Genomic DNA, 55,521 nt, shown 5'->3' with positions numbered 1-55,521 from the left:
GTCAGGCGGGCAGATCGATCAGCGGCGCGAGGGCGGCGCGATGCCGCCCAGGAGTGCCGAACGCGATCTCGTCGCTCTTCGCGCGCTTCAGGTACAAGTGCGCGGGGTGCTCCCAGGTCATGCCGATCCCGCCGTGCAACTGGATCGCCTCTTCGGCGGCGTGGACGGCGATGGGGGAGTTACGGGCCTGTGCGACCGCGACGGCGATCGCGATGTCGTCGCCGGAAGCCAGGCAGTCGGCGGCGTAGCGCGCGGTCGCCCTGGCGTTGACCAGATCCGTGTACAGGTTCGCCAGCCGGTGCTTCAGCGACTGGAACGAACCGACCTGACGGCCGAACTGGTAGCGCTCCTTGAGATAGCGCACCGTTTCGGTCAGCGCCCATTCGGCGATCCCGAGCTGTTCCGAGGCGAGCAGCCCCGCCGCGGTCACGAGTGCCGTGTCGAGCGCGGACGCCGCCTCCGAGCCGCCGGCGACGCGTTTCGCGGCCACGTTCTCCAAGGTGACGTCGGCGATGCGCCGGGTGAGGTCGAGGGAAATCGCCTCGGCGACCGTCACCCCCGACGCCGATGCGTCGATCGTGTACAGGCCGGGGCCGTCGGGCCCCACCGCCGGGACGACGATCAGTTCGGCCACCGAAGCATCGACGACGCTGCGGACCTGGCCGCTGAGCGTGCCGTCGGCGGCCGCCGTGACCGTCGAGGGGAACCCGGCGCCGGGCGCTGTCGACAGCGGGATCGCCAGCGCGCCGATGAGCGTGCCCGCGGCCAGTTTCCCGAGTGGCTCGGCCACTTCCGCCTGCGACGTGTCGGCCACCAGCAGGGCCGACGTCGCCAGGACGGCGCTGCCGAGATAGGGGACAGGGGCGACGCTGCGCCCGAGTTCCTCCATCACGACGGCGACTTCCCGTGCCGAAGCGCCGTGCCCGCCCAGCGCCTCCGGGACGGCGAGGCCCGCCGTGCCGAGGTCGGCGGCGAGCGTGCGCCACAGCTTCAGGTCGTACGGTTCCGCCGTCTCGGTCCTGGCGATCAGGGCCGCCGGTTCGGCCCGATCGGAGAACAGATCGCGGACGCTGGCGCGAAGGTCCTCTTCGACCTCGGAATACAGCAGGTCGGTCATCGGGGCAGGTCCTTCCAGGCGACGTCCTTGTCGATCCGCGGCTCGGACGGCAGCCCCAGCACGCGCTCGGCGATGATGTTGCGCAGGACCTCCGAGGTGCCGCCCTCGATGGAGTTGCCCTTCGCGCGCAGGTAGCGGTAACCGGCCTCGCGGCCGAGGAAGTTCACGCCGTCGGGACGCCGCATCGTCCAGTCGTCGTACCGCAGGCCCTCGTCGCCGAGCAGCTCGATCTCCAGCCCGGAAGCGGCCTGGTTCAGCTCGGAGAACGCGACCTTGACCGCGGACCCCTCCGGTCCCGGCGCGCCCGCGGCGAGCTGCTGGCGCAGCCGCGAACTCACCAGCCGCAGGCTTTCGCCCTCCACCCACAGCTTCAGCAGCCTGTCGTGCAGTTCGGACGTGCGCAGTTCAGGGCGCTCCCGCCAGGTTTTCGCGACGACGCCGACCATGCCGCCGTCGCGCGGGAACTCGGTGCCGCCGATCGCGACGCGTTCGTTCATCAGCGTGGTCTGCGCGACCTTCCAGCCCTCGCCGACCGCGCCGAGGCGGTGCGCGTCGGGGATGCGGACCTCGCTGAGGAAGACCTCGTTGAACTCGGCCTCGCCGGTGATCTGGCGCAGCGGCCGGACGTCGACGCCGGGGGCGGTCATGTCGCACAGGAAGTACGTCATGCCACGGTGTTTCGGCACGTCGGGGTCGGTGCGGGTGACCAGGATCGCCCACTGCGACTTGTGCGCGCCCGACGTCCAGACCTTCTGGCCGGTGACCACCCAGTCGTCGCCGTCGCGGACCGCCCGGGTGCCCAGCGCGGCCAGGTCGGATCCGGCGCCCGGCTCACTGAACAGCTGGCACCACACCTCGCGCTCGGTCCACAGTGGACGAAGGAAGCGCCGGTGCTGTTCCGGGGTGCCGAAGGCGAGGATGGTCGGCGCGGCCATGCCGAGGCCGATCCCGATCCGCCGTTTGTCGTTGTCCGGCGCGCCCGCCGCGGCGAGCTCCTTGTCCACAACGGACTGAAGGGACCGCGGCGCGTTCAGGCCGCCGAGGCCTTCGGGGAAGTGGATCCAGGCCAGCCCGGCGTCGAAGCGGGCGTCGAGGAAGTCCTGACGCGGCGTGCTTTCCGGCGGATACGCGGCCAGCAGCTCGGCCACGCGCCGCTTGAGATCGTCCACAGTGGTCATGTTTTCGAATGTCACCGTGTCACCTCTCCGCGGTACTTCTTCAGCTCGCGGTGCGCCAGCGAGCGCTTGTGCACCTCGTCCGGCCCGTCGGCGAGCCGCAGCGTCCGCACCTGCGCCCACATCTCGGCCACCGGGAAGTCCTGGCTGACGCCACCGGCGCCGAACAGCTGCACGGCCTTGTCGAGGATCCACTCGACGGTGATCGGCGTGGAGATCTTGATCGCCTGGATCTCGGTGTGCGCGCCCTGGTTGCCGACCGTGTCCATCAGCCACGCGGTCTTGAGCACCAGCAGGCGCTGCTGCTCGATCTTGACCCGCGCCTCGGCGATCCAGTCCTGCACCACACCCTGTTCGGCGATCGGCTTGCCGAAGGTCTCGCGCGAAAGCGCCCGGCGGCACATCAGTTCCAGCGCGCGCTCGGCCATGCCGATGGCGCGCATGCAGTGATGGATCCGCCCCGGTCCCAGGCGGGCCTGCGCGATGGCGAACCCGTCACCCTCGCCGGCGATGAGGTTCTCCGCGGGCACGCGGACGTCCTCGAAGACCACTTCGGCGTGGCCGCCGTGATCGCCGTCGGTGTAGCCGAACACGTGCATACCGCGTTTCACGGTCATACCCGGGGTGTCGCGGGGGACCAGGATCATGCTCTGCTGCTTGTGCGGCGGGCCGTCCGGATCGGTCTTGCCCATCACGATGAAGATCTTGCAGTTCGGGTTCATCGCGCCGGAGATGTACCACTTCCGGCCGTTGACGACGTACTCGTCGCCGTCGCGGCGGATGCTGGTGGCGATGTTGCGCGCGTCGGAGGAGGCGACGTCGGGTTCGGTCATCGCGAAGGCGGACCGGATCTCGCCGTCCAGCAACGGCTGGAGCCACTGCTTCTTCTGCTGCTCGGTGCCGAACATGGTGAGGACTTCCATGTTCCCGGTGTCCGGCGCCGCGCAGTTCAGCGCGGTCGGCGCGAGCCGGAGGCTGCGGCCGGTGATCTCGGCGAGCGGCGCGTACTGCAGGTTCGTCAGCCCCGCGCCGTGGTCACCGGGGAGGAAGAAGTTCCACAACCCGCGTTTACGGGCCTCGGCCTTGAGTTCTTCGACGATCGGCGGCTGCGACCATTCGCTGTCGCGCTCGGCCAGCTGAGCCTCGAAGACCGCCTCGGCCGGGTAGATGTGCGAATCCATGAACTCGAGGAGTTTTCCCCGCAGTTCCTCGGTTTTCGCGTCGAAGGCGAAGTCCATCGCTATCCCTCTTCCTTGAGAGTCTCATTGCCGTGCGCGATCAACGGGACGACGCCGGAGCCGATGCCGTCGAATCCGGCGCCGACGGTCTGTCCCTTGCTGTAGCGGAGGTGGATGCCTTCCAGGATCACCGCGAGTTTGAAGAACGCGAAGCTCACGTACCAGTTGAGCCGGGAGACGTCGCGCCCGGAACGCTCGGCGTACCGCGCGATGACCTCGTCGTTGCGCGGATAGCCCGGCGCCGAGCTGGCGTTGGACACGAACTGCAGCGAGACCTTGTCGCGTTCGGCGTAGGCCACCAGCAGCGCGAGGTCGGTCAGCGGGTCGCCGAGGGTGGACATCTCCCAGTCCAGCACCGCGGTGATCCGGTCGTCCGCGTTCACCAGCACGTTGTCCAGGCGGTAATCGCCGTGGACGATCGACGGCTTGCCCGATTCGGGGACCGACGAGGCGAGCCGGTCGTGGAGCTCGTCGACGCCGGGGAGGTCGCGGCTGCGGTTGCCGTCGAGCTGCTTCTTCCAGCGTCGCAACTGGCGTTCGAGGAAACCCTCCGGGCGGCCGAAATCACGAAGCCCCACCGATTCCGGATCGACGGCGTGCAGGGCGACCAGGGTGTCGACCAGTTCCTCCGCGATCGCCTTTGTCCGGGCGGGGCCGAGCGCGGCGAGTTCGGTGTCGGAGCGGAAAGGCGTGCCCTCCACGAACTCCATCACGTAGAACCGCGAGCCGATGACGTCGGTGTCCTCGCACAGCAGCACGGTTTCCGGCACCGGGACCGCGGTGCCGTGCAGCCCGGTGATCACCCGGTACTCGCGGCCCATGTCGTGCGCGGTCGGCAGGACGTGGCCCAGCGGCGGGCGGCGGACCACCCAGCGGGACCGGCCGTCGCCCACGATGTAGGTGAGGTTGGACCGGCCCCCCTCCACGACCTGGCCGCTCAGTTCGCCCTGGACGAGACCGGGCCGGTGCTCGTCCAGATGGGCCTTGAGCCTGGCCAGGTCGAGGCCCGGCAGGTCGGACTGGTTCATGGTGCCTCCAGCGCTCGCTTTCCGGTTACAGTACCGACCAGTCGGTATGTCGGGTAGTGGTGGTCCGGCGAGGTGCCGGACGTCACCTTGTCAGGCGATCAGCCGGACGACCATCTCCGCGACGCACGCCGGTTTGGGTTCGCCGTCGATCTCGATCGTCCATTTGACGACGGCCTGCTTGCCACCGGCGACGTCGGTGACCTCGACCAGCTCGGCACCCGCCCGGATCTTCGCGCCGACCTTGACCGGCTGGGGGAACCGGACCTTGTTCAGCCCGTAGTTGATGCCCATCGTGAGCCCGTTGACCCGGTAGAGCTTCCCGACGAAGCCCGAAATGAGCGACAGCGTCAGGAAACCGTGGGCGATCGGGCCACCGAACGGGCCCTCGGCGGCCTTCTCGACGTCGACGTGGATCCACTGGTGGTCGTCGGTGGCGTCGGCGAACAGGTTCACCCGGTCCTGGGTGAGCGTCAGCCAGTCGCTGTAGCCGAAGTGCTCGCCGACGGCGTTCTCGAACTCCTGCAGGGAGGCGAATTCGCGCATGGCTCAGTCCTTCGGTCCGCCGGCGACGTAGATGACCTGGCCGGAGATGAATCCGGCGCCGTCGCTCACCAGGAACGACGCGAGGTTGGCGATGTCCTCGGGAGTGCCGACGCGCTGTACCGGGATCTGCGACGCGGCCGCGGCCTTGAAGTCCTCGAACGACATGCCGATCCGCTCGGCGGTCGCCGCGGTCATGTCGGTGGCGATGAACCCGGGGGCGATGGCGTTCGCGGTGACGTTGAACTTGCCCAGCTCGATCGCGAGGGTCTTGGTGAAGCCCTGCATGCCCGCCTTCGCGGCCGAGTAGTTGGCCTGGCCGCGGTTGCCCAGCGCCGAGGTGCTGGACAGGTTGACGATGCGTCCCCACTTCTCCTGCGTCTGGTACTTCTGCACCTCGCGGGTCATCAGGAACGAGCCCTTCAGGTGCACGCCCAGCACCGAGTCCCAGTCCTGTTCGGTCATCTTGAACAGCAGGTTGTCGCGGGTGATACCGGCGTTGTTGATCAGCACGGTCGGCGCGCCGAGCTCCTCGGCCACCCGGGTCACCGCGGCTTCGACCTGTGCGGCGTCGTTGACGTCCAGCGCGACACCGACGGCCTTGCCGCCCTCGGCGACGATCGCTTCGGCCCCCTGCTTGACGCCCGCCTCGTCGAGGTCCAGCAGGCCGACGGCGAACCCGTCGGAAGCGAGGCGCTTGGCCACGGCCGCCCCGATGCCGCGGCCGGCGCCGGTGACGATCGCTACACGGGAGGGGTGTTCGGTCACGGGTGTTCTCCTCGTCGTCGAGTGGAAGTGAGCCCGAGTCTGCCGTACTAAGCGGTTGCTTTGTAGGGGCAATGCCGCTTTCGGGGAGCGCACCCGCGCGAAAGCGGGCGAATGTGACCGCAATCACCCTGATGTCGAGGCCTGTGCTCGCCTGCAGACACCAGTTGCGCGTGAAGGCCCTCTTCCAGGACGCGGTTCCGAGCCGGCCGGGCGTCGCTCCTCGGCGTTGCGAAAGCCACTTTCGCAACGTTGAAAGTTGTGAAAGTGGCTTTCGCAACGCCCGGCCAAGCCCAGCATCCAGCTGCCGTCAGAACGGCACTCACCACTCACGACCGGCCGCAGGTCAGCCCGCTCGCCTGCCGAGGACCTCGGTGATCAGCTTCGGCACCTCGCCGCCGTGCCAGGAACTGGGCGAGAAGCGCTCCTGCGCGATCCCTTCCCAGAGCTCGCCGTCGTCCAGCGAAATACCTTCCTCGCGGGCCACGAGGGAGCCGATTTCCTGGGCCACGACACCTTCGCCGGCGAGGGTCTTCTTGGCGAGTTCGACGTCCTGCGGCCGCACGGCGACCACGAGTGTCCAGTCGCCCCAGGCCTGCGCGAGCTCGAACGGGCCGAGCCCCGACTGCGCGCAGACGTCGGCGGGCGCGTCGTCCAGCCGGATGTCCGTGGTGATCCGCGCGCCGAGACCGTTGGCACCGCACAGGGTCCGCACGGTCGGGAAGAGACCGTCGGAGACGTCCATCGCCGCGCGCGCCAGCCCGGCCGTGGCGAGCATCCGGCCCGCCGCCACCTGGGCCATCGGACGGCAGGCGCGCTCGCGGATATCCGCGACGACAGATCCGGGAAGCCGTGCCTGCTTTTCGACGAGCAACGCGTACGCCCAGAGATAGCCGGGCGAACCGACCAGCAGCAGCCGATCGCCGGCTTCGGCACCCGCGCGACCGAGCCGCCCGCCGGGGACGCACCGGCCGATCGCGGTCGCGGTGAGCTGCCGGACCGGGCCGTCCCGGAGATCGCCGCCGACGACCTTGGTGCCGTGCACCTTCGTGCAGTCGTCCACGCCGTCGAGAAGCCGCCGGAACTCGCCCGCCGTGGTCGTCTTCGGCAGGGTGTAGTTGACGACCAGGCCGAGCGGGGTGGCGCCGGCCGCGGCGAGATCGGACAGGTTGATCGTCGCCAGCAGCCACCCGGCGTGATAGGGATCCGTTTCACCCAGGATGGTGACCAGCGGCGTGGGGCAGCTGTCGGTGGTGGCGACCAGTTCGCCACGAAGCCCTTCCGTGGCGTCGAGGACCGCGCAGTCGTCCCCGAACCCGCGGACACCGCCGTAACGCGGCCGCAGGATGTGTTCCAGGATCGCGTGCTCGCCCAGTTCGCCGAGCCGGATGTCGTCGCCCACCGGCGAAAGTTCAGTTACGCCCGACATGATCCGCCAATCGGGACGGGGCGACGTTGTGGTCGCTGGAGTAGTTGTTCGGCATCGTGCCGTAGGGCTGGTCGCTGCCCGTGGAGGCGAACAGCATGAGATTGCAGATCCGCGTCCCGGGATGCAGGAGCACGGGATGCCGCAGGTGGTTCACGATCTCCAGGGTCAGCACGGCGCCGGTCTCACTGCCGAAGCCGGGGCTGACCTGACCGCACAGGACGACGCTGATGCCGAGCCGCGCGTAGTCGCTCGTGCCGTCGACGAGCCCGGCGAGTTTCTCCGAGAGCCCGATCTTCTCCAGCGTCGGCGCGAGAACGACTTCGCCGGGTTCGACGCGCAGCCTGCCTTCGGCGTCGAGTTCCTTCGGCCGGAGTTCCGGATACGTGCTCCGGTCGGCGATGTCGACGGTCCCGGTCGATTCGAGCGCGAACGCCTCGTGACCGAGCCGCAGGCTGATCGCGGCCGGGCGGACGAGACCGGGCTCGAACGGGGTGATCGTGAGTTCTCCGGCGCGGTGCGCGCGTTTGATGGCCCGGTCGGTCAGGATCCCGCGGCGCAGGGCGGGCCAGGTCAGCGGCATGACGCCACCGCTTTCGCGACGGCGCCGACCAGCGCGCGGAAATCGGTCTCGGTCAGTTCGCCGTTGGGCTGGTCGTCGGACTCGCCGGGCTCGCAGTACACGACCGTCGTGCCGGTGCGGTGCGGTCCCTGGACCACCACCGTCGCGGTCAAACCCGCGGCGATGGGCCGGACGGTGTGCACGACGGCGGTGTCGCACGAATAGACGTCGCCGAGCCGGACGTGCGGGGTCTTCTCCACCGCGAGCCGGGCGGCGCCGTCCGCGAGCAACGCGGCCGGGTTCGCCGGATCGGCGCCGTAGCGGTACCGGTCGTAGGGCTTCCCGCCTTCGGTCGTTTCGCGGAACTCGACCATGTGCAGGCCTTCGCCGGCGACGATGGCCGAGGCGAATTCCCAGCGATGGCTGTGCGGATTGGACTCGCCGCGCGACGGCTCCGCCGAGTCCGGCCAGACATGGAGCCGGATGCGGAAATCGGCGGAGGCGTGGAGCACCATTTTGGCGAAACCGTTGGGATGCCAGTAGGAACGCTTCGCCGCGGCGTGGACGGCTTCGTCGTCGCCGAGGGTTTCTTCGAGCCACGAAAGGAAAGCGCCGGGGGAGTCCTGTACCCGGTGCGCCACCGTGCGCAGCCAGGGAAGGTCCGCGTCACCGTGGCGGGGGCGGCTCCCGGTGAGGTCACGGAGAAACGCGTGCGCGCCCGCGGGAGCGGCCGTGAGGGTCGGGGGCGGGGTGTCGATCATGCAGTCGTACCTGGAGTTCCTGGAGGGCTGAGCGGGGGCCCGGCGGCGGCGAATGCGGCCGCGCGGAGCGCGGTGACTGCGTCCAAGGTCTGCCAGATGGGTAGGTCGCCGCTTCCCCAGGCCCACAATCCCTGATCGGCGTCGTAGCGCTCCCAAAGGGTTCCGAGCGCCCGGTTGAGCCGGGGGAGTGGCAGGAAGGGGGCGGTGGCGAGCGCTTGGACGACCCAGGCTGCGGTGAAGTGCCGGATGATGATCCGGGTCGTTCCTTCCCCGTCGGGACGAGGCCTTTCGAGATCCTCGGCCACGCCATCGTCCGAATGCGACCGGTCGATGAGCCATTGTGTGGCTTCGTCGGCCGCCTCTCGGACGTCGTTGCGATCTTCACGGCTGCGCAGGACTTCCCGCAGGGCGACGACCGAACGCGCGGTGTGCACCACCGATGCCTCCGGGGCGACGAGCCCGGCCTCGTTCTTCTCCGGCCACAGCTGTGAGCCGTCGAAGTCGAGCCGGGCCGCCAGGAGGGCGTCGATCAGCCGGTCGGTCAGCGGGGCGTCCGGCCGGAGCCGGACCGCCGTGTGCAGCACGGCGGACAACAGGTAGGGGCGGGTCCTGCTGTACGGGTCGAGCGACCCTTCGAGCTGGTCCAGCCCTTCGTCGGCGGACATGGTGCTGGTGCGGAAGAGCGCGTCCACGACGGAGGCTGTCGTCTCCGGCCGTTTGCCGCCCGCGCGGCCACGCCAGCCCTGTGCCGACTGCAGCCGGTACAGATCTTCGGCGAGCGTATGTAGGTCGATGTAGGGATCGCCTACCACGAGCATGGTGTTGATCCCGTACGCGGTGCTGAGCGCCTTCGGGCCGGTGCTCTTCTGCAGGTTGTGCCGCCAGCCCAGCGGTTTCCCGTGCTCGTCCCGGATCAGGCGCTCGGCGAGTTTGGCGCCGACGGTGTGGAAGACCTGCAGGAGCGACCGCGAGGTGTCGACGATGGCAGCGTCGCCGATGGCGGGCGGCGTGTGCTCGTGGGGGGAACGGGCGGTCTCCACCAGCGTGAACAGTGTGTTCGCGGCGCGGAAGTGATCGTCGAGCTGACGCGCGTTGTGCGCCGACGGCAGGTATTTCCCGGTCTCCCACTGGGTCAGGTTCGCCCTGGTCACGCCGATGATCCGGGCGGTCTCCGCCTGCGTTTCGCCCGCGGCCTTGCGCAGCCGCCGCAGCTCACGTCCGACACCCGACGCGGTAACGGTTTCCGCATCGGGGCTTACCGGCCGCTGCCCGGCCGATGTAGGCTTCATGTAGGCACTAGACACGGGCTTACCTACCTTTGGTAGGCAATGTAGGGCGGTGACTGAACGTGCACACAACGGCGAGAGTACAGCAAGCGAATCGGACCGTGCTGGCGCGTGGGTCAACGTCGTGTCACAACGTGTCGAGAGCCGCGATGGACCCTGTTCTACCTGGTCCTGGTGTGCGTGACCCACCCGGTCACGAGGACTGGTCCGACCTGGGCACGACCGGAGAGTGGATGCTGTCAGCCATCTGAATGTGACGCTGCGCATCTGACCCCGTTCGCGTCGCCTGTGGGCCACACGAATGCCGGAGTAGGCGCCGTGTGGGCCGACCCGAGTTCGCGCTTGGCTGCATCGGGGGTGAACCTCATGTCCCACCACGAGAACCACACGGCAGCGCCCCGGTCCTGGTTCGATCGGCTTCTCGAACGCTTCCACGAATGGCTCTTCGCGACCGGCGAGGACACACGCGCGGCCGCTCGCGGCTGGCAGGTGTCGCGGGTGCCGGACAGCAGGCGCCGCGTCTATCGCGACCCCCGCTGGGACACCGTCCACGCGTGCGCGCCCTGCGGGGGCACGGGGTGGTGGCCCTACGAGGACGCCGTTTGCCCGGACTGCGCCGGTGCCGGTGTCGTCCGCTCCATTCCCGCGGCGGCCGTGGCCGCCGAGCAAACCGCCGGACGGACAGGAGGAAGGTCATGAGCCGTTGGCAGGAACCCCAGGCGATCGCCGAGCTGGCCAGGGAGATCACGGTGGTCAGGAGGCCCAACCCGATCACCGCCCTGTATCACTGGCGGTACGAGATCGGTGCGCTGATCGTGCTCCCGTACGCGTTGTACTCCCTTTTCCAGGCGGTCGGCCCGATCTGGGGCGCGGTCGTGCTGTTCGGTGTCGCGAACTGGCTGTTCTACTGGCGCTCGGCGCGGCGATTCCTCCGCGACCGGCTCCGCTCGATCGTCGTGCAGCACCGGCTGCGGACCGGGTTCGCCCGGGCCAGGGTGTGCACGCTCGACGGCAAGCTGCCGGTGATCCTGTGGACCAAACCGCGCGGTGACGAGGTCGAGGTCACCCTGTTCTGTCCCGCCGGAGTCGGCTACGAGCGCATCGAGCAGCGACGGGCCCTGCTCGCGGCGGCGTGCTTCGCCTCCGACGTCCACGTGTACCGCCACCACAAACGCGCCAACGTGGTGCACCTTTCGGTCTGCACCGCACGCCTGCGCAAGGACGTTGAAGACTCTGCCGAGGACGACGTCAAACCCGGTCTGCCGCCCGCGCGACGATATGCCGGGCAGCCGGACGGTGCCGCCATTCCCCTTCCGGGGACCTTCGCAGGAATTCCGCGCGCAGCACGGCGATGAACTCTTCACCGCGCGCGTCCGCCAGCGGCCGCATCGGTCCTGACCGGGTGTGCGCGGTGAAGAACGTGTCGGCGTCGGGGTGGACCATCGGGAACGACAACGGTTCGTCGCGTTCGAGTACGACGTCTTCCAACGCGGGCACGAGCCGTTCTTCCCAGGAGCGATCGCCCGCGGGGACGCGTTCCCGCAGCACGTCGGACAGCACCGTGAACGGCCCGCCCGGTTCGGTGCTGTGCGGCCAGTAGACGACCGAAAGCACGCCGCCCGGGCGAAGCGCGTCCGCCCACGACCGGAGCGCGGCGTCGGGTTCGGGGAGTTGCTGGAGGCCGAAGACCGAGACGACCGCGGCGGCCGAGGCCGGTTGGAGTTGCGAGGCGTCACCCTCGACGACGCGTACGAGGGGATTGCCCGCGGCCCGTCGCCTCGCCCTCTCGACCATGCCGGCGGACAGATCGATGCCGACAATCTCGCGGCCGGGCAGATGCCCGCCGAGTTCGTCGAGTTCCGGGAAGGTCCCGCAGCAGGGGACGAGAACGGGGCCCTCGGGCAGAACCGAGGGGAGAGCCCGTACCGCGGCGGAGACCCACGGCGCGAACCGGGGAACGTAGTAGGCGTCGTAGCCGGCGGCGGCTTCGTCCCAGGCGCGGGCGAGCTGTTCGGCGGTCATCGTGTCTCCGCGAGGGATTCGAGCGCGGCGAGCCTTCGCCGCAGGTGTGCGCGTTCGGGTTCGGTCGGGGCGAGCGCGATCGCTTCACGGTAGGCCGTGGCCGCCGCGTCGTCGTGGCCCAGCCGTTGCAGCAGATCGGCCCGGGCGATCGCGAAGGGAGGATAGCCGCGGAGCATCGGTTCGCCGGTCAGTTGGTCGAGCAGCGCGAGCCCCGCGGCCGGGCCGTCGCGCAGGGCGACGGCCACGGCGCGGTTGAGCGCGACGACGGGGGAGGGCGCCAAGGTCATCAGGACGTCGTAGAGCGCCACGATCTGCGGCCAGTCGGTGGTTTCGACATCGGCCGCTTCGTCGTGCAGGGCCGCGATCGCGGCCTGCACCCCGTACGGGCCTGGCGGGCCGCCGGTCAGCGAGGCGACCACCAGGGCACCGCCCTCTTCGATCAGTTCCCGGTCCCACCGGCTCCGGTCCTGGTCCGCCAGGAGGACCGGTTCGCCGTCCGGCCCGGTCCGGGCGTCCCGCCGCGCGTGGACGAGCAGCATCAGCGCGAGCAGCCCCGCCACCTCCTGATCGGCGGGCATCAGCCCGCGCAGGACGCGGCCGAGCCGGATGGCCTCCTCGGCGAGGCCGGCCCGCTGCAGGCTCGCTCCCGAACTGGCCGTGTACCCCTCGGTGAAGATCGAGTACACCGCCTGCAGCACACCCGGCAGCCGCTCCGGTAGTTCGTCCGGGCCGGGAACGCGGAACGGGATCCGGGCCTCGCTGATCTTCTTCTTCGCCCGCACGATCCGTTTCGCCATCGTCGGCACCGGGACGAGATAGGCCCGTGCCACCTCCGGCGTGGTGAGCCCGGCGAGAAACCGCAGCGTCAGCGCACCCCGGTCCTCGACGGGCAGGGCGGGATGGGCGCAGGTGAAGAACAGCCGCAGCCGTTCGTCCGGCAGGCCGTCCCCGGCGTCCGCCGCGGGAGCGGGATCGGCTCGATCCAGTTCCACCTGCAGGACCGCGAGTTTGGCGGCGTAGGCCTGGTCGCGGCGCAACCGGTCGACGGCCTTGCGCCGCGCGGTGGTCATCAGCCACGCACCCGGCCTCGGCGGGACACCGTCCACCGGCCAGCGCTCCAGCGCCGCTTCGACCGCCTCGGACGTGACCTCTTCGGCCAGGTCCAAGTCGCCGAAGCGGCGCACGAGCGCGGCGAGGAGCCTGCCCCGTTCCTCGCGGAACACCGCCTCGACCGACGCCACGCCGGCGCTCCGCTCGTCCACGATCAGGCGGTGAAGTCGGCGACCGGGCGGACCACCACCGAGCCGTCCAAGGCGCCGGGGCAGCGGGCCGCCCAGTCGAGCGCGGCGTCGAGGTCCGGCACGTCGATGACGTAGAAACCGCCCAGCACCTCACGCGCCTCGGCGTAGGGCCCGTCGGTCACCGTCCGCTTCCCGTCGCGATCGACCGTCACCGTCGTCGCGGTGACGAGGTCGGCCAGCGACTCCCCGGCGGACCAGATCCCGGCGTCCTTGACCTGCTTGTCGTAGGCCATCCAGTCCTCGAAGGTGCACTGGGGCTCGACGTCGCCGGTCGCGGCCTGGATCAGCAGCATGTACTTCACGGTGGTACTCCCGTTCTGGTTTCCGCGCGGCCTGCTCGCCGCACGACACCACTACGAGCGGGAGACCGTCGAATGGACAGGGCGCCCGAAGGAACTTTCAGGACGCGGTCTCCAGCGCTTCGGCCTGCTCGGTCACCGGAGCGGTGACCACGCGCGCGGGGATGAGCAGCGACGCGAGCGCGAGCAGCCCGGTCAGCGCCATCGCGCGTTCGACCAGCCCGAGCGGGATCGCCCGCCACCAGGGCTCGCCGCCGTTCATCGAGATCACGATCGCCCCGAGGATCACGCCGAACCACGCCAAAGCCGCCACCGCGAGCACCCGCGTCACCGCGCGCCGCGCGCGGGAGGAGGGGAAGACGGCCTTCGCCGCGAACCACACGGCCAGCGGCAGGCAGACGAACGCCACGACGCTCGCGATCCGGTGCACCGTCCCGCCGACGCTCGGCCCGATCGCCCAGTTGTTCTTGGGGAACGCCACGATCACCACCAGGCTCACCGTCCAGAGCGCGCAGAAGACCGAGGCCGCGGACAGGACGGGAAGGTGCTTGCGGCGGATCAGCGCGCCGAAGCCGATCGCCGAGCCCAGCGCGACCAGCAGGACCGCGACGTCGAAGATCCACTTGTGCTCGCTGAGCGCGTATTCGCTGATGGTGCGGCGGACCGGGCTGATGTCGCTGGTGGCGGGGAGGACCTGCAGGAGCAGGATCAGCAGCGCTCCGCCGGCGACCGAGGCCACGGCGGCCAGCAGGGCCAGCGGTGACCGGGCGGTGACCTGGGGCGTCGTCATGGTTGAACGGTAACCACCCAACCTGAAGGTTTTCTTAGGCTTTCCTGTCGGAATCGACAGGAATCCCGGTGATCGTTCCGCCACGGTCGGTGAGAACGTTGGGCCGAAAGGGGTGTAGCCGACTTGTGGCGGGTCCCTCCGGTGGTGTCCCGGGTCTAGGGTCTCGCTACCGGTGACCTCACCCGGTCACCGGACTGTCCAAGGAGGTCAGTCTGTGGGGTATTCACCAAACCGGCGAAGAGCGGGATGGACGGCGGCGACCCTGGTGCTCGCCGGCACCTTCGTGGCACTTCCGTCGGCCACGACGGCGGTGGCCGCGGACAACGTGGTCCGGGCCGATCGGGCCGTGCCTCGTTCCTGTTTCGCCGCGCTCCAGAAGCCGGGCACGGCAGGAACCGACCGGCGTGAGTTCACGTCCACAGTGGACGGTCTGCTGCAGGCGCGGATCGCGCCTCGCGGCGGCGGTGAGGGCGACTGGGACCTCGCGGTCTTCGACAAGGCCACCGGCGCCGTGGTCGCCGCGTCCGCCGCGTTGCGCAGCCACGAACTCGCCGAAGGCTTCGTGAAGAAGGACCAGCAGCTGGTCGTGCAGACCTGCCGGTACGACGGGAAGACGCGGGACGCGCTGCTGGGGGTCGACTTCCTCGCCCTCACGCCGCAGGGGACGCCGACCAGTGCCGCGCACGCGCCGCAGCGCGCCGAACTGGTCCGCGTCGAGACCCCGGGCAAGCAGGACAAGGACAAGCTGCTCCGGCTCGGCCTCGACGTCACCGAGAAGGCCGACGCCACCGGTGTCGAGGTCGTCCTCGCCAACGACGCCGACCGCAAGACTCTGGCGGACAACGGCTTCAAGTCGAAGGTGGTCGAGGCCGACCTTTCGGCGAAGTCGATCCAGAACGCCAAGACCGACCGTGAGTACGCCGCGAAGACGCCGGGCTCCACGCTGCCGTCCGGGCGGACGAGCTACCGGCACCTCTACGACTACCAGTTCGAGGTCAAGGAACTGGCCCGCAAGAACCCCAAGCTCGTCACGGCGTTCACGCTGCCGCAGCCGACCTGGGAAGGCCGTGACGTCATCGGCCTGGAGGTCGCGAGCGACGTCAAGAACATCGCGGACGGCAAACCCGTCAACTTCACCATGGGTGTGCACCACGCCCGGGAGTGGCCGGCGGGCGAGCACGCCATGGAGTGGGCCCACGAGCTGGTCAAGGGCTACACCGGCGGCAACGCCGAGATCCGTGGCCTGGTCGGCCGGACGCGCAACATCATCGTGCCGATCGTCAACCCCGACGGCTTCGAAATCTCCCGTGAGGCCGAGCCCAAGGGCGACTTCTCGCGGTTCGACTATGAGATGAAGCGCAAGAACTGCAACGTCAACGACTCGCCCAAGGAGTTCGCGACCGGCGTCTGCAAGGCCAACCCCGCCGGCCGTGAACGCGGAACCGACCCGAACCGCAACTACGCTGGTTTCTGGGGCGGCGCCGGCGCGTCGACCCTGTGGCGCAGTGACACGTTCCGTGGTTCCGGCCCGTTCTCCGAGCCCGAGACGCAGAACATCCGCTCGATCGTGTCCAACCGTCAGGTGACCAACCTGATCACGCTGCACACCTACTCCAACCTGGTGCTGCGTGTCCCGGGTGTCGCCGCCGTCCGCCCGCCGCTCGACGAGCCCGCGTACAAGGCGCTCGGCGACAAGATGGCCTCGCGCAACGGATACACCAGCCAGCCGTCGTGGGCGCTGTACGACACGACCGGCTCGACCGAGGACTGGTCGTACTGGGCCACCGGTGGCTGGGGCTTCACGTTCGAGGTCGGCCCGAACGAGTTCCACCCGCCGTTCGCCGAAGGTGTCGTCGCCGAATACACCGGTGTCGCCCCCGCGGCCGGCGCGGGCAAGGGTGGAAACCGTGCCGCGTTCATCGACATGCTGGCCAACACCGCCGACCCGGCGGCGCATTCGACGCTGATCGGTACGGCGCCGAAGGGCTACCAGCTGAAGCTGCACAAGACCTTCCAGACGCCGACGTCGCCGGTGGTGCAGCCGGACGGCTCGACGAAGCCGCCGATCTACGTCACCGACGACCTGAACTCGTCGCTGTCCTCCACCGGCGGCCGGTTCGCGTGGTCGATCAACCCGTCGACGCGGCCCTACGTCGCGGGCCGCTACGGCCGCGAGCCGCAGGGTCCGGCGCAGCCCGCGATCCAGGCCGTCAACCCGCCCGGGGTCCCGGCGATCAACCAGAACTACCCGACGGACCCGGCCTCGGAGAGCTTCACGTTCCACGTCGACGGGCTCCCCAAGGTCGACAACGGGAAGTTCAGCGTCGACGTCAAGTGGGCCAGCCAGGACACGGACTGGGACCTGTACGTCTTCGACTCCGCGGGCAACATGGTGTCGTCGTCGGCGAACGGTTCGACCACGGAAGAGCACGCGATCCTGTACGACCCGCCCGCCGGGGACTACACGGCCGTGCTGGTCAACTACTCGCAGGCGAATCCGTCCACTGTGGACGACTGGACCGGCGGCGTGTCGTTCCAGTCGCCGATCCCGCCGACCTACGGCCCCAAGGAGGCGTACCAGCTGACCTGTACGTCGCCGAAGGGCAAGCTCGTCGGGTTGGCGGACGTCTACATCGACCGCGGCCAGACGGTCGACGTCGGTGAGGTCTGCACCCGTTCCGCGCGGGCCAAGAAGGAGCGTTCGGTCCGGTAGTTCTTTGCGCGTGAAGGCCCCCTTCCCTCGGCTCAGCCGAGGGAAGGGGGCCTTCACGCGCTTCGCCCTGAAACGCGGGCCGGTCCCGCAGCACGCGCAGCGTCTACAGTGGACGGCCCCAAGGTGTCGCGAAAGCCACTTTCGGGACGCCAGATGTCTCGAAAGTGGCTTTCGCGACGCGGGGAGTGGGGCCCTGCGCAGGTCGGCACAAGGTTGCGAAAGCCACTTTCGCAACCTTCAACGTTGCGAAAGTGGCTTTCGCGACACCCGCAGGCCAGAGTCTCCGCCGCTTCCCTAAACGGTGCCGACGACCCGGTCCCGCACCACCCGCATCGTCGCCGAGTCCACAGTGGACGGCTCCGCCGCCAGCCACCCGCCGATCTCGTGCAGGAACTGTTCCGGCGTCATCGGCGGCGCGGGGGAGGGATCCTCGAGATCCGTGGTGATCTCCCCGGTCCGGCTCGGGTACACGATCATCGCCCCGCGCAACGCGACCCCCGGCAGGATCCGCCGGTACTCGGCGAGGCTTTCGGCCAGCCTGCTCCCACCGCCGCGGAAGGCGCGGCCGTTGCGCAGCAGCCGGTCGTCGTCATCGGTCTCGTAGTGCCCCGGCAGCCACAGCTTCGATTCGATGAGCACGAGCCGCTTTCCGCACAGCACCGCGTGGTCGACGTCGGCGAACACCGAGTCCGGCCAGGAGAGGCCATGGAAGATCCGGGCGCCGGGCAGCCGGGTCAGGTAGCGCTCGAGCAGGTCGGCGGTGAGCCGTTCGGCGAGTTCGTCGGTCTCGACGCCGGGGGTGCCGAACACGCGTTTCCCGCCGAACTCGGCGGCGAACCGGTTCTTGGCGCGGGACGCCGCCAGATAACCGCGCGCGAGCCGTTGCACGAGCAGGGCCGTCCCGGCGGTCAGGATCAGCCAGACGATCAGCGTTGGGGCCGAGAATCCGACGCCGGTCAGCACCGGCAGCAGCACCAGCACCATCCCGCCGACCGCGGCCACCACCGGGGTGTGCCCGGGGCCGCGCCGCCGCCCGTGCCGCACGCGCTCGTCCTGTGCGGCGAACTCCCACCATTCGAGGTCGTCCGGATCGATCACGACCGGTTCGGGCTCGTAGCCCGGTTCTTCGCCGAAGCGACGCCGCGGCCGCGGCCGGATCGGGGCGCGCACCGAACGGCCGCCCGCGTCGTAGCCGGCGCGCCGCATCGGGTCGCTGAGCGTGTCGTAGGCCTCGCGGACCAGTTGGAAGGTGAGCGCGGATCCGCCGGCGTCGGGGTGATGCGACTTCGCCAGCCGCCGGTACGCGGTCTTGATCTCGTTGACCGAGGCGGCCTTGCCCACGCCGAGCACCTCGTAGTAGTCGACATCGGGCACGGGCGGTTCACCTCCAAAGGGCCGGGCCGCAACACTATTCGGCCGCAGCCGGTCGTCCGCAACCACCTCCGCGGCGCGTCGGGGTGACGCCGCGGGCCATACTGTTTCGCTTGTGGCGGAACGAGGTCCGCCTCCGCCGCGTCCTGGATATCGTGGAGATCGACAGCACGCTAGGGGGAACAGTGGTGGGAGAACCGGTCACGGGTACGGCGGCGGGGGTGCCGTTCACCGTTTTGCCGCCATCGGCCGAGGTCAGCGGCCCCGCGCCGGTGGTCGTCGCCTGGCATATGATCGACGCGCCCCGCACCGACGCGGCGTTCGCGGCCGCGCTGCCGCTGGCCGGGGTGCCCGCGTGGCGGGTCTACCTCGGAATGCCGTTGTGCGGCGCGAGAATGGTCGACGGCAGCATGGACGCGGTGGTCGAGCGGGCCGTCCGGGACGCGGTGCTCGCCTACGCCGACCCGTTCGTCCGGCAGGCGGCGCTGGAATTCCCCGCCGCGCTGGCCGAGCTGCGGGAACGCTTCGGTTTCGACACCGCACGAATGGCCGTCGTCGGCGGTTCCCTCGGTGGTGCCGTGGCGCTCACGATCCTGGCCACCAGGGAGATCCCGGTGCGGGCCGCGGCGCTGGTGAACCCCGCCGTCCGGGCGCGGTCGCTGGTCGGTGTGGTGGAAACCATGCTGGAACAGCCCTATTCGTGGACCGACGAAGCGAATCAAGCGGCGGATCAGCTCGACTTCGTCGCACGATCGGGTGAAATCGCGGCCAGGGACACCCAGGTTCCGCTGCTGGTCGTCAGCGGCGAAGAGGATTTCCCCACCTTCCGCGCGGACGCCGACGAACTCGTCGACGCGGTGCGTGCCCGGTATTCCGTGGCCGAGGACGTCCGGTTGCGCAGGCTCCCCGGTCTCGCCCACCCGCTCGCCGAAGACCCGGGTATCGATCCCGCGCCGCAGCTGCCGATCGCGAAGCTGGCCGACGAAGCGGTCACCGAGTGGCTGGAGCGCCACCTGCGCTGACGTGCGTCAGCAGGCCGGTGGCGGCACCGACCGGGACGGCCCGAACTCCAGGCGCAGCTTGTCGGTCTTGGGGATCACGAACGCGACACCGGTCGACGCCCGCCAGTTCGAGGGCAGGAAGACGTACTGGCCACTGGACTGGAGCAGCAGTTTCAGCCCGGTGTACCGGTACTTGTACGCCGATCCCGGGTCGGCGCATTTCACCTGCGTGACACCGTGCGCGGTGAGGTTGAGGCTTTCCGCGCTGTACACCGTCGCGGCAGGCCTGGCCGGGATCAACCCGGACGCCTCGAAGGCGCGGCTCGTGCCGACAGCTCCCGAGTAGTCCCCGACCGCCCAGAAGAGGCCGATGCTCACCAGGGCGTACCCGGTCACCAGTTCGGCGACGTTCGACCGGGTGCTCCCGGTGCGGCGCGAGGTCCAGTGACGCCAGGAGAAGAGCGCCATCAGGACCCCGAGCGCGAAGCCGACCCCCGGAAGGCCGGGACGGTCGCGAAGGGGTTCCGGGTCGAGCGCGATCACGGTCGTCAAGGCCAGCAGCGCGAGGCCGAGGACGCCGGCGACGGGGGCGCAGATCCGCAGCAGTCGTGACCAGGAAGCCTCGCCGAGGCGGATCTTCAGGAACCTGGTCAGGACGAGGAAGAGCAGCGCGGCGCCCGCGACGCCGGTCAGGGGCAGGAGCACCCCGTCGACGCCGCGCCCGAAGATCTCGTCCGGCGTCTGGCCGAGCAGGGTGTAGTGCACGCGGAAGTAGGCGAAATACGTCTGCGTGTAGACGAGCCCGAAGTAGTAGAGCAGCGCGGTGAGCAGGGTCGTGTTGGCCAGGACCGCGCCGACCAGCTTGAGCGCGTGCGCCGGGCCCGCCGCGGGTTCGGGCTCCGGAGGCGCGGGGGCGCGGAGCCCCCGCCGTAGTGGCCGCCGGACGGTCATCCGCCGGTGGTTTCGCTCGGCTGCGCGCTTTCCGACTTCGACGGAGCCGAGCTTTCGGTCTCGCACGTCCTTGCCTGGATCGTGATCTTCTTGCCGGGACGGACCGGGTTCGGGCCGATGCTGCGGATACAGTTCCCCGCCTTCTCGTCCGCGATCACGACCGTGACCCCGCACCGCCGGGAACTCTCGCAGAGGCGTTCGAGGTTCTGCTCGATCGCGCGTTTGGCGGTCTCGGGGTCGGTGCCGAGCAGGTCGCTGTTGTACTTGATCGGGCTCCCGGGGACGACGCCGGGCGGACGAGAATCCTCCGTGCGGCCTGGTGCCGTCGGAGTCACCTCGGAAGACGCCGTCGGGGCTATCTCCGTCGTCAAATCGCCCGGCGCCGTGTCGCGGGGTGTGGACGTTCCTTCGCAGGCCGCCGCGAACCCGAGTGCGGCGATCGCCAGTGCCGTGCCGAACAGCCGTTTCATGGACCTCACCGTCCCTGGGGAAGACGTCCTTCTCGATAAGGACGCGGAACGAGGGCTCCCTGATACGTCCCGGCTTGGTCCGTTCGGGCGTATTCCCGGGGAATCCGCCCTTTCGGGCAATTCCGGGTGGACCGGAGCACGACAACTTCGCGGACCGGCCTTCCGGCACGCCCGAAATTATGTTAAGAAACTTTACTAACTAACAGGAGGCGCGTTTTGAGTTCATCCCCGCGGCCGGGGCTCGAGCGGAAGATTGGGCCGCTCCAGGCGACCGCCATCAACATGACCCAGATGTGCGGGATCGGCCCGTTCGTCACCATCCCCGCGATGGTGGTGACCCTCGGCGGCCCGCAGGCCATGTTCGGCTGGCTCATCGGCGCGGTGATCGCGCTGGCCGACGGCCTGATCTGGGCCGAACTCGGCGCCGCCCTCCCCGGCGCCGGCGGCACCTACGTCTATCTGCGCGAGGCGTTCGGCGCGCGTACCGGCAGGCTCATGCCGTTCCTGTTCGCCTGGAGCGCGGTGCTGTTCATCCCGCTGATCATGTCCACCGGCATCATCGGGCTCGTCCAGTACCTCGGATACCTGGTCCCCGGGGTCGCCGACGACGGCGGGACGACGGCGCTCGGCAAGGTCATCGGCCTCGGGGTCATCGCCCTGATCGTGCTGGCGTTGTTCCGCAAGATCGGCGAGATCGGGAAGCTGACCACCGTCCTGTTCGGGATCATGCTGTTCGCCGCCCTCTCGGTGATCGTCGCGGCCTTCACCCATTTCGACGGCGCGCAAGCGTTCGCCTTCACGCCCGGCGCGTTCTCGTTCGACGGCGGCGCGTTCTGGGCGGGGCTCGGCGCCGGGCTGATCATCGCCATCTACGACTACCTCGGCTACAACACCAGCGCCTACCTCGGCGGCGAGGTGCGCGACCCGGGCCGGACGCTGCCGCGGTCGATCATCCTCTCGATCCTCGGCATCATGAGCCTGTACTTCCTGCTGCAGCTCGGGGTGCTCGGCTCGATCCCGCTGGAGGAACTGAAGAACGCCACTTCGGTCGCCTCCACCGTGCTGGAACAGGCGTGGGGCACCGGCGCGGCCAAGGCCATCACCGTGTTCATCGTGATCGCCGCGATCGGTTCGGTGTTCGCCGGTCTGCTCGGCGGTTCGCGGGTCCCGTTCGAAGCGGCGCGGGACAAGGTGTTCCTGCCGGTGTTCGCCAAGCTGCACCCGAAGCTGAACCTGCCGACCGCGGGGGTGCTGACGATGGGCGTCATCGCCGCGATCGGCTCCCTGTTCACGCTGACCGCGGTGATCAACGCGGCGGTGACGGTGCTGGTGATCGTCCAGTCGCTCGCGCAGGTCGCGGCGATCGTGGTGCTGCGGCGGCGACGTCCGGACCTGCACCGGCCGTACCGCCAATGGCTCTATCCGATCCCGACGGTCATCGCGCTGCTCGGGTGGGTCTACATCTACTTTTCCGCCACCTGGCTCTCGATCGGGCTTTCGGTGGGCTGGATCGCGCTCGGCGTGGCGGCGTTCTTCGCCTACGCCAAGGCGGAGCGCGTGTGGCCGTTCGGGCCAAAGGGGATTCAGGAAGCGTTCGCGGGGGCGGCAGAGGGGAACGGGAAGTGACGGGGGAAGAACTGATCCTGGGGATCGACTTCGGCGGGACGAAGGTCGCGATCGGGCTTGCCGACCGGGCCGGGAGCCTGCTGGTGACCCGGCGGCTGGACACCGACGCCCAAGCGGGCGCCGGGCAGGTGGTGAGCCGCGCGCTCGCCGCGGCGCGGAAACTGCTCGCCGACGAAGGCGCCGCGGACCGGCTCGTCGCGATCGGCGTGGTCAGCCCGGGCATCGTGCTGGAGGACCGCATCCTGCTCGCGCCCAACGTGCCGGGCTGGGAGGAACTGCGGCTGCGTGACCTCGTCGCCGCCGAGTTCGAGGGGCTGCCGATCGCGGTGGGCACCGACGCCAAGGCGGCGGCGCTCGCGGAATGGCGGTGGGGGGCGCTGGCGGACACGGATCCGGCCGTGTTCCTCTCGCTGGGGACCGGGATCGCCGCGGCGGTCCTGGTCGGTGGCCGGCTGCTGGCCGGCGCCAACGGCGCTGCGGGAGAGATCGGGTACAACCTCCTCTCGCCGCAGGACACCGACGGATTCGCCGGCGGAGCGGCGCCGCTGGAGGAAGCCGTCGGTGGGCGTGGGCTGGGCGGCCGGGCGAGTGCGCTGCTCGGCCGCCCGGTGACCGCGGGCGAGCTGTTCGGCCTCGCCAGGGAGAACGCGCAGGCCAAGGAGCTGGTCGGCGCGGCGCTCGACGAACTGTCGATGCACGTCGCGAACCTCGCCATCGCGCTCGACCCGCAGCGCATCGCCGTCGGCGGGGGACTGGTGCGCTCGGCCGACATCCTGCTGCCCGCGCTGCGCGAGCGGCTCGCCCAGGCCGTCCCGTTCCCGCCGGAACTGGTGTCGGCGAAATTCGACCAGGACGCGTCGCTGCTGGGCGCGATCGCGATCGCGCTGGACGCCTAGCGAGATCACCGACCGAAGCCGCCGGGCGCCCGCTAGATCCGATCTAGCGAATGTCCGGCGGCTTTCTCGCGCCCAAGGGGTGAAGCGAGAGGAGGTCGGTCATGGACGCCAGTCCGCTGCGGGTCGCGGTGATCATCGGGAGCACCCGCGAGGGGCGGGTGGGGGAGGCCGTCGGCAAGTGGTTCACCGGCCGGGCGGAGCATCGGGACGATCTCGTCACCGAAGTGCTCGACCTGGTCGACTTCGACCTGCCCGCGGGACTGCCGGAGCATCCGACGTCCGACATGAAACGGTTCGCGGGGCTGGTCGACGAGGCCGAGGCGTTCATCGTCGTCACGCCCGAGTACAACCGCAGTTTCCCGGCGTCGCTCAAGCAGGCGATCGACTGCGCCTACGACGAGTGGCGCGCGAAGCCGGTCGGTTTCGTCTCCTACGGCTACCGCTCGCAGGGGCTCTACGCCGTGGAGCAGCTGCGCACGATCTTCACCGAATTGCACACGGTGACCATGCGCGACACCGTGGCCTTCAACCTCCTCGACGGCACCTTCGCCCGCGACGGCACCCCGTTCGACAGCGACGGGCAGGGACAGGCCGTGACCACCCTGCTCGACGAGCTCGCCTGGTGGGGCCTCGCCCTGCGCGAAGCGCGCGCCGCTCGCCCCTACGTCTGCTGAATACTTCTGAAAGGAAACGGAAAATGAGTGAACTGGCCATCGAAGCCACGGGGCTGGTCAAGGTGTTCGGGGACAACCGCGCGGTCGACGGGATCGACCTGCAGGTCCCCGCCGGCACCGTGTACGGCGTCCTGGGGCCGAACGGCGCCGGCAAGACCACCGCGGTGAAGATGCTCGCGACCCTGCTCCGCCCCAACGGCGGGGAAGCACGGATCTTCGGCAAGGACGTCGTCCGCGACGCCGACGCGGTCCGGTCCATGGTGAGCCTGACCGGGCAGTACGCCTCGGTCGACGAAGACCTGACCGGCACCGAGAACCTGGTGCTGATCGGCAGGCTGACCGGGCACCGCAAACCGGCCGCCCGCGCCCGGGCGGAGGAACTGCTCGCGGCGTTCGGCCTGACCGAAGCCGCGGGCAGGCAGGTGAAGAACTACTCCGGCGGGATGCGGCGGCGGATCGACATCGCCGCGAGCATCCTCAACACCCCGGACGTGCTCTTCCTCGACGAGCCGACGACCGGGCTCGATCCCCGCAGCCGCAACCAGGTCTGGGACATCGTGCGCGCCATCGTCAAGCACGGCACCACGGTCCTGCTGACCACGCAGTACCTCGACGAGGCCGACCAGCTGGCGTCCCGGATCGCGGTCATCGACCACGGCAAGGTGATCGCCGAAGGCACCAAGGGGCAGCTGAAGGCGTCGGTCGGGGCAGGCGCGGTCCACGTCCGGCTGCGCGAGGCCGACCAGCGTGCCGAGGCCGAAGCGCTGCTCGTCCGCAGCCTGGACGCCCAGGTGCTGCTGGAGCCGGACCCCGTCGCGCTCACCGCGCGGCTCACGGGCGAAAGCACCGAACAGGGTGCCGCCGAGCACGCCGCGCGCGCACTGTCCGAACTCGCGCGCGCCGGCATCGTCGTCGACACCTTCTCCCTCGGCCAGCCGAGCCTCGACGAGGTCTTCCTGGCCCTGACCGACCGCACCGCCACGCCTGAGGAGAGTGCGGCTTGACCGCGGAATCAAGTCCGCCACCGGTATTTCCGGCGGCCGAAAGGCGCACCAACCCAACTCGCTCGCGCGGTACTGAGGAGAGTGCGGCTTGACCGCGGAATCAAGTCCGCCACCGGTATTTCCGGCGGCCGAAAGGCGCACCAACCCAACTCGCTCGCGCGGTACTGAGGAGAGATCAGCTTGAGCACCACGGCAGTCAAAGACAACGAACCCGTTCTCGCGGCACCGAAGGCGGAGGATCTCGCCGCCGTCCTGATCGCGAAGAACCGCCCTCAGCGCCCCAGCGCGCTGTCGACTTCGGTCACCTTCGGGTGGCGCGCGATGCTGAAGATCAAGCACGTGCCCGAGCAGCTGTTCGACGTCACGGCGTTCCCGATCATGATGACGCTGATGTTCACCTACCTGTTCGGCGGCGCGCTGTCCGGTTCGCCGACGCAGTACCTGCAGTTCCTGCTGCCGGGCATCATGGCGAGCAGCATCCTGATGATCACCATGTACACCGGGATCTCGGTGAACACCGATATCGAGAAGGGGGTGTTCGACCGGTTCCGCACGCTGCCGATCTGGCGGCCGTCGGCGATGGTCGGCTACCTGCTCGGCGACATGCTGCGGTACCTCATCGCGTCGCTGGTGATCCTCGGCGTCGGGCTGATCATGGGCTTCCGCCCCGCCGGCGGATTCGGTGGCGTGGCCGCCGCGATCCTCCTGCTGCTGGCGTTCTCGTTCGCGTTCTCGTGGATCTGGACGATGTTCGGCCTGCTGCTGCGCAGCGAGAAGTCGGTGATGGGGGTCAGCATGATGGTGCTGTTCCCGCTGACCTTCCTCAGCAACATCTACGTCAATCCGGAGACGATGCCGGGCTGGCTGCAGGCCTTCGTCGACGTGAACCCGGTGACCCACGTGGTCGCGGCGGTCCGCTCGATGATGGACGGCAACTGGGACGGCGGCGAGATCAGCTGGGTGCTGATCGCCGGCGCGGTCATCCTCGCGATCTTCGGCACCTTGACGATGCGCCTCTACAACCGCAAGTGACCTGGGGTCGTGAGTGTTCCGGCGATCCGGAACACTCACGCCCCGCTTGCGGCTTCGCGTGATCAGGCGGACGACACGCGTGTTTGGACGGACGCCTCACGGCGGAACCGGGCCACGCGCGTGTCGTCCATCCAGTCACGAGTGTCGTCCGTTCAGTCACGCGCGCCGTCCCTCTGATCACGCGTGCCGGCCGGTTCGTACCGGAGATCTCGCGGCTCACAGCCGCCAGGGGACCTTGTCTTCGGGCGCGTACCGGCACGAGGAACCGGTGTTGACCGCCGCGCGCAGGTGCGCGGCCAGCGCCGGATGCTGCTCGTCCAGTTTGCGCAGGGTGTCCCGGATCCGGGCGGTCACCGTCTTGCGGGCGCGTTCCGCCTCGTCACCGAGCCGCCGGGTCCGGCCCCCGAGCCCGGCCGCGGACCGCAGCTCGGCGAGCAGCGCGTCCCGTTCACGGTCCAGCGTGGCGGCGCGCGCGTCCTGGCCCATCCCGGTCGCGGTGTCGATCAGTTCGTCCAGTTCGTCGAGCCGCGCGCGGTACCGGGCCTTCGCCTCGTCGTCGAGGACGGCGTCTCCGCCGAGGCTCTTCGCGGCGACGACCACCTCGCCACCTTCGGGATCGAGCAGCCGCACGGCCGGCACTTCCGAACCCGGCCTGCCGAGCAGGAAGTGCAGGTCCCGCAAGCCTTTCGAGTCCGGAAGGTGGGCGGTGACACCGTCGAAGTGCAAGGTCCACACGGCATCGTCGCGACGGAACTCCGCCCTCGGCGCCGCCTGGGCCCGCGTCTCCTCCCGCGCCTTCGTCATCCTGGCCACGACCGGCCGCATGCCCAGCGCGGTGGCTTCTTCGGTCACTTCGGCCAGGAGGGCCGCCGCGGCCGCCGCGTCGCCTTCGAGATTCCGGCCGAGCAGCGCCTTCACCAGCCAGGACTTGGCTTCGGTCGCCCAGACCGTCGCCCGGAGGCGATCCGCGGAGAGCGCGGCGCCGCGCAGCCGGTCCACCGCGTCGTTCCAGCGTTCCTGCGCCAGGTCGAGCCTGCCGAGCCAAAGGTCGACCGGGCCGGAGATCTCGCAGCCGTACAGGGAGACCAGCCACTCCCCGCTGTAGGGCGCGAGCGGCGCGCGGGCCGCTTCGCAGCGCTCGGGATCGCGGGAGACCGCCGCCGTCTGCGCCTGACAGCGCAACCACAACGCTTCCAGATCGCGAGGGTACGGCTTCACGTCGGCCGCGAGCTCGGTGAGCCGGACGGCTTCCCCGACGTCCTCACGCTGGGCCGCGGTGATCGCCTCCAGCATCCGGCCGTAGACGTATCCGCTGCGCGAGATCTCGCGGTGCAGCCCGGCGAGATCGTCGAACCGCCCCTCCAGGCACCACCGGATCCACCGCTGCAGCTGGTGCAGGTCGGCGAAGTGGGGATGCTCGTCGCCGGCGTGACACGAGACCACCTGATGGATATACGCCTCGGCTTCGGCGAACCGGCCCTGGAGGGTGGCGATGATGCTCTGATCGATCCGGGACGCCAGTTGCGAACTCGGCGCCCTGCCGGTGGCCGCCAGCGCGAGAAACTCTTGGTACTGCTCGAAATACCGGGGCTCGCCCTGTTCGAGCTGCGCTACCCACTTGAAGGACGCCGCGTAGTGCTCCAATTCCGGATTCGCCGTGCGACGGCCGACGGCGACCAGCTCGTCGGTGAGCCGTTCCCGCTCCGCGGCGCTGCCCGGCCCCCAGATCGCGTCGTGCCGTGCCCACAAACCGAACAACAGCGCGGAATCGTCCTGGTCGGCGCGGGCGGTCATCATGACGCGGGCGGAGAGCTCCTGCGTCATCTCCTCGACGGTGAGCTCCTGCCCGGGCTCGCGGCCGCAAAGCCGCGCGTGCGCTTCGGTGAGCACCTTGACCGTCTCGTCGACCCGGACGCTCTTGTGATCGGCGCGGACGAGGGTCAGCGCCAGGCGGGCGAGGAGATCGTCGTCGTCGAGATCATGGATGAGCGCGGAAACCTCGTCGAGGACCTGTCTGCCCTCGTCCGATTCGTGATGGCGGGTCAGATGCGCGCCCAGTTCGAGGGCGATGACCGCCTGTCGCCGCCGGTCCTCGGCGATCTCCAGCGCCCGCCGGTAGTGCGTGGTCGTCTCCTCGATCGCCATCCGGCCGGTGGCGTCGATCGCGGCGGCCAGCAACAGGTCGATGGCCTCGTCCGGATCGAGTTCCCGTCCGGCGAGCAGCGCGTGACGGGCCAGGTCCGCGGGGAAGAGGCTGTCCCGTGACGCCGGCGTCTCGCGGACGGCCGCGACGACGGCGGCGTGCTGCTTCCGGCGGTCCGACTCGGAGAGACTCGCGTACAGCGTTTCGCGGACGAGGTCGTGGGCGAAGGCGAAGCGTCCTTGTCCTTGCACCACCACGAGTCGTGCCGCGACGGCCTGGTCGAGCAGCCGGTCGACCTGGGGAACGGGTGCCGACGCCACGCCCGCGAGCAGCCGGCGGTGGAACTCCCTGCCGAGTACCGACGCGGTGGTCAGCAGATCGAGGACCGGCTGGGGCAGCAGGGAAAGCCGTCGCTGCAGAGCGTCGGCCACGCCGGGGGCGATGGTCTCGGCGGAACCCCCGCTGTGCCAGAGCCGCGCCGTCTGCTCGACGAAGAACGGGTTGCCGCCGGTGCGGCGGTGGACCTCGGCGACCAGCGCGTCGTCGGGTGCCGCGCCCGCCGTCCTGGTCATGAGCGCGCCGACCTCGTCCGGTTCGAGGCCGGTGAGAGTGACCGAAGTGGCCTTCGTGAGCAGCGGCATCATGAGCGAGCGAAGCGGGTGATCGGTCGCCTCGACCTCGACATCCCGGTAGGTGCCGATCAGCAGCAGCCGCTCGAACCAGGTGTGCTGCGCGGCGAATTCGAGCAACCGCAGCGACGCGGCGTCGGCCCAGTGCAGATCGTCGAGCACCACCACGATCGGCCGGTCCTGGGAGGCGGCGACCAGCACGCTCGTCACCGCGTCGTACAGCCGGAACCCGTCGGCCGCGCCGTCGCCGCGCGCCTCACCGAGCAGGACGTCCAGTTCGCTGTCGGCCATCGCGGCCCAGCGGCCCTGCCCGACCGCGCGCCGCAACCCGCGGACCACCTGTGTCCACGGCCAATAGCCCGGTGCGCTCGCCGAGTCCCAGCAGGACCCGTTGAGCACCAGGGCGCCAAGGCGTTTCGCCTCGTCGGCGGCGCCGGTGACGAGCGTGGTCTTGCCGATCCCGGCCTCGCCGGTGACCAGCACCAGCCCGCCGTGGCTTTCGGCGGCACGGGCGATCTCCGCGCGGAGAACCCCCGCGGGATGGTCACGTCCGATGAGCGCGGCTGACATGTCCGAATCCTCCCAGTAAGGTCCGACAATCTCACGACGCGCGCCCGATGTCAGGCGTTACCCCCGGTCCGTCGTGACCGACGGTGACCGACGTCTCCCGGTCGCCGGGAACCCCCGGCGTGCGAAAACCGACTTTCTGGACGTGACTAATCGAGTGGGACGGCGGGTGAACAGCCGTCGAAATTCCTGCCCCGCGGGGCGAAGGCGGCCTGTTGTGCCAGGTCAGGTGATCGGCGGCTGGAGTAGGGTGCGGGGTATGGGGAGCATTCGCTCGCGCGTGCTGGCTTGGATCGGCCGGCGCTACCTCGCGCGTCAGCAGAAGAACGGTTTCGACCTGTCCAAGATGTCGATCATCCCGGACAACGCGCTGCTGCCGCTCAAGCGCGACGGTCTCGACCCGGTGGCCGAGCTGGGCCGGATCCGCGCGACGGAGCCGATCAGCAAGCTCGACCTGCCGTTCGGGATGAACGGCTGGCTGGTCGCCGGCTACGACGAGGCCAAGGCCGTGCTCGGCAAGGTGAGCGAGTTCAGCAACGACTTCACGAACCTGGTCGGGAACGCCGGCGTCACCGAGGACCAGAACCCCGGCGGGCTCGGGTTCGCCGATCCGCCGGTGCACACCCGGCTGCGGCGGCTGCTCACGCCCGAGTTCACCATGCGGCGGCTGTCGCGCCTGGCGCCGCGGATCGACGAGATCGTCGCCGACCAGCTCGACGCGATGGCGAAGGCCGACGGTCCCGTCGACCTTTGGGAGGCCTTCGCGCTGCCGATCCCGTCGCTGACGATCTGCGAACTGCTGGGCGTCCCGTACGAGGACCGCGACGATTTCCAGCGGCTGAGCACCGCCCGGTTCGACCTCTTCGGCGGCGCGGGCGCGTCGCTCGGGGCGATGACCGAGTCACTGTCCTATCTGGACGAGATCGTCAAGAAGCAGCGCGAGAACCCGGGCGACGGCCTGCTCGGCATGCTCATCAAGGAGCACGGCGACGAAATCGACGACCGTGAACTCGCCGGCCTCGCCGACGGCGTGCTCACCGGCGGGCTGGAGACCACGGCGAGCATGATCGCGCTCGGCGCGCTCGTGCTGCTCAAGGACCGCTCGCTGTTCGAGACCGTCCGCGGCGACGACGAGGCGGTCCACAAGTTCGTCGAGGAACTGCTGCGCTACCTGACCGTCGTGCAGATGGCGTTCCCTCGGTTCGCCAAGGAGGACATGGAGGTCGCGGGCGTCCGGATCGCGAAGGGCGACATCGTGCTCGTCTCGCTCAGCGTCGCGAACCGGGACGGCGACCTCGGCGAGGACATGGAGAAGTTCGACGCGACCCGCGAGCCGACCTCGCACCTCGCCTTCGGCTGGGGAATCCACCGGTGCATCGGTGCCGAACTGGCCAGGATGGAACTGCGCACCGCGTATCCCGCGCTGGTACGCCGGTTCCCCGAGATGCGGCTGGCGATCGAACCGGACGCGGTCGGCTTCCGGAAGGTCTCGATCGTCTACGGCGTCGACGCGTTGCCGGTGCTGCTGGACTGAACCTCAGGCGACTCCTCTCGGGCGGAACTGGATGCTGATCCTCGGCCCGACCGGTCTGGCGGTCTTGGGGACGGCGTGTTCCCAGGTCCGCTGGCAGCTGCCGCCCATGACGATCAGGTCGCCGTGGCCGAGGGCGTGCCGGACGGTCTCGCCCCCGCCACGCGGCCGCAGGGCCAGCTGGCGGGCGGCGCCGACCGAGACGATCGCCACCATGGTGTCCTCGGTGCGGGACCGGCCGGTGTCGTCGCCGTGCCAGGCGACGCTGTCGCGCCCGTCCCGGTAGAAGCACAGGCCGGACGTCACGAACGGCTCGCCGAGCTCGTCCGCGTAGTGCGCGGAGAGCGTCTCCCTCGCCTCTGTGAGGATCGGGTGGGGGAGCGGCATGCCTTCGCGGTAATAGCTCAGCAGCCGGGGGACGGCGACGACGCGGTCGTACATCTGCCGCCTTTCGGCGTGCCATGGCACGTCTTCGGCGAGCCGGGTGAACAGCTCGTCGGCGCCGGCGAGCCAGCCCGGCAGCACGTCGATCCAGGCGCCACGGGTCAGCTCGGTGCGCCGGAGCCCGTCGAGCGAGCCCAGCCCGAGCGCGGCGCACTCGTCGAACAGCGAGGCTTGAAGCGCGGGTGTCATGGCAACCGAACCTACCCCCGTTCCGCTCGTTTGTCGAACGGGTGTTCGAGTGGCACGATGGTTCGCATGATCGACACAGCGAAGTCCGCCGACGGGACACCGATCGTCTTCGAACGACGTGGCGCCGGTCCCGTCGTGGTCGTCGTCGCGGGCGCGGGCAACGATCGGCACGGTGACGAACCGCTGGTCGCGGAGCTGACGGCCGAGTACTCCGTGGTGACCTACGATCGGCGGGGCCGCGGCGACAGCGGGGACACCGCGCCGTACGCGGTCGAGCGCGAGATCGAGGATCTGGCCGCGGTCGTCGCCGCGCTCGGCGAGCCGGCGATCGTGCACGGCATCTCCTCCGGTGGCGCGCTCGCCCTCCTCGCCGCCGCGGCGGGAGTGCCGATGGCCCGGCTGTCGGTCTTCGAGCCGCCCTATCGCGGCGAAACGGAAGACGTTCCCGAGGGATACGCCGAGCGGATGCGCGAGCTGGTCGCGGCGGATCGCTGGGACGACGCCGCCGCCCTGTTCATGATGTCCGCGGTCGGCGCCCCGGAGGAGGCCGTGGCGGAGGCCAAGGAGACGCCGGTGTGGGCCGAACTGCGGTCGTTCGCGCCGACGCTCGTTTACGACGCCTTCGTGATGCGGGACTCCAAGGTGCCCGGCGAGCTGGCGTCGATCGCGACGCCTGTCCTCGTGGTGAACAGCAACGGCAGCACGGACTGGCTGAAGGCCGCGGCACTCGTCACCGCGAAGGTGGTCCCTGGGGCGCTCCAGGTCGGGCTGGACGGCGAGTTCCACAGTGTCCCGCCGGAGCGGCTCGTACCGGAACTCAGCGCGTTCTACCGGGATCCTCGGTGAGGCGCAGGTACGCCGCGCCCCGCGGGGAGATCCGGTAGCCGACTTCGAGGCTGAGTGTCAGGCCGAGGTTCTTGAGCTTGCGGATATCGACCTTCAACGGATCCTTCTCGCGGCCGAGGAGGTCGGCGAGTTCCTGTGCGCGGCGTCCGGGATTGTCTCGGATGAGGCGCAGGGTCTCGTGTGTCCACGGATGCCGTCTGTCCATCTTGGACAGACGGCGGCGGATCGTCTCCACGTCCTTTTCGGACAGTTCGGCGTCCGCGCTGAGCGCGCGCCGGGGGTCGGGCCCGAGATGGCGCAGCTGGACGCGGTACACCGGGGCGTCCGCGGGGCCGCGCAGCGTGCCCCGCACCGCGTTCGCCGACTCCGCGCCGGACCGGCGGGCGTCGGCGTCGGTGATGGCGGCTGGGTCGACGATCTCGACCGAGACGACCTCGATCACCCCGGCCTCCAGGCGCATCACGTCACCCGGGTGGACGTTCTGTTTCGACCAGCGCCGGAAGGCCAGGTCGATCGTCCCGGCCGCCAGTCCTTCGAGGACCGTCAAGGAGAGGATCACCGTCGTTACCCAATCAGCGGGACGCCGGGGCGTCAACGTCTTGTCCGATGACGGTTCGCGCTCGTACAGTCGCAGCCTGGTCCTGGTCTGGACCATCACCGCCGCCCTGAGTGTGCAGGAGGCAGGATGCGGAGACGACTTCGGACCGCCGGGGTGGTCACGGCGGCCGTGCTCGGCCTGATCGCGTCGGCGATGCCGGCGACCGCCCAGGTCGGCACCGGGCCGTGGACGGCGGAGAATCCGTCGTTCAACGTCCAGGAACGCGGCTGTGGCAACGTCGACGGGCTGAACTTCGAGCTGACCTGCTCCACCGGAAGCGGTGATCAGCGGGCGGAACGGCGCTACGTGACCTACACCGGCGGGACCCGGCAGTTCGAGGGATCGTTCCGGATCACCAGCATGGCGGGTAGCCGGATCAGCCTGAAGCAGACCTTCCGCGACGCGCCGACCGCCGGGCCGTACTTCATGCTCGCGGTCGAACGCGGCGGGCGGCTCTACGCCGTCCACGGCGGGGACACGCTGGGGAGCGGGGCGACCGTCGGGACGTCCGTGCGGGTCAACACCGTGCACCAGGTCGGGAGCACGCACAAGGTGTACATCAACGGTTCGCTGAAGCAGACCGTGAGCAGCAGTTCCGGGAGCTACTACGACAAGTTCGGCGCCTACCGGACGGCCAGCGGCGCCGGGCCGGTCAAGGTGACGTGGAGCGGGATCAAGTTCTGGCGGAAGTGAGCCCGAGTCCGTGAAGGCCTTCTTCGCTCAGGAGGCCTTCACGACTGGGGCCCGCGGCGCCACGCGTCGAGGTCCGTCCACGCCTGGAGCGTCTGCCTGCTCTCGAACCGGCGTCGTTCCCCGGTGACCGGATCGGTGAATTCGAGGACCTTCGCCAGAAGTTGCAAGGGTTCGGTGAAGTCGTCGAGCGGGGTTTCGGTCAGCTCCGGGTAGAAGTCGTCGCCGAGGATCGGCAACCCGAGTCCGCTCATGTGCAACCTGAGCTGGTGGGTGCGGCCGGTCGCGGGGATCAACCGGTAGCGGCCGAGGCCGTCGCGGTGTTCGATGAGCTCGACCCGCGTTTCGGCGTTGGGTGGCCCGTCGACCTCCTGCGCGGCGATGACCCCGCGTTCCTTGACGATGCGGCTGCTGATCTCGCGAGGCAGCGCGATGTTCGGGTCGTACCGGGCGATCGCCTCGTATTCCTTGTGCACCAGGCGATCCCGGAACATCGTCTGGTATTTCCCGCGGACCTCGGGGGTGATCACGAACAGGATGAGCCCCGCGGTGACCCGGTCGAGCCGGTGGGCGGGGCTGAGCCGGGGAAGGTCGAGCTCGCGGCGCAGGCGGACCAGCGCGGTCTGCAGGATGTGCCGCCCGCGCGGGATCGTCGCGAGGAAATGCGGTTTGTCGGCGATGAGGAAATGCTCGTCGCGGTGCACGACGGAGACCTCGAACGGCACCTCGACCTCGTCGGGCAGGTCGCGATGGAACCAGATGAACGAGTCCGGCACGAACGGGGAATCGACGCCCAGCGGCCCGTCGAGCCCGACGATGCGCTCCTCCCGGAGCATCTCCTCGATCCGCTCGGGCGCGACGCGGGGAAGCCGCTCGACGAGGTGCTCGCGCAACGTCGTCCACGGCCCCTCGGCGGGCATCTTGAGCCTCGCGGGATCGAGCCCGTGACGGGGCGGGAGCGGCGGGCGGAGCTTGCGTCTCATCACCGGGCACTCTAGCCGTGTGGGCTCGTCCGTCCTGGTCGCGGGCGGGTGCCGCCGGGCGTCGGCTGGCGGCGGGGTGTCGCGAAAGCCAGGCGGATTCATGCGGTGGTCGCAACGTGCTCTGTTTAGGACAGTAGCGTGGTGAGTTTTTCGAGTGGGGTGTGCCAGTCCAGTGTTTTGCGGGGGCGGCTGTTGAGTCGTGCGGCGACTGCGGTGAGGTGTTCTGCGGTGTGCTGGTGCAGGTTGGTCCCTTTGGGGAAGTACTGGCGAAGCAGGCCGTTGGTGTTCTCGTTCGTCCCGCGTTGCCATGGGGAGTGCGGGTCGCAGAAGTAGATGGCCAGGTCGGTGGCGAGGGTGATGTCGGCGTGACGGGCCATCTCGTTGCCCCGGTCCCAGGTCAGTGACCGCCGCAACTGGTGCGGGAGGGTCTGGATCGCGTCGATCATCGCGTCCCGGACCTGGATCGCGTCGTGGCCGTGGGGCAGGTGCAGCAGTACGACGAACCGAGTGGAGCGTTCCACGAGGGTGCCGATCGCGGACTTGTTACCGGCACCGGTGATCAGGTCGCCTTCCCAATGCCCCGGGACTGCCCGGTCCTCGGCTTCGGCCGGCCGTTCGCTGATCTCGACGAGGTCAGGGATCCGTGACCGTCGTGCCTGTGCTTGCTTGCGCGGGCGGCGCAGCGCCCGTCCTGTCCGTAAACACGCGGTGAGCTCGCGGCGCAGCGCTCCCCGGCTCTGCACATACAAGGACTGGTAGATCGTCTCGTGTGACACTCGCATCTCCGGCCGGTCGGGGAACTCCATCGCCAGCCTGGCTGTGATCTGCCCCGGAGACCACTCCTGCAGCAACCGCGCCTGCACATGATCCCGCAACTCGCGATTACCGGCCTCGGCCAGCTTCGCGGTCTTCGGCCGCCGGGCCCGATCCCGCGCCGCCGACTCCGCCCGATGTGCTCGATACCCGCCCCGGCCACCATTGTTCGTCACCTCCCGGCTGATCGTCGACGGGGCCCTGCCCAGCTGCCGAGCGATCTCCCGATACGAGAGATCCCCGGACAGACCACGAGAAATCTCCTCCCGCTCAGCCAAACTCAGATAGCGCTCACCCAACGAGCCAGGTGCGTTCCCGATCACCCCGCCAGCCTGCGCGAACCACCGCCGCCCGGTCTCGTGCGACACATCCACCAAACGGGCTGCAGGCTTGGGCAGACACCCCGCCCGCACCGCATCCCAGAACCGCACCCGCACCACACGCGGCAACACCAACCCACCAGCCACCACAACTCCCAGCTCACGAAGGATGTTGCAACGACCCCATGAATCCGCCCCACTTTCGGGACATCATGCGTCCCGAAAGTGGCTTTCGCGACATCTCCGGAGTTATCCACAGTGTGGCTGGTGTGACGAGTTGTCCACAGGTAGCGCCGAAGACACTGGTGGCCGCGGGTCGGCGAGGTCGACGATCACGAGGTGCAACCTGGAGACTGGGCCCGTGATCCCGAGGGGCTCTACCAACACAGTCGTGGCGGCGTGATCACCGTTGCCCGGTTGACGGAACTCGGCGTTCCGTCGAGGACCTGCTATCGACGGTGCCGTCCGGGACAGCGGTGGCGCCGTCTGTTACCGGGAGTCTTGATGCTCAATTCCGGCGAGCCGACGCGACGGCAGCTCGTCGACGCAGCACTTCTGTACGCCGGGCCGGACGCGGTGGTGACGGGAGCGACCTCGTGCCGTCGGCAAGGGTTGAAGATGCTGCCGGACGGTGACTTCCGAGTCCATCTTCTGGTGCCCCTCGAGCACAAGGTCGGCAGTTCCGGGTACGTGATCGTCGAACGAACGACCCGGCTGCCGCAGGCGGTCGTGTCCGGCGGAGTGCCGCTGGCACCGCTGGACCGTTCGGTACTCGACTGCTGTCGCCGCCTTGGCTCGCGCCACGAGGTTTCCGCTCTGCTGGCAGAGGCGGTGCAGCGGGGCGCGAGACTGCCGGAGCTGTTCGCCGAACTCGATGCCGGAAGCAGTCGCGGCACCGCGATCCCGCGCGAGGCGTTGCATCGGATCGCCGACGGAGCCCGCTCGGCCGCGGAGGTCGACGCGATGAAGGTGTGGCGGATGAGCGGCTTGCCGGAACCCTTGTGGAATCACGAGTTGCGGGATGAGAACGGCGAATACATCGCGACCGCCGACGGGTACTTCGCGTCGGCCGGGATGGCCTGGGAGATCGATTCGTACGACTTCCACTTCGGCAAGCAGCAGTACGCCGCGACGGTGGCGAGAAACGCCAGGTACGCGGCTGCGGGGATCGTCGTTCTCCAGACCTTGCCGAGCCGGTTACGAACGGAGCCGAAGCAGGTGGCCGCCGAACTCGTAGCCGCCTACCGTGCTGCCGAAGCGCGCACGCGACGGGCGGCCTGATCCCCCGGTGGCCGCGCTTCGGTGTCGCAAAAGCCACTTTCGGGACATCAGGTGTCCCGAAAGTGGCTTTCGCGACACCGGCTTCCCGCGGGCGGCAACACCGGGCGGAGGAGGGGAGGGCGCCCCAGCGGATCAGGAGCCGGCCTGGTTCCGGTACCGCGCGAGGTACCGCTCGGTCACCTCGGCTTCCGCGACCGCCACGGCCTCCGCGCGCGTCCGGCGCCCGATACCCGGCGGGAAGCCGTTCTTGGCGAGCCGGTGCTCGATGCTCTCCTCCATGTACGCCATCGAGTAGAAGTACGCGACGAGCGCGGCCATCAGCACGATCGCCAGCCGCAGGGTGAGCGGGCCGGGCAGGAGCAGCCACACGGCGCAGAGCGGCGCGATCATCACCGTGCTGCGGGCGACGTGCCGCCAGCGCCAGCTTCCCGTGGTCGCGTCGTGGAGGATCCAGGCGTGGTAGCGCTCGGGCAGCCTGCCGCCGAGTGAGTACCACAGCCAGCGGAACACGTCCGGGCGCTTGCGGGGCATCGGGCGACTCCTTCCGTCGATGCCGCCACAGTACACTAACGATTAGTACGCTAAACATTAGCGTCGCGGCTAGGATCGGCGGCATGAACTCGAAGGGGCCGGAGATGAAGTCGATCGATCTGGGCGAGGACCCGCTCGCGCTCGAACGTCAGGTGTGTTTCGCGCTGTCGGTCGCGTCGCGCAGCGTCATCGCCATCTACCGTCCGCTGCTGGAACCCCACGGGCTCACCCATCCGCAGTACCTCGTCATGCTGGCGCTGTGGGAGCGCGGCCCACAGGCGGTCAAGGACTTGAGCGTTACCCTGCGCGCCGAGCCCGCGACGCTGTCACCACTGCTCAAGCGCCTGGAGACGATCGGTTACGTCACGCGCAGGCGCAGTTCCGAGGACGAGCGGCTGCTGACGGTCGAGTTGACGGAATCCGGTCGCGCGTTGCGCGCGGAGGCGGAAAAGATCCCGTACCGCGTCGTGGAGAAGCTCGGCATGGAGGTCTCCGAGCTGGAGGCGCTGCACAAAGCACTGACCCGCGTCATCGAAGCCACGGCTTGAGCGAACCGAAACCGTGGTGTGACGAAATGAGGGTGTGAAGCCGCTCCGGGGTGGGTAATTCCCGTCACGCCAACTCAAAGTGACAGGAAGATGAGGGACCGTGACCACCTCGACCCCCGCGCCCACGGAAGCAGGTCTGGAGCTCAAGACCAGGCTGAACGCCTACCTGGAGGACGTGGCCGCGGCACTGGGGATACGGATGGAGGCGTCCACGGTCGACCTCACCGGTCCGGTCACCGCCAGGATGAGGCTCAACTGGCGTCTTCCCGGTTTCCCCGAGCGCGACGTCGACCTGATGTGGCACGAAGAGCACGGCTGGTCGGCCGCCGTGGCGACGCATTCGGACGACGATCACCACGTCGTCGTCGCCTACCTCGGCGGCCGGACGGTGGCGTCGCAGCCGCGGCTGGTCGCCAGGTTCGCCGAAACCCTCCGCACCGGGGACCACCAGGACTGCTGGCCCGGCGCGCCGACGCTGCGCACCGCCGGCGGGCCGTCCGCGCTCGCCAAGGAGCTTTCCGCCTGGGCCTGATCACCCGGGCGGCGTGAGGACGACGTCGAGCGCGATCGCGATCTCCCTGCCGATCAGGAACCTCGGCGCGCGGAGACCGATCGCCCTCCGGTCGAAGACGGCGCCGGCGACCACTCGCCAGGTGCCGTCGCCGTTGTCCACCGGCCCGGTACCGGTGACTGTCAGCGGACACGACTCGCCACGCGCTCCGAGAGCGCCGTGGACCGACCACTCGTCCGGGCCACCCTCGACGCGGTCGGCCGTGAAGGTCAGGACGGGCTGTGTGTCGATCGCCAGCAGACCGGGTTTGCGCAGGTCGGCGTCGCGTTTGGTGTTGCCGGTGTCGATGCCGTCGAGGTCCAGCGCGGCCTCGACGGCGGAGACGCCGTCCGCGGAGACCCGCACCGAACCCAGGCTGACCGGGATCGAGCCGTGAACCACGCGGAAGCCGAAGTTCCGGACGGTGAACGTGGCCGAGGTCCGTTCGGCGAGCACGGTCCAGGTGCCGACGCGTGCGGATGTCCCGGCGGTCATCGCGGCTCACCCACCAGGCCGAGCGAGGGCAGCGACGTGTGGAGCACGCGGTGGACGTCGATCCGGTCCGGACCCGGCAGCAGCGCGGGATCCTCGCCGGGCAACAGTTCCGTGCTCATGATCGTCTTCTGGACGGCCTCCATCGCCTCGATCGACTCCGTGAAGCCGAGGACGAGCATGGACCGGTCTTCGGCGGTCAGGACGTAGAAGCCGCCGACCCCGTCGAGTCCCCGGACCGCGGGCCGAATCCGCTCGCGCCCGCCGAATCGCGCGGCGTCGGCCTGTGCCGGGGTGAGCGGCCGGTCGAACCAGGTCGCCTGCGCGATCTCGGGCTCGGCCGTGCCGCCTTCGACGTCGGAGACCTCGAAGACCCGGGCGTCGAAGGTGCCGGGTGTGCGCCGGTCTGCCGCGGCGAGCGCGGACCCGCGGTCGCGCCACAACGCGACGACGAGCCCGGTCAGGCCGCCGACCTGGGCGAGGGTGCAGGTCCCGGGCGATCCCGTGCCGGGGTGGAGTTCGGCGGCGAGGGCGTGACCCCAGCCCGCGGACTCGCCGGCGTGCGAACGCCGGAACTGGTGGACGGTGGCGTACATGGGCTTTCCTTTCCGTCGGACACGCCGACTCTGCGCCCTCGGCCGCCGCCGGACATCAGTGCCAGTACGCAGTGCGGTACGGAATCGGGCACTCGGAGCGATACTCCTTTCGTGAACCGGGAACCGTTCGTGGGCCGGGCGGCCGAACTGGCGAGTCTGCGTGGCAGGCTCGCCGACGCCGCCGCGGGTTCCGGCGGGCTCGTGCTCGTCTCGGGGCCGCCCGGGATCGGCAAGACCAGGCTGGTCGAGGAGGCGGTGTTCACCGCGACCGAGGTCGTGTGGGGGCGGTGCGCCGACGATCCGGGAGCGCCGCCGCTGTGGCCGTGGCGTCGCGTCGTCGAGGCGCTGCCGTCGGTCGATTCGGCCGTGACGGCCGCTTTCGCCGAGGCCGAGGGCGTGGCCGACGTCCAGGCCGCCCGGTTCCGGCTGGTCGCCGCGGCGTCGGACGCGCTGGTGGCCGCCGCCGAACCGGCGGGCCTCGTCGTCGTCCTGGAGGACCTGCACTGGGCCGACGAAGCGTCCTTGCGTCTGCTGCGGCATTTGGCGGGGGAGCTGCGGCGGTCGAAGCTGGCCGTGATCGCGACGCATCGGGACACCGGGCACACGCCCGCGCTGGACGCCGCCCTGCCGGATCTCCTGCGCCGTCCGGGCGCGCGGGGCATCTCGCTGCCGCCGTTGGCCGAGCCCGAGGCACGGAGGCTCCTCACCGGACTGGCGGAGGAGGAAATACGCGAGGCGTATCGCCGTTCCGGCGGGAATCCGCTCTATCTCGGCGCGATCGCGCGTTCGGCGGGCGGAGCCGAACTCGGCCATCTCGTGCGCGCCACGGTGGCGGCGCTCGGGCCGGAGGTGCGGCGGCTGCTCGCCATCGCGGCGGTACTCGGCGAGGACGTCGAAGCGGCTCTCCTGGCGGAGGTGTCCGGCCTGCCGCTCGCAGAGGTGGCACACGGGCTCGATCAAGCCACGAAGGCCGGCGTGCTCGGTGAGGGGCGATTCGCGCACGCCGTCGTCCGCGACGGGATCTACGCGGATCTGGGGCAAACCGAGCGGGAGGCGTTGCACGGCCGTGCCGCCGCCGCGCTCGAAGACCACGCCCGGCGCGACCCCGCGCTCGCCGGGACGGTCGCGGGGCACTGGCTGCGCTCGGCGTCCGCGCCGGAGAAGACTGCCGAGTGGGCGGCGGTCGCGGCCGCGGAAGCGAACCGGGCACTGGCCTTCGACGAAGCGGCGCGTTTCCTCGCGATCGCGCTGGACGCCCGCGCGAAGGCCGGACTGTCCGAAGTGGACCGTGCCGGGCTGCTGCTCGACCTGGCCCTCGCCGAATACCGGACCGGCCGGTTCGCGCGAAGTCTCGACCATGCCCGGCAGGCCGCCGACGCCGGGCTTCTCGCCCGCGCGGCGCTGGTGGTCCGCGATGTCGCGGCGCCGGACCTCCTGCCCGGCATCCGCGACCTGGCCGCCCGCGCGCTCGCCGCGGACGACGTCGACCGGACGACACGGGCGCGTCTGCTGGCGCACAGTGCGTCGGTGGAAGCCGACTACGGCCGGTTCGCCGAAGCGGGGAAGCTCGCCGACGAGGCTTTCGCGCTCGCTGAGGAATCAGGTGATCCCGAAGCGCTGGTCGACGCCGTCCGCGCCCGGATGAAGATCGCACCGGAAAAGCTGCCGTTACCCGAAAGGCTCCGGCTCGGAGCGCTGGCCGCCGAGCTGGGGGCACGCACCGGGCAGCCGCTGGTTTCCTTGTGGGGACACAAATGGCGGATCGACGCGGCATTGGAGGACGGGCGGATGGCGCTCGTCGACGACGAACTCGTCGCGGTGACGGCCCTGGCCCGGCTGACGAGGCTGCCGCTGGTCCGCTGGCACGACCTGCGGCTGCGCAGTTCGGTGCTGGCCTTGCGCGGAGATCTGACCGAAGCGCGCGAACTCGACCTCGCGGCGGAGGAACTGGCGGACACCGAACTCGCGGACGACTTCTCCGCGAAAGGGATGTCCTACGCCTTCCGCACCCAGCTCGTGCTGCTCACGGGTGATCCCGGCGATCTCCCGAAGGATTACGCGGGCCTGCTGGAGCGGGCCCCGCATCTGCCGGTCACCCTGGTCTCGCGGCCGCTGCTGAGCCTGCTCACGGGCGACCTCGACGAGGCCCAGGTCCGGTACGAGCAGCTGGTCCCGCTGGTACGGAGCCCGGAGTTCGCCTTGCACACCACCGGTGCGCTGCCCAATCTCGTGCCGCTGGTCGAAGCCTTCCACGACACCGACATGGCGGAATACCTGTTGCGGCGCCTCGAAGAAGTGCGGCCGATCGTGTCCGGCGGCGCCGGCGTCTTCTGCACCGGCTCGACCCTGGAGCAGCCCGCCCGCCTCAACGCCGTCCTGGGCCGCCACGACGAGGCCGTGCGGCTGTACGAGCGGACGATCGCCGTCAACGAAGGCATCGGCGCGCGACCCGGTGTCGCCCAGGCCAGGTTGCTGCTCGCCGAAACGCTGGTCGCCCGGGGAGATCTCGTTCGTGCGCAAGGGATCGCGCGTGACGCGCTCGACGAGTTCCGGCGCCTGGCCATACAGGGACCGCTCGCGCGGGCCGCGGCGCTACTCGACCGGATCCGCGCCGGACGCCGTGCCGCCGACCCGCTCACCGGGCGGGAACGCGAGATCGTCGCCCTGCTCGCCGACGCGCTGAGCAACCGCCGGATCGCCGAGAGGCTCGTGCTTTCCGAACGCACGGTGGAAAGCCACGTCCGGAGCATCCTGGCGAAACTGGGCCTGGCGAACCGGACCGAGGTCGTCGCGTGGGCGAGCAGGGAAGGCCTCAGGGACTGACGGTCAGCTTGCCGAGGATGCGCGCGACGACGGCGTCGAGGTTGGCTTCGAGGAAGAAGTGCCCGCCCTCGAACACCTCCATCTCGAACGAGCCGGTGGTGTGCTCGCGCCAGTTTTCGACGTCCGGCAGGTGCAGGACCGGGTCCGCGTTCCCGGCGAGCGCCACGATGGGGCAGCTCACGTCCGGGCCGGGCCGGTACCGATAGGTCTCGACGGCCTTGTAGTCGCCGCGCAGCGCGGGCAACGCGAGCGCGCGGATGTCCGGGTCGGCGAAGATCGTGGGGTCCGTGCCGCCGAGACGGCTGACCTCGTCGAGGAAGGTGTCGTCGTCGGCGAGGTGGTGCGCCTTCTCCTTCTGGATATCGGGACCACGGCGGGCCGAGACGAACAGTGCCGCCGGGACGATCCCGCGTGCTTCGAGCCGCCGGGCGACCTCGAAGCCGACGATCGCGCCCATGCTGTGCCCGAAGAGGGCGAACGGTTGCGGGAGCGCGGCGGCGACGTCCACCAGATGCTCGGCCAGGACGTGGACGTCGTCGATGACCGGCTCGCCCATCCGGTCCTGCCGTCCCGGGTACTGGGCGGTGTGCACCTCGATCGTGGGCGAGAGGGCCGCCGAAAACGCGCGGTACGCGCTCGCCGATCCGCCCGCGTGCGGGAAGGCGAGGAGCCGCATCCCGGCCGACGGCGCCCGGTGGAAGCAGCGCGTCCAGCTGCTCGGAGCCTGTCCTGCCATCGAAAATCCCCCAATCCGTGCGGGAACGCCCCCGCACGACACTGGAATGTACGGGGGGTTCGCGGAATGAGTCCATGCTTGTGCGGGGTTGTTCACGGTGGGAACACGGGAAGGGAGCGAGTGTGGCGGAGGACCTGAAGATCAGGATCGGGGCCGGGCTGGGGACCGGGACGGCACCCGGGGAGTTCGGCGCCGCGGTCGATCTGCTGGAGCAGGCGGGCGTCGATTCGCTCTGGCTGCCCGAGGCGGTGTACTCGCCGAGGATCGACCCGGTCGTCGGGCTGACGCACGCGCTCGCCCGCACGACGAAACTGAAGGTCGGCACCGGGGTGATGGTGCTGCCCGGCCGTGATCCGGTCCTGGTCGCGAAACAACTCGCCTCCCTCGCCGCGCTGGCGCCGAAGCGGGTCCTGCCGGTCTTCGGCCTGAAACCCGCGCGGGACGCGGAACTGCCGTTGTTCCCGGTACCGCAGGGCCGCCGGGCCGCGGTGTTCGACGAGTCGTTGCGGCTGATCAGGGCGTTGCTGGAACAGGAAGAGGTGACCTTCGAGGGCGAGTTCTTCCGCGTCGAGGGCACGGGCCTCGGCATGCCACCGGTCAAGCGGCTCGACCTCTGGCTCGGCGGGAAGGCGCCGGGCGCGCTGCGGCGGGTCGGGAGGCTCGCGGACGGCTGGCTGGCCAGTTTCCTCACGCCGGAGGAGGCGAGGGCCGGCCGGGAGGCGATCCAGGAGGCCGCGGCCGAGGCGGGCCGGGAAATCGAGGCCGACCACTTCGGCATCAGCCTCATCGTCGCGGAGGACGGGATCCCGGACGCGCTCGCGGCTTCGATCGCGGCCCGGTCCGACGCGGACCCGTCCCGGCTGATCGCGGGCGGCTGGCGCGCCGCCCGCGACCTGATCGCCGAGCACGTCGACGCCGGGCTGAGCAAATTCGTGCTGTACCCGGCCGGGCCGGAGCCGATCGAGCGGTTCGTCGAGAACTTCGTCGAGCACGCCGTGCCGCTGCAGAACTAGTGGGTCACCGTGGTCGTGAGTGGCGATTCGGGTTAGAACCCGAATCGCCACTCACGACCCACTGGACCGACGCGCTAGTCGAACTTCAGCTCTTCGGTCCGCCGCGGCATCAGCAGCAGCGCGCCGACGCTGAGCACGGCGACCACCAGCATCGCCAGAAAGACGTGGTGCGTGGCGTCCGCGAGGGCGCCGCGCACGAACGTCGTCGTCGGGGTGTCCGGGCCGTGGCCCTCCAGGACGACACTGGTCGCGTCGACCCCGGACGGCAGGCCGGTGACCCCTTCGGGCGGGTTGGCGAAGCGGCTCGCCAGCGTGGCGTTCGCGATCGCGCCGAAGATCGCCACGCCCACGGCGCTGCCCAGCGACCGGCTGAACATATTCGTCGCGGTGACGACGCCGCGGCGTTCCCACCCGATCGTGGACTGCACGGCGATCAGGGTCGGGCTCGACGCCAGGCCCAGCCCCAGCCCGAGGACGAACGCGGCCGAGGCCGCCAGCCAGATCGACGATCCCGCCGTCAGGAACACCGTGAGCGCCGCCCCCGCGATGACGATCCCGCTGCCGATCAGCGCGGTGTCCCGGAACCCGATCCGCATGTAGACGCGGCCCGCCAGCGACGCCGAGATCGGCCAGCCGACGGTCAGCGCCGCCAGCGCGAATCCGGCGACGAGCGCGCCGGTGCCGAGCACACCTTGGGAGAAGGTCGGCAGATACGAGGTGAGGCCCATCAGCAGCATGCCGACGACGACGGCGATCAGGTTCCCGCCGATCAGGGTCCGTTTGGTGAAGATCCACAGCGGCAGCACCGGCTCGTCGGCCTTGCGCTCCACGAACACGAACACCGCCAGCAGCACCACCGCGCCGCCGAAGATCGCCAGGCTCGGCGCGGACGCCCAGCCCCAGGCGACCCCGCCCTCCAGCAGGCCGAGGATCAGCAGCGAGCAGCCGAGGGTGAGCAGCGTGGCGCCGAGGTAGTCGATGCGGTGCGAGCGGCGTTCGACGCGTTCGCGGAAGTTCCGGAACAGCATCCACGCCGCCAGCGCGCCGAGCGGCAGGTTGATGAAGAAGATCCAGCGCCAGTCGAGGTACTCGGCGAACACACCGCCCAGCGTCGGCCCGACCACCGACGAGATCGCCCAGACACTGGCGAGGTAGCCCTGCACCCTGGCGCGTTCCTCGACGGTGTACATGTCGCCGACCATGGTCAGCGCGATCGGCTGGATGGCGCCGGCGCCGATGCCCTGCACCGCGCGGGCGGCGATCAGCACCGGCATGCTCCAGGCCGCGCCGCAGAGCACCGAGCCCAGCAGGAACGCCGCGATCCCGAAGAACATCACCGGCCGCCTGCCGAGGACGTCGGCGAACTTGCCATACAGCGGGACGGTGACCGCCTGGGTCAGCAGATAGATCGAGAACAGCCACGGGAACTGCGAGAACCCGCCCAGATCGGCGACCACCGAGGGCACCGCCGTGGCGATGATGGTCGAGTCCAGCGCGATCAGGCCGGAACACAGCATCACGGCGATCAGGACGGGGCCGCGTTCGGACCGGAAGCCGACCCCTTCCTTCGCGGTGACCGGGGCCGGGGTCGTCATCTGTGGCGGTCTCCTCGGGCTCATGAACGACGTCAACTACTTCGCATGGGTAAGCATTCCATGGAGACACCCGGTCATGGGACCGATTTTTTCCGTGAGCTATCCCGCAAAATGGATCGGATGAGCACCTGGATCCGCCCGATCGGCCGTGGCTGGGCCGTCCGCGACAGCGTCCCGGGCCCGGACGTCGACGAGTTCGCCGACCCGGGCCGGGTCGAGGCCGCGCTCGCCGGCGCGCACGGCGACAGCCTGCTGGCGGTCCAGCATCCGGCGAGGACGCCGGCCGCGCTGGCGGGCGGCCTGTCGATCGAGGCGGCATTGCCGCAGGCCAGGGCCACGTTCGAGCGGATCCGGAAGCGGCACTACCGGCCGGTCTCCGACGTCGTCGCGCCCTATCGCATCGATGGGCCGGACGGGGTCGCGCTGGGCGTGCTGTGCCTGGTCGATCCGGCCGCGGTCCGCGACGACGGGGTGACCAGGGTGCGGCACACCGAGGACGTCTATCCGGACGTCGTCGCGGAGCGGGCGGCGATGCTGGCCGGGCTCGGTGTCGCGACGAGCGCCGCGATGCTCGTCCCCGCGACGGGTGGCCGGGAGCTGACCGCGCTGATCGAACGGATCTGCCGGGGGCAGGTGCCCAGCCTGTCCACAGTGGACGGACCGGGGCGCAAGCACGAACTGTGGCTCGCCGGTCCCGGGCAGGCCCAGGACGAACTGCTGGCGGCCCTGGACGGCCTGGATCTCCTGGTCGCGGACGGCAACCACCGGGTCGCGGCCGCCGCGGCTTCGGGGCGCGGCGCGTTGCTCGCGCTGGTCACCGGCGGGCCGGGGCTGCGGATCGGGCCCATCCACCGGGTGCTCGCCGGCACCGGTCTCGACCCGGCCACCCTGGTCCGGCGATGGACGGAGGCGGGATTCGACGTCCATCCCGGTCCGCCGGGGCCGCCCGCCGAACCGGGCGAGGTGACCGTGCTGGCGGGCGGGCCGGCGTTCCGGGTGACGCTCGGCAAGGCGGGCGGTGACCACGCCGTGGTGGAGCAGGAGTTGCTTCGCGGGGCGCTCGGCGTCGATCCGGAAGGGCCGAACGTGCACCCCCTGCTGCCGGGCGCGCCGGTGCCCGAAGACGCGGACGCGGTATTCCTGCTTGCTCCGGTTCCGTACGCGGAGGTGCTCGCCGTGCACGCGGCCGGATCGCGGATGCCGAGGAAGGCCACGTATTTCACGCCGAAACCGCGGAGCGGGCTCCTCCTGGCCGAACTGTGATCCCGCGCTTTTGTCGGTGACGCGGCCTAGGATCGGCCTCGTGGAACTGCCCGTGATGCCACCCGTCAAGCCGATGCTGGCCAAGGCCGTGCACGAACTGCCGCGCACGCCGGGGCTGCTGTACGAGCCGAAGTGGGACGGCTTCCGTTGCGTGGTCTTCCGCGACGGCGACGAGGTCGTGCTGGGCTCGCGTAACGACAGGCCGCTCACGAGGTACTTCCCCGAGCTGGTCGAGCTGCTGAAGGACGCGCTGCCCGAGCGCTGTGTCGTCGACGGCGAAATCGTGCTGGTCACCGAGGGCGGGCTCGACTTCGAGACGCTCCAGCTGCGCCTGCACCCGGCGGCGTCCCGGGTGAACAAGCTGGCCGCGGAGACGCCCGCCAGTTTCGTGGTGTTCGACCTGCTCGCGCTGGACGACCGGGATCTGACGCCCGAACCGTTCGCGGAGCGGCGGAAGCTGCTCGAAGGCGTCGTCGACACGAAGCTCGCCCGGGTCCACCTCACTCCGCTGTCCGAGGATCCCGACGTCGCCCAGGACTGGTTCACCCGGTTCGAGGGAGCGGGTTTCGACGGCGTGATGGCCAAACCGGCCGACGCGCCGTACGAACAGGACAAACGGGTGATGTGGAAGGTCAAGCACCAGCGGACGGCGGACTGCGTCGTCGCCGGGTTCCGGTGGCACAAGGACGGCGTCGGCGTCGGGTCGCTGCTGCTCGGGCTCTACAACGACGAAGGCGTCCTGCACAGTGTGGGCGTGGCCAGCAGTTTCACCGCCGCCAGGCGTCGTGAGCTGGTGGACGAGCTCGCGCCGCTGCGGGAGAACGCGCTGGAGAATCATCCGTGGCGCGAGTGGGCCGAGACCCACGAAGAGGCGGGCGGCCGCATGCCGGGCGCGGGGAGCCGGTGGGCGCCGCAGAAGGACCTGAGCTGGGAGCCGCTCCGCATCGAGTGGGTCGCCGAAGTCCGCTATGAACACGTCGAGGGCACGAGGTTCCGTCACGGTGGAAGGCTCGTGCGCTTCCGCCCCGACCGCGAGCCTGCCTCGTGCACGTACGCGCAGCTCGAAGAGGTCCCGCCCGCCGAGCTGGCCACCTTGTTCACCGAGCTGGGGGAGACATGAAGGCAGAGCCGGTCACGCTGGACCTCGACGGCGTCGAGTTCACGGTGTCCAATCCGGGCAAGGTCTACTTCCCGGAGAACGGCGAGACCAAATTGGACCTCGTCGAGTACTACCGCGCCGTCTCGGTGCCGCTGCAGGCGCAACTCGGCGGCAGGCCCCTGCTGCTGGAACGCTATCCCGACGGCGCGGGCGGGAAGTCGTGGTTCCAGAAGCGGGTCCCGAAGAACGCGCCGGCCTGGCTGACCACGACGGTGGTGTCCACCCCGAACGGCACCACCTCGGACGCGCTCGTGGCGAAGGACCTCGCGCACATCATCTGGGCGGTGAACCAGGGCTGCCTCGGGTTCCACGTCTGGCCGAACCGGGCCGACGCGCTGGACATCAGCGACCAGCTCCGCATCGACCTCGACCCGTCGCCGGGGATCGGGTTCCCCGAGCTGCGGCACGGAGCCGTCCTGGCGAAGGCGTTGCTCGAAGAGCTGGGTATCACCGCGCAGCTGAAGACCTCGGGCTCGCGCGGTCTGCATCTCTACGTGCCGTTGGAACCGAAATGGGACGGCTACGAGGTCCGCGCGGCCGCCGTCGCGCTCGCCCGCGAGCTCGAACGCCGCCACCCGGAGGAGATGACGGCGCAGTGGTGGAAGGAAGAACGCGGCTCCCGCGTGTTCGTCGACTTCAACCAGAACGCGCCGCACAAGACGGTGTTCGGCGCGTGGTGCGTACGGCCTCGGGTCGGCGGGCAGGTGTCGACGCCGATCTCCTGGGACGAACTGGAGACCGTCGAGCCGGACAAGCTCACCCTGTCCACTGTGCCCGCTCTGCTGGCCGAACGCGGAGATCCTTGGGCGGGAACGGAACCCCAGTCGATCGAGCCGTTGCTCGAAATGTCCAGAAAGGACATGGCGAACGGCCTGATGGACGCGCCATGGCCGCCCGTCTACCCGAAGATGCCGAACGAGCCGCCCCGGGTCGCGCCGAGCCGGGCGAAGAAAGACGGCGTTTAGTCCTCTGAATGCGGGGAGTCAGAGTGGCAGGTCGAAAGCAAGTTGCGTGTTCGCGGCGGGTTTGGCCTTGCGGGTGGACCGGTGGCCGGGGAGGGTCGCGGCGCACCGGGGGCACGGGGCGACGTCGGTGGTGGTGAGATCCACCGGCGTCCACAGCCGGGCTTCCTTGTCCCCGCAGGCGGAACGCCGGTAGCGGAGGTCTTCGGAGCGGGTCATCAGATGCGCGGCGGGGGAGTCCTCCGGCAGCGCGCCGACCAGGTACCAGCGTCCGGCGGTGTTCGTCATGGAACTGTCCTCCCGATACAGGTGGTCCAGCTCGAGATTCCTTCCGCACGCCAGTGTCGGCGAGACACGCCGCGATTCCCGGTATTTCCGCCTTTCGGCGTGTCAAGGCGCGTCCGGTCCGGACACGCGTGATTACGGGCGTAACTCGCGTGCTTGGGGGCGTAACTCGCGTGTTTGGAGGCGTAACTCGCCCCGGTGCTGAGTTACGCCGCCAAACACGCGAGTTACGCCTTCGATCACGTGAGTTACGCCTCTGGACACGCGAGATCGGGCGCGGACGTCGGCGTGTCAGTCCTGAATGAACCGCAGCACGCGCAGCATGGCCCGGTCGTCGACGACGTCGGGATCGTCCGCGACGCATTCTTCGAGACGCGCGGTGACGGCCTCGGTGTCGATCCCCGAACCGATCAGCACCAGTTCGCTCCGGCGCGGCAGGCCGGCGGGCCACGCCGACCGGTCCAGCTGGATGAAGGAGCCGACGGTGTGCAAGCCGAACCGGGACCGCGGGCCGTTCGGGCCGAAGTCGAGGAAACCCTTGATCCGGTAGAGCCCGCCGGGGCGCTGTTCGAGGAAGTCCATCAGCCGTCGCGGGTCCAGCGGCTGTTCGGTGGTGAAGGCGACGCTGTCGTACGCGGTGTGGAAGTGGTGCTCGTGGTCGTGCTCCTCCTCGCGGAGGTCGTCGAACGACAGCTGGCCCACCCGTTCGCGCGGCCGGGCGTCGAAGAACAGGGTGGGGTCGATCCGGCCGTGGGAGGTCGCGATCACCGGCGTGCCGGGCGCGATCTCGTCGATCGTGCCGCGCAGTTTGCTCAGGGTGTCCTCGTCGGCCCGGTCGATCTTGTTGAGCACCACCAGGTCGGCGAACCCGAGATGCTCGTCCAGCTCGGGGTGCCGTTTCCTGGTCGTCTCGAACTCGGCGGCGTCGACGAGTTCGACCAGGCCGCCATAGGCGATGGCGGGGTTCTCGCTGGCGATCATCAGGCGGATGAGGTCACGCGGTTCGGCGAGGCCGCTGGCTTCGATCACGATGACGTCGATGCCGGCCTCGGCCTCGGAAAGCTTCGCGAGCATGGCGTCGAGCCCGCTCGCGTCGACGGCGCAGCACAGGCAGCCGTTGCCGAACGACATCATGGTGTCGACCTGGCCGGAGACGGCCATCGCGTCGACCGCGATGCTGCCGAAGTCGTTGACCACCACCCCGATCCGCGCCCCCTGCCGGTTGGCCAGCAGGTGATTGAGCAGGGTGGTCTTGCCGGAGCCGAGGAAGCCCGCGACCAGGATGACCGGAATCCGCCTGTCGACCACGATTTTCCTTTCCGTCGGAGCTCTCCGCACTCTAGCGACGGCCGGAGCGGGCCAATACACCGGCACGGGGAAAGAACAGAAGGGCTCGCCGTCGAATACGCTCGAAAGAGTGATTAACGACGATCATAAAGTGATCTTGACCGGATGTGATCATTTCGCGCGATCCATTTCGGTGAATATCCTGCGAAGTCTTACGCAATTCCAAATATTGTCGTCCGCAAGTGTTCTAGCTGGAGAAATGTCACCGCAGGCGAAGCTTCTGCCATTTGGAGGATCGTGGCGGTCTTTCCGTGGGGTATCGTCTTTCGTCTGGTCCGGACCCGGCCATCTCGCCGATCAGGCATGATCTCTCCGGGCATTTCCGAGTGCAGGAGGAATGGTGATCGTTCCCGCCGCCGGTGCCGGCGTCGAATTCGGAGAGTGGGAAGCCGAGGTGGCGACGGCCTCCATGCGGGTGACGGATATCCCTCGCTTGCCTCCGGAGGTGGCGCCGCGGGAACGGAGCGTGGACGTCGCCGAGGCGGAGGACTTCCTCCGGCTCTTCCACGCCGAAACGGACGCTGGGCCGGCGCGGCTGCGCGAGCGGCTCGACCGGGTCCGCGCCGAGATCGGTGACACCGGCACGTACCGGCACACGACGGCCGAGATCGAGTTCGGCGCGCGGGTGGCCTGGCGGAACTCCGCCCGGTGCATCGGCAGGCTTTACTGGCAAGGGCTGAGGGTGCGGGACCGCCGGGACGTGGTCGGAGCCGCCGCCATCGCCGAGGAGTGCGTCACCCATTTGCGGGAGGCGACCCGGGGCGGCCGGATCCGCCCGACCATCACCGTGTTCGCGCCGGACGGCCCGGCGGGGCCCGGCCCGAAGATCCACAACGACCAGCTCGTCCGGTACGCCGGCTACCGGCTGAGCGACGGCTCGGTGCTGGGCGATCCGCGCTACGCCGGCTTCACCGAGACCGTCCAGGCGCACGGCTGGCGCCCGCCCGAGCGCAAGGGATCGTTCGACGTCCTCCCGCTGCTCATCGAATCGGAACCGGGGGAGCGGCGCCTTTTCCGGCTGCCGCCGGACGCCGTGCTGGAGGTTCCGTTGTCGCATCCCGACCACCGCTGGTTCGCCGGGCTCGGGCTGCGCTGGCACGCGGTACCGGCGATCAGCGACATGCGGCTGGTCGTCGGCGGGATCACCTATCCGGCGGCACCGTTCAACGGCTGGTACCTCGGCACCGAGATCGGCGCGCGCAACCTGGCCGACACCGACCGCTACGACCTGCTGCCGGTGATCGCGGACCTGATGGGCCTGTCGATGAAGTCGGAACGCACCCTGTGGCGCGACCGCGCGCTCGTCGAACTGACGCTGGCCGTCCAGCACTCCTTCGACGCGGCGGGCGTGACCGTCGCCGACCACCACACCGAATCGCGGCGGTTCCTCACGCATATCGCCAAGGAGGAGCGCGCGGGACGCCGTTGCCAGGCCGAATGGAGCTGGATAGTCCCGCCGCTGTCCGGCGGGCAGACCGCCGTGTTCCACCGTTACTACGACGAACCCGATCCGGCGGCGAGACCGGCGTTCCTGCCTCCCGGGTAACGCTCCGACGGGTGAAGAGGTGAGCCGAATGCGGCGTGTCGATGGGCCGGCCGGTGGCGCGGCAGGCGGCCGCGCGGACAATGGCGGCATGACCGCAGTGCTCGTCGCCCATGCCGGCAGAACCGGTGGGACAAGGGAGATCGCCGAGGTGATCGCCGCCGAGCTGCGGGAAAGCGGGCTGGCGGCCGATCTGCTGGACGCGGCCGAGGTCGAAGACGTCGAGCCGTACAGCGCGGTGATCGTCGGAAGCGCGCTCTACCACCGGCGCTGGCGCCCGGAGGCGGTGCGCCTGCTCACCGAGCACGAGGAAGCGCTCCGGAGCCGGCCGGTCTGGTTGTTCCACAGCGGGCCGTGCGGGCCGCTCGCCGCGGGCAAACGGGTGAGCCTGCCCGCGGGGGTCGCCCTGCTGGCCGCGAGGATCGACGCCGAGCGCACGGCCACCTTCGGCGGCAGGCTCACCCCGGCCACCGCGAGCGGCCTGTTCTGGAAGATCATGGCCGCGGGCCCGTGGGCGGGCGACTTCCGGGACTGGCCGTCGATCCGGGCTTGGGCGCGTGACGTCGGCCGCCGCGTGCGCAGCCGCGTCGCACTCTGAAAGACCGTTTTGTCGGTGCCCTGCCGTAGGGTGCCCCCATGGACAAACGGTTCACTGCGACGCTGGTCAAGAGCCCGGAGAAGGGCGGCTGGACGTATGTGGTCATGCCCGGCTCCGCCGAGTTCTTCGGCACCAAGGGGCTGGTGAAGGTCCGCGGCACCGTCGACGGGCACCCGTTCCGGAGTTCGTTCATGGCGCTGGGCGACGGCACCCACAAGCTGCCGGTGAAGGCCGACGTGCGCAAGGCGATCGGCAAGGAGGAGGGGGACACGGTGGAGGTCGTCCTGCTCGAACGGCTGGAGGGCTGAGTGGCCGCGGGCTGGAAGCCGTCCCCGGTCATCAAGATCTACGAGGCACTCGGCGCGGTCGCCGACGGGCGGGTCGAGGTCGACGGCGACACCGCGCGGGTCGCGTCGTCGGACAAGGCCAAGATCTACGACGTCCGCCATGATCCGGCGGCGGGGTCGATCACGGCCAACGACAACGGGTCCTACTGGCAGGGCTATCTCGGGTACCCGGGTATCGCGTACCTGATGGAGCGCGGCGTGCTCGCCTACGACGGCGGTCTCACCGCCGGGCTGGCCGGCGTGCCGTGGAAGGAACTCGCCACCCGGTACCGCAACGACTGGGCGAAGGTCGAGAAGCACGTCCGCGAAGACCTCACTGCCAAGGGCGTGGACCTGGAGCGGTTCGACGCCGGGATCGCGGAGATCTCGAGCAGGCTGGAGGACTTGGCGCTCACCAAGCTTTCCCCCCGGCAGCGTCCGCCGAAGTGATCTTCGCTTGACCTTGAGTTAAGTCGAGGTCTTAGCGTGAGCCAGGTCAAGATCCCTGGGGCACGTGAGGAGAACACTCCGATGGCTGTTTCGCTGGAACGGCGGGCGAACACGGTCCCGCCGCCGGACAAGGTGCCGGCCGAGGCCTGGCGGATGGCCTGGGTGATCGTGCTCGGCGCGTTCATGACCATGCTGGACACCACGGTCCTCGCGGTCGGCGCCGAGACGCTCACCCGAGAACTCGGCGCCGGAATCGCTTCCGTGCAATGGGTTTTCACCGCGTACCTGGTCGCGCTGGCGGTCGCGCTGCCGTTGTGCGGCTGGCTCAGCCGCCGGTTCGGCGCCGGCCGGGTCTGGCTGGCTTCGCTGGCGGCGTTCACCGTGGCGTCGGTGCTGTGCGCGCTCGCCGGGAACGTGGGCTGGCTGATCGGGCTGCGGGTGCTGCAGGGACTCGCAGCCGGGCTGCTCCTGCCCGCCGGGCAGACGGTGCTCGGTCAGGCGGTCGGGCCCGCCCGGCTCGGCCGCGTCATGGGGACGCTGGGCATCGTGATGAGCGTCGGCCCGACGTTCGGCCCGGTCCTCGGCGGCGTCCTGCTCCGCGGTCTGTCGTGGGAGTGGCTGTTCCTGATCAACATCCCGGTCGGCGTGATCGCGCTGGTACTCGGGCTGCGATTGGTGCCCCGTGGTGAGAAGGGCGCCGTGACCCGGCCGGACTGGTTCGGCTTCGTCCTGGTGAGCGCGGGAATCCCGGCCTTGTTGTACGGGCTCACCACCTGGGGTGAAGGCGGTGAAGAGTTCGGTGCCGGGGTGCTGGTGCCGCTCGTCGCGGGGGTCGTGCTGCTGGCGCTGTTCGTCCGGCGGTCGTGGGGCCGGGAGAACCCGGTCATGGACCTGACGCTGCTCCGGAGCCGCGTCTACACCGCGGCGGTCGTGTTGTCCTTCTTCGCCGCGCCCGCGTTGTTCGGCGCGCTTTTCCTGCTGCCGCTGTACTTCCAGGTGCTGGGCGGGAGCGGGGTCGTCGAGACTGGGCTGCTGCTGATGGGGCTCGGGGTCGGCACGGCGATCGCGTTGCCGATCTCCGGCAAGCTCACCGACCGCTACGGCGCGGGCCTGGTCGCCGCCTGGGGGAGTGTCGCGACGCTCGCCACCACCGTTCCCTTCGCCATCGGCGGGTTCCCGCCGGACGGCGTCGTCGTGCAGATCCTGTTGCTGGCCAGGGGAATCGCCGTCGCGTTCCTGCTGATGCCCGCGACGACGGCCGGGTACGCGGCCGTCACCAAGGAGCAGCTGCCCGACGCGGCCGCGCAGATCAACATCGTCAGCCGCGTCGGCGGCGCGGCCGGGACGGCCCTGTTCGCCGTCGTACTGGCGAACCTGTTGCCCGCCGGCGCGGACTCGGCGTTCCGGGCGACGTTCTGGTGGCTCACCGCCTCGGCCGCGGTCGCCGCGGTGCTGGGCGCGCGGCTCTGGTGGGTGACGCGCCGCGGGTGACCCCATTCGGTGGTGCCGCGGTTCTGCCGGGCTGGAGCCGGTGTCGCGAAAGCCACTTTCGCAACCTTCGACGTTGCGAAAGTGGCTTTCGCAACGTCGGTCGTGGCTGGGCCGGCACGGTCCTGGTGATC

The 55,521-nt window shown here is 69.8% G+C and carries 54 protein-coding genes; 25 read left to right on the top strand and 29 right to left on the bottom strand.

What is annotated here, in order from left to right; translation table 11 throughout:
- Window position 1: 1 nt before the first annotated feature.
- The 10 genes from NQK81_RS07530 to NQK81_RS07485 form a co-directional block, all read right to left on the bottom strand.
- The gene (locus NQK81_RS07530; protein ID WP_257487640.1) at window positions 2–1,117 is read right to left on the bottom strand and encodes an acyl-CoA dehydrogenase family protein; all 1,116 of its coding nucleotides are present in this window, start codon (window positions 1,115–1,117) and stop codon (window positions 2–4) included.
- Window positions 1,114–2,295 (bottom strand): acyl-CoA dehydrogenase family protein, encoded by a 1,182-nt coding sequence (locus NQK81_RS07525; RefSeq protein WP_257489716.1) that lies wholly within the window; start codon window positions 2,293–2,295, stop codon window positions 1,114–1,116. Before NQK81_RS07525 ends, NQK81_RS07530 begins: the two co-directional genes overlap by 4 nt.
- 11 nt (window positions 2,296–2,306) lie before the next feature.
- Complete coding sequence (locus tag NQK81_RS07520; protein WP_257487639.1) at window positions 2,307–3,530, bottom strand: acyl-CoA dehydrogenase family protein; 1,224 nt, start codon at window positions 3,528–3,530, stop codon at window positions 2,307–2,309.
- Between the two features lie 2 nt (window positions 3,531–3,532).
- A complete protein-coding gene (locus tag NQK81_RS07515) occupies window positions 3,533–4,558 on the bottom strand; it encodes a phosphotransferase family protein (protein ID WP_257487638.1) in 1,026 nt (341 codons plus the stop codon).
- A gap of 90 nt (window positions 4,559–4,648) precedes the next feature.
- Window positions 4,649–5,101, bottom strand: a complete 453-nt coding sequence (locus NQK81_RS07510; RefSeq protein WP_126735814.1) for a MaoC family dehydratase — start codon at window positions 5,099–5,101, stop codon at window positions 4,649–4,651.
- 3 nt (window positions 5,102–5,104) lie between these two features.
- Complete coding sequence (gene fabG, locus NQK81_RS07505) at window positions 5,105–5,866, bottom strand: 3-oxoacyl-ACP reductase FabG (protein WP_257487637.1); 762 nt, start codon at window positions 5,864–5,866, stop codon at window positions 5,105–5,107.
- A 343-nt stretch (window positions 5,867–6,209) separates the two neighbouring features.
- Window positions 6,210–7,292, bottom strand: a complete 1,083-nt coding sequence (locus tag NQK81_RS07500) for a thiamine-phosphate kinase (RefSeq protein ID WP_257487636.1) — start codon at window positions 7,290–7,292, stop codon at window positions 6,210–6,212.
- Window positions 7,276–7,872 (bottom strand): dCTP deaminase, encoded by a 597-nt coding sequence (gene dcd, locus NQK81_RS07495; protein ID WP_126735817.1) that lies wholly within the window; start codon window positions 7,870–7,872, stop codon window positions 7,276–7,278. Before dcd ends, NQK81_RS07500 begins: the two co-directional genes overlap by 17 nt.
- The gene (locus NQK81_RS07490) at window positions 7,863–8,612 is read right to left on the bottom strand and encodes a hypothetical protein (protein WP_257487635.1); all 750 of its coding nucleotides are present in this window, start codon (window positions 8,610–8,612) and stop codon (window positions 7,863–7,865) included. The genes dcd and NQK81_RS07490 overlap by 10 nt, the downstream gene beginning before the upstream one ends.
- The gene (locus tag NQK81_RS07485; protein WP_257487634.1) at window positions 8,609–9,901 is read right to left on the bottom strand and encodes a helix-turn-helix domain-containing protein; all 1,293 of its coding nucleotides are present in this window, start codon (window positions 9,899–9,901) and stop codon (window positions 8,609–8,611) included. Before NQK81_RS07485 ends, NQK81_RS07490 begins: the two co-directional genes overlap by 4 nt.
- Window positions 9,902–10,264: 363 nt before the next feature.
- Between NQK81_RS07485 and NQK81_RS07480 the strand changes: the two genes are divergently transcribed.
- Together NQK81_RS07480 and NQK81_RS07475 are read left to right on the top strand one after the other, a co-directional pair.
- The gene (locus tag NQK81_RS07480) at window positions 10,265–10,597 is read left to right on the top strand and encodes a hypothetical protein (protein WP_126735820.1); all 333 of its coding nucleotides are present in this window, start codon (window positions 10,265–10,267) and stop codon (window positions 10,595–10,597) included.
- On the top strand, window positions 10,594–11,253 hold the full coding sequence (locus NQK81_RS07475; protein ID WP_257487633.1) for a hypothetical protein: 660 nt from the start codon (window positions 10,594–10,596) through the stop codon (window positions 11,251–11,253). Before NQK81_RS07480 ends, NQK81_RS07475 begins: the two co-directional genes overlap by 4 nt.
- Here NQK81_RS07475 and NQK81_RS07470 read toward each other — a convergent pair.
- The 4 genes from NQK81_RS07470 to NQK81_RS07455 all read right to left on the bottom strand — a co-directional run bounded on the left by NQK81_RS07470 (window position 11,147) and on the right by NQK81_RS07455 (window position 14,310).
- Window positions 11,147–11,920, bottom strand: a complete 774-nt coding sequence (locus NQK81_RS07470; protein ID WP_257487632.1) for a class I SAM-dependent methyltransferase — start codon at window positions 11,918–11,920, stop codon at window positions 11,147–11,149. The genes NQK81_RS07475 and NQK81_RS07470 overlap by 107 nt on opposite strands.
- Window positions 11,917–13,182, bottom strand: a complete 1,266-nt coding sequence (locus NQK81_RS07465) for an RNA polymerase sigma factor (protein ID WP_371878859.1) — start codon at window positions 13,180–13,182, stop codon at window positions 11,917–11,919. Before NQK81_RS07465 ends, NQK81_RS07470 begins: the two co-directional genes overlap by 4 nt.
- Before the next feature lie 2 nt (window positions 13,183–13,184).
- A complete protein-coding gene (locus tag NQK81_RS07460) occupies window positions 13,185–13,523 on the bottom strand; it encodes a YciI family protein (RefSeq protein WP_371878858.1) in 339 nt (112 codons plus the stop codon).
- 97 nt (window positions 13,524–13,620) lie between these two features.
- Window positions 13,621–14,310 (bottom strand): DUF998 domain-containing protein, encoded by a 690-nt coding sequence (locus NQK81_RS07455; protein ID WP_257487631.1) that lies wholly within the window; start codon window positions 14,308–14,310, stop codon window positions 13,621–13,623.
- 214 nt (window positions 14,311–14,524) lie between these two features.
- On the opposite strand from NQK81_RS07455, the gene NQK81_RS07450 reads away from it, so the two are divergent.
- Window positions 14,525–17,023 carry a M14 family zinc carboxypeptidase gene (locus tag NQK81_RS07450; RefSeq protein WP_257487630.1) on the top strand — a complete coding sequence of 833 codons (2,499 nt, stop codon included), beginning with the start codon at window positions 14,525–14,527 and terminating at the stop codon, window positions 17,021–17,023.
- Window positions 17,024–17,317: 294 nt separating this feature from the next.
- On the opposite strand, the gene NQK81_RS07445 is transcribed toward NQK81_RS07450, so the two are convergent.
- Window positions 17,318–18,397, bottom strand: a complete 1,080-nt coding sequence (locus tag NQK81_RS07445; RefSeq protein WP_257487629.1) for a J domain-containing protein — start codon at window positions 18,395–18,397, stop codon at window positions 17,318–17,320.
- Between the two features lie 185 nt (window positions 18,398–18,582).
- Between NQK81_RS07445 and NQK81_RS07440 the strand changes: the two genes are divergently transcribed.
- The gene (locus NQK81_RS07440) at window positions 18,583–19,416 is read left to right on the top strand and encodes an alpha/beta hydrolase family protein (protein ID WP_257487628.1); all 834 of its coding nucleotides are present in this window, start codon (window positions 18,583–18,585) and stop codon (window positions 19,414–19,416) included.
- A gap of 6 nt (window positions 19,417–19,422) precedes the next feature.
- Here NQK81_RS07440 and NQK81_RS07435 read toward each other — a convergent pair whose 3' ends face one another.
- Together NQK81_RS07435 and NQK81_RS07430 are read right to left on the bottom strand one after the other, a co-directional pair.
- A complete protein-coding gene (locus NQK81_RS07435; protein WP_257487627.1) occupies window positions 19,423–20,346 on the bottom strand; it encodes a hypothetical protein in 924 nt (307 codons plus the stop codon).
- Window positions 20,343–20,816 (bottom strand): hypothetical protein, encoded by a 474-nt coding sequence (locus NQK81_RS07430; protein WP_257487626.1) that lies wholly within the window; start codon window positions 20,814–20,816, stop codon window positions 20,343–20,345. Before NQK81_RS07430 ends, NQK81_RS07435 begins: the two co-directional genes overlap by 4 nt.
- Window positions 20,817–21,032: 216 nt before the next feature.
- On the opposite strand from NQK81_RS07430, the gene NQK81_RS07425 reads away from it, so the two are divergent.
- The 5 genes from NQK81_RS07425 to NQK81_RS07405 all read left to right on the top strand — a co-directional run bounded on the left by NQK81_RS07425 (window position 21,033) and on the right by NQK81_RS07405 (window position 26,048).
- Window positions 21,033–22,442: an APC family permease gene (locus NQK81_RS07425; RefSeq protein ID WP_257487625.1), complete on the top strand. Its 1,410-nt coding sequence runs from the start codon at window positions 21,033–21,035 to the stop codon at window positions 22,440–22,442.
- Window positions 22,439–23,338, top strand: a complete 900-nt coding sequence (locus NQK81_RS07420; RefSeq protein ID WP_257487624.1) for an ROK family protein — start codon at window positions 22,439–22,441, stop codon at window positions 23,336–23,338. The genes NQK81_RS07425 and NQK81_RS07420 overlap by 4 nt, the downstream gene beginning before the upstream one ends.
- Before the next feature lie 101 nt (window positions 23,339–23,439).
- Window positions 23,440–24,012 (top strand): NADPH-dependent FMN reductase, encoded by a 573-nt coding sequence (locus NQK81_RS07415; RefSeq protein ID WP_257487623.1) that lies wholly within the window; start codon window positions 23,440–23,442, stop codon window positions 24,010–24,012.
- A gap of 23 nt (window positions 24,013–24,035) precedes the next feature.
- Entirely contained in the window at window positions 24,036–25,016 is a 981-nt protein-coding gene (locus NQK81_RS07410; RefSeq protein ID WP_257487622.1) for an ATP-binding cassette domain-containing protein, read from the top strand.
- Window positions 25,017–25,196: 180 nt separating this feature from the next.
- A complete protein-coding gene (locus tag NQK81_RS07405) occupies window positions 25,197–26,048 on the top strand; it encodes an ABC transporter permease (RefSeq protein ID WP_126735834.1) in 852 nt (283 codons plus the stop codon).
- A 216-nt stretch (window positions 26,049–26,264) separates the two neighbouring features.
- Here NQK81_RS07405 and NQK81_RS07400 read toward each other — a convergent pair whose 3' ends face one another.
- Window positions 26,265–29,390, bottom strand: coding sequence for an ATP-binding protein (locus NQK81_RS07400; protein ID WP_257487621.1), 3,126 nt, complete (start codon window positions 29,388–29,390; stop codon window positions 26,265–26,267).
- Between the two features lie 256 nt (window positions 29,391–29,646).
- Here NQK81_RS07400 and NQK81_RS07395 point away from each other — a divergent pair, with 256 nt between their 5' ends.
- Window positions 29,647–30,921: a cytochrome P450 gene (locus tag NQK81_RS07395; RefSeq protein WP_257487620.1), complete on the top strand. Its 1,275-nt coding sequence runs from the start codon at window positions 29,647–29,649 to the stop codon at window positions 30,919–30,921.
- 3 nt (window positions 30,922–30,924) lie between these two features.
- On the opposite strand, the gene NQK81_RS07390 is transcribed toward NQK81_RS07395, so the two are convergent.
- Entirely contained in the window at window positions 30,925–31,551 is a 627-nt protein-coding gene (locus NQK81_RS07390) for an alpha-ketoglutarate-dependent dioxygenase AlkB (protein ID WP_257487619.1), read from the bottom strand.
- 66 nt (window positions 31,552–31,617) lie between these two features.
- Between NQK81_RS07390 and NQK81_RS07385 the strand changes: the two genes are divergently transcribed.
- Window positions 31,618–32,397, top strand: coding sequence for an alpha/beta fold hydrolase (locus NQK81_RS07385; protein WP_257487618.1), 780 nt, complete (start codon window positions 31,618–31,620; stop codon window positions 32,395–32,397).
- Here NQK81_RS07385 and NQK81_RS07380 read toward each other — a convergent pair.
- Window positions 32,369–33,052, bottom strand: a complete 684-nt coding sequence (locus tag NQK81_RS07380; RefSeq protein ID WP_306856035.1) for a hypothetical protein — start codon at window positions 33,050–33,052, stop codon at window positions 32,369–32,371. The two genes, NQK81_RS07385 and NQK81_RS07380, sit on opposite strands and share 29 nt — an antisense overlap.
- Before the next feature lie 30 nt (window positions 33,053–33,082).
- Here NQK81_RS07380 and NQK81_RS07375 point away from each other — a divergent pair, with 30 nt between their 5' ends.
- On the top strand, window positions 33,083–33,688 hold the full coding sequence (locus NQK81_RS07375; protein WP_257487617.1) for a LamG-like jellyroll fold domain-containing protein: 606 nt from the start codon (window positions 33,083–33,085) through the stop codon (window positions 33,686–33,688).
- 38 nt (window positions 33,689–33,726) lie between these two features.
- On the opposite strand, the gene NQK81_RS07370 is transcribed toward NQK81_RS07375, so the two are convergent.
- Together NQK81_RS07370 and NQK81_RS07365 are read right to left on the bottom strand one after the other, a co-directional pair.
- Window positions 33,727–34,668 carry an RluA family pseudouridine synthase gene (locus NQK81_RS07370; protein ID WP_257487616.1) on the bottom strand — a complete coding sequence of 314 codons (942 nt, stop codon included), beginning with the start codon at window positions 34,666–34,668 and terminating at the stop codon, window positions 33,727–33,729.
- Window positions 34,669–34,793: 125 nt separating this feature from the next.
- Window positions 34,794–35,951, bottom strand: coding sequence for an IS30 family transposase (locus NQK81_RS07365; RefSeq protein WP_371878853.1), 1,158 nt, complete (start codon window positions 35,949–35,951; stop codon window positions 34,794–34,796).
- 354 nt (window positions 35,952–36,305) lie between these two features.
- Between NQK81_RS07365 and NQK81_RS07360 the strand changes: the two genes are divergently transcribed.
- A complete protein-coding gene (locus NQK81_RS07360; protein WP_257487615.1) occupies window positions 36,306–37,082 on the top strand; it encodes a hypothetical protein in 777 nt (258 codons plus the stop codon).
- A gap of 132 nt (window positions 37,083–37,214) precedes the next feature.
- Here NQK81_RS07360 and NQK81_RS07355 read toward each other — a convergent pair whose 3' ends face one another.
- The gene (locus NQK81_RS07355; RefSeq protein ID WP_126735841.1) at window positions 37,215–37,613 is read right to left on the bottom strand and encodes a DUF5313 domain-containing protein; all 399 of its coding nucleotides are present in this window, start codon (window positions 37,611–37,613) and stop codon (window positions 37,215–37,217) included.
- Between the two features lie 104 nt (window positions 37,614–37,717).
- On the opposite strand from NQK81_RS07355, the gene NQK81_RS07350 reads away from it, so the two are divergent.
- Window positions 37,718–38,161, top strand: coding sequence for a MarR family winged helix-turn-helix transcriptional regulator (locus tag NQK81_RS07350; RefSeq protein WP_257489712.1), 444 nt, complete (start codon window positions 37,718–37,720; stop codon window positions 38,159–38,161).
- Window positions 38,162–38,261: 100 nt separating this feature from the next.
- The gene (locus NQK81_RS07345; RefSeq protein WP_257487614.1) at window positions 38,262–38,693 is read left to right on the top strand and encodes a DUF6292 family protein; all 432 of its coding nucleotides are present in this window, start codon (window positions 38,262–38,264) and stop codon (window positions 38,691–38,693) included.
- Here the strand turns inward: NQK81_RS07345 and NQK81_RS07340 are convergent, their stop codons facing one another.
- Together NQK81_RS07340 and NQK81_RS07335 are read right to left on the bottom strand one after the other, a co-directional pair.
- Window positions 38,694–39,206 carry a YceI family protein gene (locus NQK81_RS07340; RefSeq protein ID WP_257487613.1) on the bottom strand — a complete coding sequence of 171 codons (513 nt, stop codon included), beginning with the start codon at window positions 39,204–39,206 and terminating at the stop codon, window positions 38,694–38,696.
- Entirely contained in the window at window positions 39,203–39,799 is a 597-nt protein-coding gene (locus NQK81_RS07335) for a hypothetical protein (protein ID WP_257487612.1), read from the bottom strand. Before NQK81_RS07335 ends, NQK81_RS07340 begins: the two co-directional genes overlap by 4 nt.
- A gap of 111 nt (window positions 39,800–39,910) precedes the next feature.
- Between NQK81_RS07335 and NQK81_RS07330 the strand changes: the two genes are divergently transcribed.
- Window positions 39,911–42,622, top strand: coding sequence for an ATP-binding protein (locus NQK81_RS07330; RefSeq protein ID WP_257487611.1), 2,712 nt, complete (start codon window positions 39,911–39,913; stop codon window positions 42,620–42,622).
- Here the strand turns inward: NQK81_RS07330 and NQK81_RS07325 are convergent.
- Window positions 42,612–43,358 (bottom strand): thioesterase II family protein, encoded by a 747-nt coding sequence (locus NQK81_RS07325; RefSeq protein WP_257487610.1) that lies wholly within the window; start codon window positions 43,356–43,358, stop codon window positions 42,612–42,614. The two genes, NQK81_RS07330 and NQK81_RS07325, sit on opposite strands and share 11 nt — an antisense overlap.
- Window positions 43,359–43,480: 122 nt before the next feature.
- Here NQK81_RS07325 and NQK81_RS07320 point away from each other — a divergent pair, with 122 nt between their 5' ends.
- Window positions 43,481–44,371, top strand: coding sequence for a TIGR03854 family LLM class F420-dependent oxidoreductase (locus NQK81_RS07320; RefSeq protein ID WP_257487609.1), 891 nt, complete (start codon window positions 43,481–43,483; stop codon window positions 44,369–44,371).
- 74 nt (window positions 44,372–44,445) lie between these two features.
- Here the strand turns inward: NQK81_RS07320 and NQK81_RS07315 are convergent, their stop codons facing one another.
- Window positions 44,446–45,966: an MDR family MFS transporter gene (locus tag NQK81_RS07315; RefSeq protein ID WP_257487608.1), complete on the bottom strand. Its 1,521-nt coding sequence runs from the start codon at window positions 45,964–45,966 to the stop codon at window positions 44,446–44,448.
- Window positions 45,967–46,077: 111 nt separating this feature from the next.
- On the opposite strand from NQK81_RS07315, the gene NQK81_RS07310 reads away from it, so the two are divergent.
- From NQK81_RS07310 to ligD, 3 genes are read left to right on the top strand one after another with little or no spacing between them, the layout of a single operon-like run.
- Window positions 46,078–47,229 (top strand): DUF1015 family protein, encoded by a 1,152-nt coding sequence (locus tag NQK81_RS07310; RefSeq protein ID WP_257487607.1) that lies wholly within the window; start codon window positions 46,078–46,080, stop codon window positions 47,227–47,229.
- 40 nt (window positions 47,230–47,269) lie between these two features.
- The gene (locus tag NQK81_RS07305; protein WP_185927281.1) at window positions 47,270–48,349 is read left to right on the top strand and encodes an ATP-dependent DNA ligase; all 1,080 of its coding nucleotides are present in this window, start codon (window positions 47,270–47,272) and stop codon (window positions 48,347–48,349) included.
- A complete protein-coding gene (gene ligD, locus NQK81_RS07300) occupies window positions 48,346–49,353 on the top strand; it encodes a non-homologous end-joining DNA ligase (RefSeq protein WP_257487606.1) in 1,008 nt (335 codons plus the stop codon). The genes NQK81_RS07305 and ligD overlap by 4 nt, the downstream gene beginning before the upstream one ends.
- A gap of 18 nt (window positions 49,354–49,371) precedes the next feature.
- On the opposite strand, the gene NQK81_RS07295 is transcribed toward ligD, so the two are convergent.
- Window positions 49,372–49,638 carry a hypothetical protein gene (locus NQK81_RS07295; protein WP_257487605.1) on the bottom strand — a complete coding sequence of 89 codons (267 nt, stop codon included), beginning with the start codon at window positions 49,636–49,638 and terminating at the stop codon, window positions 49,372–49,374.
- A 288-nt stretch (window positions 49,639–49,926) separates the two neighbouring features.
- A complete protein-coding gene (locus NQK81_RS07290) occupies window positions 49,927–50,943 on the bottom strand; it encodes a CobW family GTP-binding protein (RefSeq protein ID WP_257487604.1) in 1,017 nt (338 codons plus the stop codon).
- Window positions 50,944–51,319: 376 nt separating this feature from the next.
- On the opposite strand from NQK81_RS07290, the gene NQK81_RS07285 reads away from it, so the two are divergent.
- The 5 genes from NQK81_RS07285 to NQK81_RS07265 all read left to right on the top strand — a co-directional run bounded on the left by NQK81_RS07285 (window position 51,320) and on the right by NQK81_RS07265 (window position 55,390).
- The gene (locus NQK81_RS07285; RefSeq protein ID WP_257487603.1) at window positions 51,320–52,528 is read left to right on the top strand and encodes a nitric oxide synthase oxygenase; all 1,209 of its coding nucleotides are present in this window, start codon (window positions 51,320–51,322) and stop codon (window positions 52,526–52,528) included.
- A gap of 88 nt (window positions 52,529–52,616) precedes the next feature.
- Window positions 52,617–53,123, top strand: a complete 507-nt coding sequence (locus tag NQK81_RS07280; protein ID WP_257487602.1) for a flavodoxin domain-containing protein — start codon at window positions 52,617–52,619, stop codon at window positions 53,121–53,123.
- 38 nt (window positions 53,124–53,161) lie between these two features.
- Window positions 53,162–53,431 (top strand): DUF1905 domain-containing protein, encoded by a 270-nt coding sequence (locus NQK81_RS07275; RefSeq protein ID WP_034322891.1) that lies wholly within the window; start codon window positions 53,162–53,164, stop codon window positions 53,429–53,431.
- On the top strand, window positions 53,432–53,899 hold the full coding sequence (locus NQK81_RS07270; RefSeq protein WP_257487601.1) for a UCP014422 family protein: 468 nt from the start codon (window positions 53,432–53,434) through the stop codon (window positions 53,897–53,899). It abuts the gene before it with no gap.
- An 81-nt stretch (window positions 53,900–53,980) separates the two neighbouring features.
- A complete protein-coding gene (locus NQK81_RS07265; protein WP_257487600.1) occupies window positions 53,981–55,390 on the top strand; it encodes a DHA2 family efflux MFS transporter permease subunit in 1,410 nt (469 codons plus the stop codon).
- Window positions 55,391–55,521: the final 131 nt, after the last annotated feature.

Source organism: Amycolatopsis roodepoortensis, assembly GCF_024628825.1.
Taxonomy (GTDB): Bacteria; Actinomycetota; Actinomycetes; order Mycobacteriales; family Pseudonocardiaceae; genus Amycolatopsis; species Amycolatopsis roodepoortensis.
The sequence above is the reverse complement of the archived record's forward strand: the minus strand, read 5'-3'. Positions and strand labels throughout refer to the sequence as shown.

What these genes read in the sequence shown, in the direction of transcription:
- NQK81_RS07530 (WP_257487640.1), bottom strand. Translation starts at nt 1,117, where the DNA reads ATGACCGACCTGCTGTATTCCGAGGTCGAAGAGGACCTTCGCGCCAGC.
- NQK81_RS07525 (WP_257489716.1), bottom strand. Translation starts at nt 2,295, where the DNA reads ATGACCACTGTGGACGATCTCAAGCGGCGCGTGGCCGAGCTGCTGGCC.
- NQK81_RS07520 (WP_257487639.1), bottom strand. Translation starts at nt 3,530, where the DNA reads ATGGACTTCGCCTTCGACGCGAAAACCGAGGAACTGCGGGGAAAACTC.
- NQK81_RS07515 (WP_257487638.1), bottom strand. Translation starts at nt 4,558, where the DNA reads ATGAACCAGTCCGACCTGCCGGGCCTCGACCTGGCCAGGCTCAAGGCC.
- NQK81_RS07510 (WP_126735814.1), bottom strand. Translation starts at nt 5,101, where the DNA reads ATGCGCGAATTCGCCTCCCTGCAGGAGTTCGAGAACGCCGTCGGCGAG.
- NQK81_RS07500 (WP_257487636.1), bottom strand. Translation starts at nt 7,292, where the DNA reads ATGTCGGGCGTAACTGAACTTTCGCCGGTGGGCGACGACATCCGGCTC.
- dcd (WP_126735817.1), bottom strand. Translation starts at nt 7,872, where the DNA reads ATGCCGCTGACCTGGCCCGCCCTGCGCCGCGGGATCCTGACCGACCGG.
- NQK81_RS07490 (WP_257487635.1), bottom strand. Translation starts at nt 8,612, where the DNA reads ATGATCGACACCCCGCCCCCGACCCTCACGGCCGCTCCCGCGGGCGCG.
- NQK81_RS07485 (WP_257487634.1), bottom strand. Translation starts at nt 9,901, where the DNA reads ATGAAGCCTACATCGGCCGGGCAGCGGCCGGTAAGCCCCGATGCGGAA.
- NQK81_RS07480 (WP_126735820.1), top strand. Translation starts at nt 10,265, where the DNA reads ATGTCCCACCACGAGAACCACACGGCAGCGCCCCGGTCCTGGTTCGAT.
- NQK81_RS07475 (WP_257487633.1), top strand. Translation starts at nt 10,594, where the DNA reads ATGAGCCGTTGGCAGGAACCCCAGGCGATCGCCGAGCTGGCCAGGGAG.
- NQK81_RS07470 (WP_257487632.1), bottom strand. Translation starts at nt 11,920, where the DNA reads ATGACCGCCGAACAGCTCGCCCGCGCCTGGGACGAAGCCGCCGCCGGC.
- NQK81_RS07455 (WP_257487631.1), bottom strand. Translation starts at nt 14,310, where the DNA reads ATGACGACGCCCCAGGTCACCGCCCGGTCACCGCTGGCCCTGCTGGCC.
- NQK81_RS07435 (WP_257487627.1), bottom strand. Translation starts at nt 20,346, where the DNA reads ATGACCGTCCGGCGGCCACTACGGCGGGGGCTCCGCGCCCCCGCGCCT.
- NQK81_RS07430 (WP_257487626.1), bottom strand. Translation starts at nt 20,816, where the DNA reads ATGAAACGGCTGTTCGGCACGGCACTGGCGATCGCCGCACTCGGGTTC.
- NQK81_RS07415 (WP_257487623.1), top strand. Translation starts at nt 23,440, where the DNA reads ATGGACGCCAGTCCGCTGCGGGTCGCGGTGATCATCGGGAGCACCCGC.
- NQK81_RS07410 (WP_257487622.1), top strand. Translation starts at nt 24,036, where the DNA reads ATGAGTGAACTGGCCATCGAAGCCACGGGGCTGGTCAAGGTGTTCGGG.
- NQK81_RS07400 (WP_257487621.1), bottom strand. Translation starts at nt 29,390, where the DNA reads ATGTCAGCCGCGCTCATCGGACGTGACCATCCCGCGGGGGTTCTCCGC.
- NQK81_RS07395 (WP_257487620.1), top strand. Translation starts at nt 29,647, where the DNA reads ATGGGGAGCATTCGCTCGCGCGTGCTGGCTTGGATCGGCCGGCGCTAC.
- NQK81_RS07390 (WP_257487619.1), bottom strand. Translation starts at nt 31,551, where the DNA reads ATGACACCCGCGCTTCAAGCCTCGCTGTTCGACGAGTGCGCCGCGCTC.
- NQK81_RS07385 (WP_257487618.1), top strand. Translation starts at nt 31,618, where the DNA reads ATGATCGACACAGCGAAGTCCGCCGACGGGACACCGATCGTCTTCGAA.
- NQK81_RS07380 (WP_306856035.1), bottom strand. Translation starts at nt 33,052, where the DNA reads ATGGTCCAGACCAGGACCAGGCTGCGACTGTACGAGCGCGAACCGTCA.
- NQK81_RS07375 (WP_257487617.1), top strand. Translation starts at nt 33,083, where the DNA reads ATGCGGAGACGACTTCGGACCGCCGGGGTGGTCACGGCGGCCGTGCTC.
- NQK81_RS07370 (WP_257487616.1), bottom strand. Translation starts at nt 34,668, where the DNA reads ATGAGACGCAAGCTCCGCCCGCCGCTCCCGCCCCGTCACGGGCTCGAT.
- NQK81_RS07360 (WP_257487615.1), top strand. Translation starts at nt 36,306, where the DNA reads ATGCTCAATTCCGGCGAGCCGACGCGACGGCAGCTCGTCGACGCAGCA.
- NQK81_RS07355 (WP_126735841.1), bottom strand. Translation starts at nt 37,613, where the DNA reads ATGCCCCGCAAGCGCCCGGACGTGTTCCGCTGGCTGTGGTACTCACTC.
- NQK81_RS07350 (WP_257489712.1), top strand. Translation starts at nt 37,718, where the DNA reads ATGAAGTCGATCGATCTGGGCGAGGACCCGCTCGCGCTCGAACGTCAG.
- NQK81_RS07340 (WP_257487613.1), bottom strand. Translation starts at nt 39,206, where the DNA reads ATGACCGCCGGGACATCCGCACGCGTCGGCACCTGGACCGTGCTCGCC.
- NQK81_RS07335 (WP_257487612.1), bottom strand. Translation starts at nt 39,799, where the DNA reads ATGTACGCCACCGTCCACCAGTTCCGGCGTTCGCACGCCGGCGAGTCC.
- NQK81_RS07325 (WP_257487610.1), bottom strand. Translation starts at nt 43,358, where the DNA reads ATGGCAGGACAGGCTCCGAGCAGCTGGACGCGCTGCTTCCACCGGGCG.
- NQK81_RS07315 (WP_257487608.1), bottom strand. Translation starts at nt 45,966, where the DNA reads ATGACGACCCCGGCCCCGGTCACCGCGAAGGAAGGGGTCGGCTTCCGG.
- NQK81_RS07310 (WP_257487607.1), top strand. Translation starts at nt 46,078, where the DNA reads ATGGATCGGATGAGCACCTGGATCCGCCCGATCGGCCGTGGCTGGGCC.
- ligD (WP_257487606.1), top strand. Translation starts at nt 48,346, where the DNA reads ATGAAGGCAGAGCCGGTCACGCTGGACCTCGACGGCGTCGAGTTCACG.
- NQK81_RS07295 (WP_257487605.1), bottom strand. Translation starts at nt 49,638, where the DNA reads ATGACGAACACCGCCGGACGCTGGTACCTGGTCGGCGCGCTGCCGGAG.
- NQK81_RS07285 (WP_257487603.1), top strand. Translation starts at nt 51,320, where the DNA reads ATGGTGATCGTTCCCGCCGCCGGTGCCGGCGTCGAATTCGGAGAGTGG.
- NQK81_RS07280 (WP_257487602.1), top strand. Translation starts at nt 52,617, where the DNA reads ATGACCGCAGTGCTCGTCGCCCATGCCGGCAGAACCGGTGGGACAAGG.
- NQK81_RS07275 (WP_034322891.1), top strand. Translation starts at nt 53,162, where the DNA reads ATGGACAAACGGTTCACTGCGACGCTGGTCAAGAGCCCGGAGAAGGGC.
- NQK81_RS07265 (WP_257487600.1), top strand. Translation starts at nt 53,981, where the DNA reads ATGGCTGTTTCGCTGGAACGGCGGGCGAACACGGTCCCGCCGCCGGAC.